This window comes from Clostridium lacusfryxellense (assembly GCF_018861735.1).
Classification (GTDB): Bacteria; Bacillota; Clostridia; order Clostridiales; family Clostridiaceae; genus Clostridium_AD; species Clostridium_AD lacusfryxellense.
Window position 1 is genome coordinate 1 of the sequence record NZ_JAHLEB010000034.1, and the last position, 53,279, is coordinate 53,279.

Genomic DNA, 53,279 nt, shown 5'->3' on the forward strand with positions numbered 1-53,279 from the left:
GAAAGTTTTCTGGAATTTATTTAAAAAATTATATAAAAAAAACAGGGTATGCATTTTTAAACATACTCTGTTTTAAAACTATTGGTTTAATTTCTTAACTTAATGACATTGCTCTTTTGAGGAGTTTTTTTTATTTATAAAATTATAGTTTTATAAAAAATTAAAAAAATATTGACTTTTTATCTAAATGACGATAAAGTGATAGTATCAAAGTAATACAAAGATGATTTAATATACATAGTCATAAAATAAAAAATAGAAAGGAAAATGATTATGAGAAGTATAAATATAAAAAATAAAGATGGACTAACTCAAAAAGAGTTTTTAGAAAGTTATAAACCAGGAAATTATGATAGACCATCTAATACAGTTGATATGTTGCTTTTTACGGTAGATGATGTACCTGTCGAGGGAAAAGACCCTGATAAAGCACTAAAAATACTCTTAATAAAAAGGGGAGACCACCCATACATGGATTGTTATGCAATTCCTGGAGGTTTTGTTAATATAGATGAAGCCTTAAGCACAGCTTGCCTTAGGGAGCTAAAGGAAGAAACTAATATTGAAAGTGTGTATTTTGAGCAATTAAAAACTTTTGGTGATTTAGTAAAAAGAGACCCGAGAATGAGGGTTATTTCAATAGCATTTTTGGCACTAGTGGATAAAACTAATATAAGGCCAATAGCTGGAGATGACGCAAGTTATGCACAATGGTTTACGGTAAGAAAAGATTTTGTTTCTACAAGTAATGTAGGAATTGAGAGAGTAGATGTATATAATCTAACATTAAATTCAGATGACGGTGAGGTCAAGATAGGATACAAAGTTACTGAGAGATTTGTTAAAAAAGGTATTATTTCAATTAAAGTACCAACGTATGAACTTCTTAAATGGAGCGGTGATGAATTAGCTTTTGACCATATTGATGAAGTGTATTGCGCTATTGAAAGATTAAAAAATAAGATAGAATATACTCCTATAGCATTTTCATTACTTCCGAAATATTTTACATTAAGGGAAGCGCAAAGATTATATGAAGCTATTCTTAATCTAGAAAAACCACTATCAAGGGCTAATTTTAGAAGGAAAATAAAAAAAATGGTTATTGAAACAGATAAAGAAAAAACAACAGCTGGTAGACCTGCAACCTGTTATATGTTTAATGAGGACTGGGAACACAGTTTTTTGGATTAATATGTAATCAAATCAAAACAATATAACTTAAAACTACATTAAAATAAATAATAAAAGGAATGATTAAGATGATAAATTTATTAATAAATAAAATATTTGACATGCAAAATGAAATAAAAGGAGGGGAAGTTAATTTAAGTGACCTCCCAAAAGAAAATACAGCTCTAATAGTTGTTGATATGGTAAATGGATTTGTTCATGCAGGAAAAATGTCTTCACCTAGAGTTGAAAAGATTATAGATAATGTTGTAGCTATTAATGAACGAACATATGGCTATAAGAAGGTGTTCTTTTTAGAACAACATGATGAAAACTCTACAGAGTTTAAAACCTATGAAAGGCATTGTATAAAAAATAGTGTAGAAGCGGAACTTATTTCTTCATTAAAAGGTGGAGCTACGCTACATGATAATACAACAATTATTCATAAGAACAGTACTAATGGGTTTCATGCGCCAGAATTTAAAGTATGGCTTGCCCAGAATGAAGAACAAATAGAAAATTATATTATAGAAGGTTGCTCAATAGATATATGTGTTAAACACTTTGCAGAAACATTAAAAACATACTTTAATCAAAAAAACATTGATAGAAGAATTATTGTACCAATAGACTCAGTAGAAACATTTGACTTTGAAACACATGATGGAGATTTAATGAAGGTTATATCACTTTGGGAAATGAAGTCCAATGGTATAGAGGTAGTTGATACTATATTATAATAAATTTGAAATATATGAGAATCTATGTAATTAAATATTAATATTGACAATATATTTTTATATGATATACTAATAGTATCACATAGGTACAAAGCATGTAAAAAAATTAAAATAAAATGAAATTTATTTTTTTAAAGATGCTTTGTATCATTATGAAACTAAGTAAGGAGTGAGAGTATATGATGAATTATTATTTAGATAAGATATTAAATGAATTAATGATAGACGATAGGATAAATGATATTTATGGGATAGCTAAGGATAATAATAAAAAGGTATATATAAGTGGTGGCGAGTATGAGCAGCGCGTCATGGAGTTAATATTCCTAGTTGATACAGGCGATTTATTTAAAAAAACTATTGCATTTACTATATCAACAAATTCATTTAGTGCAGAAATCTATGTAATAAAACATTATAGCTTAGAAAGCAAAACATTTAGTAGAAGACCAGTTAAAAATATAAGTGAATATATTATAAATGAAATACTAGAATTTAAAAATCAAGAGAACTTAAGTAATAAATATTTAAAAGTAGCCAATGAGTAAATAAGAAAATAATTATATTAAAGGAGAGAGATGTAAATGAGTATCGCGATAAGTAATTTCAATATTAAAGAGGAAAGAAACCTTTCAATGTTAATGGATTTTTATGAATTAACAATGTCAAATGGGTATTTAGTAAATGGATTTTCAGATACAATAGTATATTTTGATATGTTTTACAGAAAAAATCCAGATGGAGCAGGTTTCTCAATAGTAGCAGGACTCGAACAACTTGTAACTTTTGTTAAAAATCTAAAATTTACTGAAGATGATATAAAGTATCTAAGAAGTAAAGGTATTTTATCAGAGGAATTTCTGAAATACTTACTAACATTTAAGTTTACTGGAGATATTTATGCTGTGCCAGAAGGCACTGTAGTTTTTCCAAATGAGGCACTTGTGACAGTTAAGTCTAAGGTAATTGAAGCACAGCTTGTTGAAACCATGCTGTTATTAACAATCAATCATCAAAGTTTAATAGCTACTAAGGCTAGTAGAATAGTAAGGGCTTCACAAGGAAGACCAGTTTTAGAACTAGGAGCAAGAAGGACTCATGGTGCAGATGGAGCAATAATGGGAGCAAGAGCTTCATATATTGGAGGCGTAAGTGGTACAGCTACAACTATTGCAGCGCCAATGTTTGGAATACCTATTATTGGTACAATGGCTCACTCATGGATACAATTCTTCGGAGATGAATATACGGCGTTTGAAACTTATGCAAAAACTTACCCAGATACATGTACTTTACTTGTAGATACTTATAATGTTTTAAGTAGTGGGATACCGAATGCTATTAAGGTTTCAAAAGAGGTGCTTGAGCCACTTGGAAAAAGATTAAAAGGAATAAGACTTGATAGTGGAGATCTTGCATATCTTTCAAAGAAAGTAAGAATTATGTTAGATGCTGCAGGGCTTACAGATTGTAAAATAGTAGCATCTAATAGTTTAGATGAATTTATTATTACTGAGTTAATAAATCAGGACGCAAAAATAGATATATTTGGTGTTGGCGAAAGATTAGTTACTGCTAAATCAGAGCCAGTATTTGGTGGTGTTTATAAATTAGTGGCTGTAGAAGAAGAAGGAGAAATTGTTCCAAGAATTAAATTAAGCGAAAGTGAAGAAAAAATTATTAATCCAGGATATAAAATGTGTTGGAGATTCTATGACAAGGATACAAATAAGGCTATTGCTGACGTTATTACAATGGCAGATGAGGTTATAGATGAATCGGTCTCTTATACAATATTTGATCCAGTTCTTATTTGGAAGAAGAAGAAAATTACTAATTTCTATGCTAAAAAACTTCAAGTACCAGTTTTTCTTAATGGAGAATGTGTATATGAGTTACCAACTATAGAAGAAATAAAAAAATATTGCACGGAGCAAGTAGACAGCATATGGGAAGAAGTTAAGAGATTTTCTAATCCTCATAAATACTTTGTTGATTTATCTACGGAACTTTGGCTTGTTAAACAGGAATTAATTCAAAGATATAGAAATTCAGAAGAAAAAAATGAGAAATAATTTGATAATAATTTACGGAGGGTCTTTTAATCCGCCGACATTAGCTCACATAACACTTAGCAAACAACTACTTAACAGCCTAGGTGCAAAAAAACTTTTGTTTATCCCTGTAGGAGACCATTATAAGAAAAAAGATTTAATAGCAGCGAGTCACAGGGTAAAGATGCTAAAACTTGCATGTAAGGAAGATAGTAGGCTAGATGTAAATACAATAGAAATTGATACGAAGACAAGACTCTATACAATAGAAACTCTTGATAAACTTAAAAAGCAGTATCCTAATAATGACCTTTGTTTTTTAATGGGTACGGATAATTTAAGAGATATAATTAATTGGAGAGATTGGCAAAGGCTAATAAATGAATATAAAATAATTATAATGGATAGGGGGGAGGATAGCCTTTGGAAAGTTCTTGATGACATACCCATTTTATATGATTATAAAAAGAATATTATTCAAATACCAGGGTTAATTCTGTCAACAATAAATTCAACTATGATTAGAAATAATATTAATGCTAAAAGGAATATTGGTCATTTAACAACTGCTGAAATAATAAAATATATAAGAAATGAAAAACTGTATTTAAATTAATAAAAATTTAGATTAAAAATTTATAATAATATATATAAGGAGTTTTAATATGGTAGGTTTTAAGTTTATTAAATTTGGACCAAGTGAATATGTTATAAAATATAAAAATGGTAAGGTAGTTAAGGAAGGCACCGGCATATACTTTTACTATTATGCGCCTACTACCTCGATTGTTGTAGTTCCAGTTGGAAGTATTGATGAACCTTTTATGTTTGAAGGGTTAACAGTGGATTATCAAACTGTGACAATTCAAGGTCAAGTTACATTTAGAATTGTTGATCAGAAAAAAATATGTAATCTTTTGAATTATAATTTAGATATTAATGGAAAAGGTTATGTTTCAGATGACCCTAAAAAACTAACACAAAAGGTTTTAAATATAGTCAAGGTTTCTACTAAAAAACACCTTGAAAGGCTACAGCTTAGAGAAGCTATAAAATCCACAGAAAATATAGCACAAGCTATGATTAGTGAAATAAAAGAAAGTGAAGAAATAAAATTACTTGGTATTGAAATTTTAGGGCTTTCAATTCTTAATATGTTGCCAAATAAGGAGACTTCAAGGGCGTTAGAAGCAAAAGCTAGAGAACAAATTTTAAAAATGGCAGATGATGCAGTATATGAAAGACGTAATGCTTCAATAGATCAGGAAAGAAAGGTAAAAGAAAATGAATTAAACACCGAAATAGCTATAGAAAATAAAAAGAGACAAATTAAAGAAACTCAACTTGAATCAGAAAAAGCAGTGCAGCAAAAGGAAAATGAACTCAAGGATGAAAGTATGGACTTTAATATTTCGCTTGAAGGAAAAAGAAAAGAACTAATAGAGAAAGCCGTGGAGAATTCTAAGGTAGAATCGGATGCAAAGGCTTATGAACTTTCCTGCGTAATGAGGGCCTTTGACAATATAAATCCAGTTGTTATTCAAACTCTAGCAAGTATGGGTATGAAACCGGATAAGCTAATTGCAATTGCTTTTCAAGAACTCGCAGGAAATGCAGACAAAATTGGACAGTTAAATATTACTCCAGATCTACTTCAAACGGTTATAAAAGGATCAAGATAATCATGAATAGGTTAACCGAAAATAAAATAATAATTATAAAAAGGAAAACTAGGCTTGAGGAGCTCATAGTACGGTACAATACCGTTTCGCAAGCCAAGTTCTATATTGAACATTTAGGAGCAGATTTTTCAGATTATATTGCTGAGGATGAAAACTATAAAAGAGTGGTAAATCAAGCAGTTGATACACTTAGTAGTCTTGGTCGTACCCAGCTCTTAGATAGAGAATATGTTCCAAATTTTATCTTTGGCAATGATGATGTGGTAATAGTGATAGGGCAAGATGGCCTTGTGGCAAATACATTAAAGTACCTTGCAAATCAGTCCTTAATTGGAGTGAATCCTGATCCTAATAGATGGGAAGGAGTATTATTGCCCTTTAAAGTAGATGATTTAAAACTGCTTATGATTGACGTATTTAATAAAAAGAGAAAAATAAAAGAAGTAACGATGGCTAAAGCATCATTAAATGATGGGCAAGTTATTTATGGAGTAAATGATTTGTTTATAGGGCAAAAAACTCATCTATCAGCAAGGTATCAGCTTAAGCATGGTAAAATTTGTGAACAACAATCCTCTAGCGGTATAATAATCTCTACAGGACTTGGATCAAGTGGGTGGTTAAAAAGTATTCTTTCAGGTGCCCATAATATAGTTAATAGAGTGTCTGGAAATAATACCAATAGCAAAATGACAGAAAATGTTGATTGGAGTTATGAAAATCTGTTTTATTCCGTGAGAGAACCATTCCCTAGCAGAAACTCTCAAAACAATCTTGTATTTGGGCACATATCAAGACAAGAGCCTCTTAAAATTCTTTCATCAATGCCGGAAAATGGAGTGATCTTTAGTGATGGTGTTGAAAGTGATTTTTTAGAATTTAATTCAGGAATAGAGGCTACAATTACTGTGGCTGAGAAAAAAGGACACTTAATAATATAATCGATTAACAGAATTTGATTGGTGCATGTGAAAACAGTAACAAATAATAATTTGTATTTATTATTTGTTACTGTTTTCTTATTTAGATGTTATTCTTCTGGCAGTGTTGAAGCCTGGCATATATTTTAGCTCTAAAATTTTAACCTTTGCCCCTGGTTTAGGTGAATGTATAAACTTGCCACTACCAATATAAATGCCTACATGATTTATTGGCTTCCCAAAAAAAATTAAATCACCTGGTTTTAAGGCGGATTTTTTAATTGCAGTGCCTTTTGATGTTTGATCTTTGGCAGTACGTGGTAGTTTTACTTTAAAACGATTATAAATATACATAGTAAAACCAGAGCAATCAAAACCTGCTGTGGTAGTTCCACCACGTTTATAGGGGGTGCCGATATATTGTTTAGCGAGGTATACAATATTAGATCCTGTAAGTTTGCTTTTACTTGAAACTAATACAACATTTTTAGGTTTAAATACAATTGCCTTAGCTTGTACATCAGTACTGTTAATACTTATTGATATTGTAATCAATAAAGCAAGGGAAAATGATATAATAGTTTTAACTTTACTCATTCATAACCTCCTATGTAAACGATACACATACAGTATTCTACATAAGTATTTAAATTCCTCCTATTAAGTACATAGTATTATATTCATACTAATTTAGAGTGTAATGAATAATATTTTCTGAATGTGATATAATATAAAATAATATGTAAATAGAAACATTTTGTATCGATTAAATTAAATATATTAACTATATACAATGGTTAATATATATAGGAGTGATTTTATGACAGAAACAATTATAAGAATACAAAGTATAGAACTTGAGGGCTTTAAGAATATTCAAAAGGGGATTATTGACCTAGTAGGGTATAGACAAAAAAACTACTACAGTGGTAAATCAGATATAGTAGGGATTTACGGGCAAAATGGTTCAGGTAAAACAACAATAATAGATGCCTTTAGATTATTTAAAATAATAGCGAGTGGTGAAAAGTTACCTGGCGATATTAAAAATTACATACATGAGCTAGAAGATAAAGCAACACTTAAATTTGTTTTTTACGTCGAGGAAAAAGACATGAAGTTTTTAGTGTATTATGAATTCTCATTAAGGCGAAAAGATGATGGAGCCCAGTTATACAATGAGAAAATAAGTTACTCTCAAGTTGACGAAAACAATAAAAAAAGAAAAATTGATATTATAGAATATGATATAGATTCAGCGCTTTCTTCTATTTTGCCAAAATTGCGTTATACTGAACTTACAAGAAACAATAAAGAAAATGAATTCAATCTTGAGGTCAGCAAAAGACTATCAATTAAGGAGAAAACATCTTTTATATTTACTGATAGCTTAGAGGAGATTTTTAAAAGTAATTCTGCAAATCTTGATTACTATTATATTATTAATGCTATAAAACGTTTTGCTAGAGTTAATCTATTTGTAATAACCAATGAACATTCAGCTTCTATAAGTTTGAATTTTATGCCATTAAGCTTTAGAATGGAGAATAAGGATGGAGTAACTAGCGGTGATATTGAAATTAATTTATTGGGGACTTCTAACATAGACAAAACAAGCTATGATATAGCGGTGTCAATCATAAAACAATTAAATGTTGTATTAAGCACTATAATTCCCAATTTACAATTAGAAATAAATAATTTAGGAAATGAAATATCTAAAACTGGAGAAGAAATGATCAGAATACAATTACTTTCTATTAAAAAGGACATTAGAATTCCTCTTAAATATGAATCTGAGGGTATTAAAAAGATAATTTCTATTTTAAGTACACTAATTTCTATGTTTAATAACCCATCAATTTGTTTAATTGTTGATGAACTGGATGCTGGTATATTTGAGTATTTATTAGGTGAATTATTAAAAATAATTGAGCAAGAAGGAAAAGGTCAGTTTATATTTACGTCACATAACTTGCGAGCACTTGAGATGCTTCGCAAAGATTCATTGGTGTTTAGTACTGCAAATCCACAAAATAGATTTATAAGAATTACTAATATAAAATCGAATAATAATCTTCGAAATGTATATCTTAGGGGTGTTGACCTGGGTGGACTCAATGAGTGTATTTATGAGGAAACTAATAGTTTTGAGATTGCCCATGCCTTTAGAAAAGCAGGTGAGGTTTTTGGGAGAAAGTAAGAAGATTGTCCTATTTATAGTCGAGGGTGTTACCGATAAAAATTCACTGGCTTTAATATTGTCTAAAATTATTGAAAACGATAAAATCGTAAGATTTAAAATTATTAATGGGGACATGACTGCAGAAAATGGAGTTAATGCAAGCAATATATATACTAAAATTACGAATTATATAAAAGAGTTCATAGTTAGTAATGTATATAAAAAAAGTGATATTTTAAATGTAATTCATTTAGTAGATATGGATGGTGCATTCATTAAAGATGATTTGATTATTCAAAAGGACATCGATAGTAGTAACTCCAATGATACTAGAAAATATAATCACAGTATTGAATATAATACTGAAAATATATATGCTAAAAATGTTAGTAATATAAAAAGCCGTAATAAACAAAAATCACAGATACTTAGTAAACTAGCTGCTACAGATACTGTATATGGTGATTTACCATATGGTATTTATTTCTTTTCTTCTAATTTAGAACATGTAATGCATAACAAACAAGGTGTTTTAGCATATGAAAAGAGCAAGTATGCTCACGAATTTGAAGATAAGTTCGCCGAAAGCCCGTTTAGTTTTGTTGAATTTATGAACAATCCGGAATTTGCGTTAACTGGTGATTATAAGGATACATGGGATTTCATTAAAAAAGATGCGAATTCTCTAAAACGATATACTAACTTTAATATATATTTAAGCACTATAAAAACTGAATAATTTATTTAAATGGAGATGAGGATGTTGATTTTACAAGAAAGAATTAAAAATCTAAACAATAAAAATATAATTGACAATCCTTTTGTAGTTTATTGGATGCAGTGTTCTCAAAGAGTTGAGTATAACCATGCTTTAGAATATGCTATAAGTCGCGCTAATGAACTTAAAAAGCCTTTAATTGTGTATTTCGGTTTAACCGATAACTTTCCAGAGGCTAGTGAAAGACACTATTACTTTATGTTACAAGGATTAAAAGAAGTAAAATTAGAGCTTGCAAAAAAGAATATAAAAATGATAATTAGAAAAATATCTCCGCAAATAGGAGCTCTAGAAATATCATCTTTTGCAGCATTGATGGTTGTGGACAGAGGGTATTTAAGAATAGAAAGACAATGGAGAAGTTATTTATCCCAGAATGCAAAATGTACTGTTGTACAAGTAGAAACTAATGTTATTGTACCAATAGAGGAGGCTTCCCAGAAGGAAGAATATTCAGCCGCTTATCTTAGACGTAAAATAAGCAAAAAATTAGAAGATTACATTTTGCCACTCAGATCTAGTGCATGTAGTGAGCCTTTTGTTAATGTGGGTATTACATATGATCAGTATGATATAGAAGATATCGATAAGGCTATTTGTGAGCTTAGCATAAATAAAGAGGTGAAGAGAGTTCCATATTACATGGGTGGTACTAGAAATGCCAAGATATTATTAGAAGATTTTATAACAAATAAATTATCACATTATAGTGAACTAAAAAACGAACCTGGATTATCCTATGATTCTAGTTTGAGTCCATATCTGCATTTTGGTCAGATTTCTCCACTCTACATATATATGAAATTAATGGATGTACATATAGAAGATAAAAAAGACTTTTTAGAAGAATTAATAATTAGGCGAGAATTAAGTATGAATTTTGTTTTTTATAATGATGAATATGATTCTTATGAGTCACTTCCATCTTGGGCTAAGAATACACTCGAAAAGCACTCCGTTGATTATAGAGAGTTTAGTTATTCACTAGAGGAATTAGAAGATGGTAAGACCCATGATTTATATTGGAATGCTGCGCAAAAAGAAATGACTTTTACAGGTAAAATGCATGGATATATGAGAATGTATTGGGGTAAAAAAATATTAGAATGGAGTAAAACTCCTCAAGAAGCTTTCAAAACAGCTATTTATTTAAATAATAAGTATCTTTTAGATGGAAGAGATGCAAATGGATTTGCGGGAGTCGCTTGGTGTTTTGGCAAACATGATAGGCCTTGGGGTGAGAGAAATATATTTGGAATGGTTAGGTATATGAATGATAAAGGATTAAAAAGAAAGTTTGATATGGATAGATATTTACACAAAATAGAAGCTATTTCTAGTGGATATTCATATGCCATAGAGAACATAAAAACAGAGCAACTATCCTTATTCTAAATGAATATAGAGCAGCGGTATATTACCGATGCTCTATATTTTAGTCTAGAATAGACTACTTGTCTAGGATAGACTACTTGTCTAGTTCTCCAGGAATAAGTCCTAGTGGTAAGGCGGCAGGACGTATTAGAGTGCTTTTAAGCTGAATATGTTTTCCTTCTTTTGATGAATCTTCGATAGCGTGCATTATATCTAAAACATGGTAAGTTAAATCTGAATTAGCTCTATGATCGCGACCAGAGAGAAGTGAATAGGCCATATCAGCAACTCCAACTCCACGGCTATTTTGCGTATAACCATAAGCAATCGGCATTTCTACCCACTCAGATTGACCAGCTAGATTAATGAGAATGGGACCTCCAAAGGTATTTGGATCAGGAACTTTTAAGGAGCCCAAGCTTCCGTATATTTCAATGAAGGGTAGATTTGCACCCCACACATCAAAGCTGGTTATAATAGTACCTATTGCACCACTTTCAAATTCTAATAAACCGGTTACATGAGTAGCAACATCTACATCAATAATTTCTCCGTAATGAGGTTTGCTAGTAATAGTTCTTGTTGGAAAGGTTTTTTTAGTCATACCTGAAACGTTTGCTACAGGACCCATTAAACTTAAAAGAGCAGTTAAATAATAAGGTCCCATATCAAACATAGGTCCACCACCTGTTTTATAGTAAAAATCTGGAGCTGGATGCCAGCTTTCATGTCCATGACAGGTCATAAAAGCAGTAGCTGCAACTGGAGTGCCTATCCAACCATCATCTATTAGCTTTCTGCAAGTTTGCATACCACCACCCAAAAATGTGTCAGGGGCACCTCCAACTAAAAGACCTTTTTCCTTTGCTTTATTAATTATTTCTATTCCCTGCTGCCTTGTTAGGGCCAAAGGCTTTTCTACATACACATTTTTACCAGCTTCAAGTGCAGCCATAGATACTTCAAAGTGGGAACTAGGAGTAGTAAGATTAACAACAATTTTAATATCTGGGTCGCTAAGTAATTCTTCTACGCAGCAAGCTTTTTTAATGTCAAATTCTTTTGCCTTAGCAACTGCATTTTCTAGAATAATGTCTGCACAAGCAGAAACTTCAGTGATATCAAACATTGTAGATAAATTTTTCATATAAATCGAACTAATATTACCACACCCAATTATACCGATCTTTACCTTATCCATTTTTACCACCTGCAGCCCAAAGGAATCCTCTTCTCATAAGTTCAAGGGCAGACGGATTATTGAATATATCTGCATGATGACCTAGGGAGTTATAAAATACGCGCCCTTTATTCCAGAGTTTTGTCCAAACAACTGGCATCTGCACTACTCCATTAGGAGAATGGTAACCTTCAACAGTTGGAAAAGATGTAGTTGCGAGGATTTCAATCGCTGGGTCTACATGTAAATAATATTGTTCGCTTTTTATAGTAAAATCTTGCAGACCTTTAACTATTGGGCTGGTGCTATTTTTAATATTAACAGTGTACTCCACGCCATCATTTCCAGGATGAGCAACCCATTGTCCACCGGTCATAAATTGCCAATCACAGGAGTTTCTAAAAGAATCACACATTCCGCCGTGACATCCTGCAATACCAACTCCTGCGGCTACGGCTTCTATAACTGGTTTGAGCTGCTGATCTGTAATAGTACCCATTGTCCAAACCGGTACTATTAAGTCTAAACCTTTTAATTTTTCACCATCTAAAAAGACATCTAAAGTATTAGAAACCTCAACTTCAAAACCATTTTCTAATAATAGTTTTTCGAAAACTTGCGAAACCTGAAGAGGCTCATGACCATCCCAACCACCTTGTACAATTAATGCTTTCATTATAATAAAAACTCCCCTCATAAGTAACTATATTATAACTATATTATAATATTTATTTAATCTATTGCTAGCCAAATTGATGGGCATACTAGACAGTTTTTGCTAAGTTTGATAATATTAAAATGGGTTATATTGAGGAGGTTTAGAATGGAAGCATTTCATGAAAATAGATCCTACGGAGAAGGTATTAATGCGTCAATTAGTAAATGTGAAAGTATAGAATTTTTAGCTCATTGGCATGTTGATATAGAAATGATATATGTTTGTGAAGGTAGCCTCCGTGTTGGTATAAATAATGAGAGTAGAATACTTACAAAGGGTGAACTAGCGATTTGTTCTAGTGGTGATATTCACTATTATGATAGTAATGGCATGGAGAGCTCTAGTATAATGTTAATATTTAACCCAGAGCTTATTGGACATAGTGGTGGATGGCCTGAAGAAAGTAAGTTTATATGCCCCTTTATTAATAGCGAGTTAAAGATTGAAAGTGGTAAGTTATCTGATGTTTCTAATAAAATTTTAGAATTATTTAATAACATTTATGAGGAAATGCATAATGGAGAGGATTATAATAATTTTTTTGTTAGAAGCAAGATTTTTGAACTTTGTGGAATATTACTAAGATATTTCCCTTCTAGCACATTAAATATAAAAACAGATAATAGAAAAATCCCATTAATTAAAGCTATGAAGAAGACAATAAATTATATAGAGAATAATTATAGTGAAGATATAACGCTTAAGGATGTAGCTAATAATGCTAATTTGAGTATGTTTTATTTTTCTAGGGTATTTAAGGATATTTTAGGGATAAATTATAAAACATATTTAAATTTAGTAAGGGTTAAGAATGCAGAAAATCTGATTAAAGAAAGCAATATGCCTATTACAGATATAGCATTTGAATGTGGATTTACGAGCATTAGAACCTTTAATAGGGTATATAAAGAAATAAAAGGGAATATACCCTCTAATGGAAGGTGAAATAATACATAAAAATGTTAAAATTGGGAAAAGTATTTATTGGAGGTGGTTTAATTGCAACAAAGACGTAGAAATACTGCGGATGTAGGGATTGCTAAAAACGAAAATGAAAGTTTAGCTATTGCTGAATCTTTAAAGCTAATAAAAGCCGATAATTTAATAAATAATAATGATATAGTTGTTATTTCTCCTAATTGGGTACAGCTAAAGGACCCATCAACCGGGGATATAGTTGGTCCTAATAGTTTTCGTGAGGTTGTTCAATTTGCAAAAAAGAATAATCCAAAGCGGGTTGTTGTGGCAGCTGGATCTGCAGGACAAAATACACTTGAAGTAATGAGAGCTGCTGGTTTTGAAAAAATTATAAATGAAGAACAAGTAGAATTTGTGGATTTAAATCATGGACCATTTACAAGGATAGAACTTAATCATAATAGACCTAGCGCTACTAATTTAAATAAGATATACGATGAGATGACTTTTTTAATTTCTTTTTCTCAGTTAAAAATGCATGAAGTAGCAACTCTGACTGCAAGTATCAAAAATATTGCAATGGGATGGCCACCAACTGAGGAACATGGTCATCCAAAGAAAAATCTTGGTGCCCATGATGACATACATGGATTTATTCGTGCCATGGCGGAAAAGATAAAAATTGATTTATCGATTGTGAGCGCAAATCCAGCAATGGTAGGTACGGGTCCGCATAATGGGATAGCTAGACATACTGGAATTGTAATTAGTGGCACAGACCCAGTTGCGGTAGACACAATTGCTGCGCGTTTTCTAGGTTTTAAAGTTGATGCAATCAGATATTTGTGGGATCTTAAAAATATGAATATAGGTGTTGGAGAGGTTGAACAAATGAATATTTGCGGAATGGAATTGGTAGCTGCAGAAAAAGCTTTTAGCAAGTCTGTATATGGTGAGGAATTCTCAGTAGACTAATACATAAGTAAATAAAGATGAAGTTGTGATTCATCTTTATTTGCTTACGCAAAATGTGGACAAGTCAAGATAACTTTATTATAATAAAGTTATCTGTTCAAGACTAATACTATATATAGTAACTAATGCTAAAAATACCAAAGAAATATTTTGCTTTATGGGGGAAAATTCAAATGAACTATTTTATATACATATTATTAAACATTTTATTGCCAATATTCATACAAATCTTTTTAGGTTACATAATAAAAAAAGTTACCAATTTTAATAATAAACCTCTTGCTGTTATACAATTATATATAATAATACCAGCATTGTTATTTGTGAGTATGTATAATGCTAAAATTGATAGATCAATAGCTATTAAGATTAGTCTGCATAGTATTATGATTTTTATTTTACTTTATATTTTGAGTGTTATTATAAGTAAAATTTTCAAGTACAATAAAACCACATCAAGTTCATTTTCTAATTCAATATGTCTTTATAATAGTGGAAATTTTTGTCTTCCGCTTGTGCAAATCTTATATAATAATCCAATTGCAGTTTCTGTGCAGATTGTTATTATGACGGTTCAAAGTATTGTAACAAACACAGTAGGTATATACAGTGTTAGTGCAGGCAAAAAAAATGTTAAACAAGGTATTGTGGAAATAATGAAAGTACCTATGATATATTGTATAGTTTTAGCTCTTTTATTAAGAGGAATGGAAATAAACGTAGCAAAGCCAATTCTAAATGCACTGAATTCACTTGGAAGTGCAATGGTTCCAGTAGCTTTGATTTCACTTGGGGCGCAACTTGCAGAAACAAAATACTCTTTTAAAATGCCTAAAGTCTATTTTTCTAATTTTATTAGACTAGTTATTAGTCCTATTTTGGCTTATGGTTTGGTGTTACTTCTGGGATTAAAGGGAATGGCGGCTGAGATAGCTGTAATATCATCATCTGCGCCAACAGCTGTAAATGCAGTTTTACTTGCAATTCAATATGATAGCGACCCAGAGTTTGCTTCTCAGGCAGTATTTTTTTCTACCATAATTAGTTCGATTAGTGTAACTTTTGTTATATTCCTAGTAGTAGGTAGGTTATAGATGATTAATTAAAAAAGGGGATATTAATATGATAAGTAAAACAATTGACTTGTGGGGTAATTTCCCATATGAAAACAGAGGAAATGATGGATTTAGACCGACTTTAGATACATATATACTTAAAGGAAATAAAATAAGGGGAGCTGTTTTAATTTGCCCTGGTGGAGCTTATTCATTTACATCTCCGAGAGAAGCAGAACCTATAGCTATTAAATTTAATGCTGCAGGTTTTCATGCGTTTGTATTAAATTATAGCGTTGCTCCTAACAAACACCCACAATCATTATTAGATGCGTGTAGAGCTATAAGTTTAATTAGGGAAAACGCATTAGAGTGGAATATAGAAAAAGATAAAATCGCAGTGTGTGGATTTTCAGCAGGTGGACATTTAGCTGCAAATATAGGGGTTAATTGGGATAAGGATTACTTGAAAGATATTCCAGGAATTACTCCGCTGGCGATCAATCCTAATGCTCTAATATTATGTTATCCTGTAATAACCTCAGGGAAATATGCTCATGCAGGTTCAATTAGTAATTTACTAGGAGATGATTTTAGTAAGTCATTAGAGAGCCAAATGTCACTAGAACTTAATGTTTCAAAGAATACACCACCAACTTTCTTGTGGCATACATTTGAGGACAATTCAGTACCTGTTGAGAATTCACTGTTATTTGCCCAAGCACTAAGAAGTGAAAATATACCCTTTGAGTTACACATATTCCCAGAGGGGGGACATGGATTATCACTTGCTAATGAAGAAACTACAGAAAACGGCGATAGATTATACCCAAATGTAGCTATATGGATAGATTTATGTATTACATGGTTAACTAACCAGTTTTCTAAATAATATTAAATTAGTTCTTCTTCATCATTACTAATCAAAACTTGGAAATATGTTATAATATATAAAAACATATAAGTAATAGGTTGAAAAATAGAATTAAGAGAGAAGGGCTTAAATCAATGGATATAGGATTTCAATTTGGACATGCCTGTTGTAAAAATAAATGTTCTTAACATGTGAAGATATGGTTAAATTGCCACACTTAGAAAAGATTAAATTGGTAGCAGGAAGTGGTGGAATTAAGAGGATAATAACTTGGGCTCATGTAGTGGAATTGGACGATGTTTCAGAGTGGGTTAAAGGTGGAGAACTGCTTTTTATAACAGGAGTATTTATTAAAAATGATGTAGATACACTTATTAAATTGCTTAAAGATATAGAAGAGAGAAATCTTTCAGGACTTGTAATTAACGTAGGTAGATATATAAAAGAAACACCAAAAGAAGTAATAGACCTGGCTAATTCCATGAACTTCCCAGTATTTGAACTGCCATTTGAGGTTAAACTTATTGATGTTATTCAAAGCATATGTAGAGAAATATTTAATTCAAGGCTCAAAGAAGAATCCATGAATGGGTTTATGAGGGAAGTAATATTTGGTAACGAGAAAATCACAATAGAAACCTTAAATAAGGCAGTTATTTATGGGTATAATTCTAAAAAGTGTTATCATTCCCTTGTGGTTGATATAGATAATTTTAAATTATATATTAAGAAAAATAATATAAAAGATGAAAAAGACATTGAGGAATTAAAAATATTAATTCAACAACTTATTGATTCTGTAATGTATAGACATAGTAAAAAAACTCTTTATATGATTCAGAGTGACTCCTTTATAAATTTAGTTCCAATGTACAAAGGGAAAAATAATAGGGATGAAATTATTATTATTGCCAAGGAAATTAAACTTGAAATAAAAGAAAGAATAAAAGGTTTAACTGTAAGTATAGGGCTTGGTGGAGGAACAACTGAAATTAAGTATTTTAGCAAAATAGTATTTTCAGCTCAAAAGGCATTAGATATTTCTAAGCGTAATAGCAAGATAGACTTTGTAAGTGATTACAAGAAAACAGGAGTATACAGGCTATTTTTTGATATGAGCAATTATGATGAGATGCGGAATTTATATCAAGAAACTCTCTATAAATTAGAAAAATATGATCTTAAAAACTCTTCTAATTTGTTAGAAACATTAGAGATATATTTAGAACAGCAAAAAAATATAGGTTTAGCAGCAGAGTGTCTTTATATTCATAGAAATACCATGAAATATAGGATAAACAGGATTGAAGAGATATTAGGATGTAATTTAAAAGATGATAATATAATATTCCAAATTACTTTATGTATAAAAATTAAAAAGTTCCTAAACATATAAAGAGAGTTTATTAATCAAAATAATGATTAGTAAACCCTTTTTATCTTATTTATCTTATTTTATAATATTTTAGAGAGTTTTAAATACCTCTTCAAGAGTATCAAGACCATAGTTAAGTTGATCATCTGTAATAACGAGGGGAGGTAAAAATCTTATAACATTACCTAATATTCCAGAACTAATAATTATTACTCCTCGAGCAAGGCAGCCATCAGTAATTTTCTTTATATATTCCTTAGCAGGTTCTTTTGTCTTTTTATTCTTTACAAGCTCTATTCCTACCATCGCACCAAGGCCACGCACATCACCAATTATTTCATATTTTTCTTTCATTTCATTAAGTCTCTTTTTCATTATATTACCTATTTCAACAGCTCGCTTTGAAAGAGAATCTCTTTCTATAATTTCTAATACTTTGAGCCCGGCTGCAAGAGCTAGAGGATTTCCACTAAAGGTTCCACCGATTGCTCCTGGAATTGGTGCATCAATTATATTTGCTTTTCCTATCACTGCACTTAATGGAACTCCAGCGGCTATAGATTTCGATACAGTAATTAAATCAGGTTGTACATCAAAGTTATCACTGGCAAATAATTTTCCAGTCCTTGCAAAGCCAGCTTGTATTTCATCCATAATAAATACAATATCATTTTCCTTGCATATAGACGAAATAGCTTGTAAAAATTCCTTTGGTTGTACAATTACGCCACCCTCACCTTGAACTGGCTCTACAATCATTGCAGCTATAATACTAGGAGATAATTCACCCTTAAGTACAGTTCTAAGCTTTTCTGCACAGGCAATTCCACAATTTGGGTAGGTGCTTCCAAAGGGACATCTGTAGCAATATGCAGATGGTATTTTATAGGTATCACTTGCAAATGGTGCAAATCCATCTTTATATGGCATTACCTTACTAGTAATACTCATTGCCATAAATGTACGTCCGTGAAAAGCTGATTCTAGTGATAATACACCAGTTTTGCCAGTGTATTTTCTAGAGATCTTGATAGCATTTTCTACTGCTTCAGCTCCACTGTTTGCAAACATAACCTTCTTTGCAAAACTACCAGGTGATAATGCAGCAAGTTTTTCTGCCATTTCAATATATAGTTCATACATATTTACATTAAAGGAGGTATGTATGAATTTTTCGCTTTGGGCCTTTATTACCTCAACTACCTCGTCTGGGCAATGCCCTACATTTGCAACACCGATACCAGCGGCAAAATCAACATAAACATTATCGTCTACATCTTTTATAAGTGCGCCCTTTGCTTCTTTAACAAAAACTTCATTACTGTAGCTTATACCTCTTGCAACAACGTTTTCTCTTCTATCAAAAAGCGCTAGTGATTTATCACCTGGAACTTTTAGTGTAATTATTTTAGCATTTTTTTCAGTAATCATATTGAACCTCCCAAATTTTATTAGTTATTAAATAAATATCATATATACAATTTATCACATTATAAATATTATTAATATGTCCACTATAGACAGATTATAGACATAGATTTGTCCATTGAATACATTGTAAAATAAAATTTATAAAATATTAGATCCGCAATGCAAATATTATATTTTGAAAGTTTATTATGTAATTCATTCATAAAGTGAATAATTTAAATTACTAATTAACTGTAATTATTAATGAATTAGGGATTGTATATAAATGAAAATAAATTTTTATTTATAGAGCTTTTATGGTGTATTACTAGGTATAACAGTCTTTTGTAATATAAAATGAACAAATAGGTACACATATGTTTGTCTATAGTGGACATATGAAAATGATCAGCTATATGATAAATTATATGCATAGTAATTATTAGAACAATTCAATTAATTTGTTAAAATGATTTTTCGTATATATTAAATTTCATTATATTCTTGGAGGTGGATTAAAATGACAATGGGAGCGAACTTATTATTAAGCAATGTTACAAAATTTTATAAGGATTTTAAAGCAGTCGATGATGTGTGTATAAATATTAATAAGGGAGAATTTTTAACTATACTAGGACCTAGTGGATCTGGAAAAACTTCTCTCTTAAAACTAATTGCTGGTTTTGAAAAAATTAATTCTGGAGAGATACTTCTTAATGAAAATAGTATTGAAACTAAAAAACCATACGAGAGAAACATCGGTATGTTATTTCAAAATTATGCTTTATTTCCACATATGAATGTTTTCGAAAATATTGCTTATCCACTTAAGATAAGAAAATATTCCAAAGCAGATATAAAAAATAAGGTCACTGAATTATTAAAATTAGTAGATTTAGAAAATGTTGAAGAAAGATACCCAAAGCAATTGAGTGGTGGTCAGCAACAACGTGTAGCACTAGCTAGAGCAATTGTATTTAATCCTCCACTACTATTGTTAGATGAACCTTTGGGTGCATTAGATAAAAACTTAAGGCAAAAAATGCAATTAGAAATAAAACATATACAACAAAAAGTGGGAATAACAACTATAAGCGTTACTCATGACCAAGAGGAAGCTCTAACTATGTCTGATAAGGTCTGTATTATGAATAAAGGCAAAGTTGAACAAATTGATTCGCCAGAGAGAATATACCAAAGGCCAAAAACTCGATTTGTTGCTGAATTCATAGGTGAAATTAATATGGTAGATTGCAAAATTATAGAGATAGATGAAGAAGTGGCTTATGTAAAAGCTTTTAATGATCGTGAAATTAAAGTAATTATAGATCACGATAATGGTTTAGAAGTAGGTCAAGATATGTTGTTGGTATTTAGACCTGAAAATATCGCAATAATTAAGAGTGCCGAGGAGTGGGAAAATACAACAAAAGCAACTATAAAAGAAATTATATTTGTTGGAGATACTTTAAAGGTAAAAGTGCTTATCAATGATATCACGGAAGTTATGATAAAAGCTTCGCCTTCAATAAAAGATACGCTTTCCATAGGAAAAAATATTTTATTAGGCTGGGACTCAAATAACTGTTCTATAATTAAAGATTAAAATATTAAATTGATTTAAGGGGGATATTAAAATGAAAAAGATAATGACGGGTATTTTAAGTTTAGTTTTGATGCTAAATCTTACGGGGTGTGGTAAAAGTTCTACAAAAACATCAGCTGAACCATCTAAAGAATTAGTAGTTGTTGATTGGGGTGGAAATTATACAGATGTAAGCAAAAAAGCAAGATATGAACCTTTTGAGAAAAAATATAATGTTACTATTAAAGTAGTTTCTCCTACAGATTATGGTAAATTTAAGGCTATGGTTCAATCTGGAAACGTGGAGTGGGATGTCGTTAACGTCGATGCAGATTTTGCAATAAGAGGTGTGAAAAATAATTTATTTGAAAAACTCGATTATAATGTAATTAAAACTGATGGTGTAGATAAAAAATTTATTAGTGACTATGGAATTGCATCTGAAACATTTGCAGTAGCAATTTCATATAATACAGACAAATTCAGCGAAAGTAATCATCCAAAAACCTGGAAGGATGTTTGGGATACAAAAAAATTCCCTGGTGCGCGATCATTCCAAAAATTTGCTGAAGGAACATTAGAAGCAGCATTACTTGCAGATGGCGTTGAGCCAGATAAACTATTTCCACTTGATGTTGACAGAGCATTTGCTAGCCTTGATAAAATTAAGCCTAGTGTAAAATCATGGTGGTCTGCTGGAGCACAAGCACCACAATTACTTGCATCTGGTGAACTAAGTGTCGCAGCTGCTTGGAGTGGGAGAGTTTTAGCTGCTAAAACCCAAGGTTCACCTGAAAATGTTGAGTACAATCAAGCTCTAATATATGCAGATTCATGGGTGGTAGCAAAAGGTTCACCAAATAAGGACTTAGCAATGAAATTTATTAATTTCTGCACTACAGCAGAAACACAAGCAGAGTTCTCAAAACTAGTAGACTATGCACCGACTAATGCAAACGCACTTCCACTATTAAGTGAAGAACTTAAAACAAGGCTCGGTCAATCTACGCAGAGTGCTAAACAAATAGTTGCTGATGTTAAGTGGTGGGCAGATAATTATGATGCTGTAGATGAACGTTTCCAAAAATGGCTTTTAAAATAGAACAAATTTAAAATATAATATATTTAGATAAAAATGAAGATGAGGGGGTATAACTATGCAACGGGAATATTCAAAATTAAATAAGGGGGTACACAATAAAGATGTACCCCTCTCCATTAAATTAAAAAAGATGGTAGATCCTAAATGGATTATGATATTACTACCTTTGGCTTTTATTTTAATTACAACATTTGTACCAATGGTTAACTTATTTAAACTAAGTGTAGTAGATGAGAATGGTTTTACATTAAAATATTTAACGCAAGTGTTTACTGAGCCAATATATTTAAAGGTTATTTTTCTTACTCTAAAGATTGCAATTTTAGTTACATTAAGCTGTTTGGTGCTTTCGTATCCTATCTCATATTTTATTGTTAAGCTAAAATCTCAAACATTAAAAAAAATAGTGTTACAGCTTATTATGATACCATTTTGGATAAGTTTATTGGTTCGATCTTTTTCATGGATAGTTATTCTACAAGATCAAGGGGCAATTAATACTATTCTTAAATACCTAGGCATTATAAATAAACCTATTCCTTTACTTTTTAACACAACTGGAGTTTTGATAGGAATGACACATGTTTTACTGCCATATATGATTTTGAATGTATACTCTACCATGGAAGGAATTGATAGAAATTTAGTTCAAGTAGCAGAGGGTATGGGTGCAAAACCAACAAGAGCCTTTTGGGAAATATTTTTTCCATTATCTGTTCCTGGAATTTTATCTGGATCAATGCTGGTATTCATTCTTGCACTTGGGTATTTTATTACCCCGTCGCTCCTTGGTGGTGCACATGATATGACAATTTCCATGCTAATTCAAAATAATATAAGCAACACTTTAAATTGGTCTTTAGCATCAGCTCTTGCCTTGGTATTATTCTTAATCACATTAGTATTGCTAGGTGGATTACTCTTTTTAATGAGAAACCATCCTGCAATTAAGGAGGAGTAATTATGTGGCTTGCGATCATAGCAATTTTGATTTTACTTTTCATCATACTTCCAATATTAGTACTTATACCATTATCATTTACTTCGTTAAACTATTTTAAATTTCCACCAACTGGATTTTCTCTAAAATGGTATCAAGATTTTTTGCAGAATGAAGAATGGGTTGAATGTTTTTTTAGAAGTCTTGAAGTTGCATGTTTAACTGCAATACTTGCTATAATCATAGGTACATTAGCATCACTTGCAGTTACTCGTATTAACTTTAAACACAAAAAAGCATTTATGGCATTGATGGTAGCGCCTATGGTAATCCCAGTAGTGATTATTGGTGTGGCACTTTATAATTTCTATGCCCCTTTGAAATTAAATAATACTATTATGGGGCTTGTCTTGTCTCATACATTAATTGCAATACCAATTGTATTTATAACTCTTACTGCTGGCTTAAAAGGTGTAGATTCTAACATTGAGCTTGCAGCTGCTGGTCTAGGTTCAAAACCTATAGGTGTGTTTTTCAAAATTATATTACCTCAAATTAAACCTTCTATGTTATCTGCATGTTTATTTGCTTTCATAACTTCGCTTGATGAGATAACAGTAACAATATTTTTATCAGGCACAAAAACAAAGACCTTACCAATAGCTATGTGGGAAAGCATGAGAAACAATATTACCCCAACTATAGCTTCGGTTTCAACAATTTTGATATTTGGAACTATAATTTCGTTTATGTTACCGGAACTTTTCAGGCTTTTATTTCGTAAAAGAAATTTGGGCTAAGCTATAATAAAAAGATTGTATTAATCATCATTATGATTAATACAATCTTTTTATTATTTGCAAGTTGTTTAGTGGTATAATTCACTAAAAGGGAATTTACAAAAAAAGTATTATATAAAATAATGATTTTGTTTTTATTATAAATACTTCCTTATATTGAAATTATACTCTGATTTACAAAAGGTGTATAGAAGAAATGTGTTGATTTTACAGTGGTTAGTGTAGAGTGTACAATTGAGGCCTATGATGTTTGTACCTGGTGGACATATGAAAATGATTAGTGATATGATAAATTATATATATGATAATTATTAAGAGAATTCAACAAAATGACATAAAAAATAAATTATAATTCATTATATTTAAAGTGAAATTCATTAAATGGGAGTGATTAAAGTGGATAAATTAGAAGTTAAAAAAATTAAGGAAGATGATAAAAAATATAATTTACATTCTTGGAGTGCTCAAGGAAATTTGAAACCAGATGTAATAGAAAAAGCTGAAGGCATTTATTTTTGGGATAGCGATGGGAAGAAGTATTTTGATATGTCCTCTCAACTTGTAAATCTTAATGTTGGTCATGGTAATAAGAAAATAATTGAAGCAATAAAAAATCAAGCTGAGAAAATGGCATATATGGGACCAGGATATGCTGTGGATGTTAGATCTGAACTTGCAGCTAAGGTAATAGAAAAAGCTCCTGATAATATGTCAAAAGTATTTTTTACTTTAAGTGGAGCAGAATCTAATGAAAATGCAATAAAAATAGCTAAGATGGTTACAGGAAGAAATAAAGTATTTTCAAGATATAGGTCCTATCATGGAGCATCTTATGGCGCAGCAAATCTTTCAGGTGAACCAAGGCGATATACTTGCGAACCCGGGATTCCAGGCTTTGTAAAATTCTTTGATCCATATATTTATAGAGAGGGTATAGAGTTTAAATCTGAAGAGGCTGCAAGTAAGTATTACGTTGATAAACTTAGGGAACAAATAATATATGAAGGTGCAGAGTCTGTAGCTGCAATCTTTATTGAAACTATAACTGGAAGCAATGGTGTTATAATACCACCTAAGGGATATTTAAAAGGTCTAAGAGATATATGTGACGATTATGGGATTATGCTTGTATGTGATGAGGTTATGACAGGTTGGGGACGAACTGGAGAATGGTTTGGATGTAATAACTGGAATTTAGAACCTGACATGATTACCTTTGCTAAAGGAATAACTTGTGGGTACGTTCCGCTAGGTGGGGTTATAGTGAATAAAAAAATAGCAGAATACTTTGATGATAATGTTTTAAATTGTGGACTTACTTACAATGCACATCCCTTAAGTTGTGCTGCTGGTTGTGCAACTCTTGAAGTATATGAAGAGGAGAAACTTATAGAGAATTGTAAGGCTATGGGCAAAGTATTAGGTGAAGAATTAGAAAAATTAAAAGAAAAACATACATCTGTAGGTGATGTAAGATATATAGGGTTATTTTCAGCATTAGAACTCGTTAAGGATAAGGCAACAAGAGAGGCGATAGTTCCTTATGGTAAAGATCCGGATAAAATCATGGGTAAAATTGTAGGGAAATTAAAGCAAAAAGGATTTTCTACTTATTCTCATGAAAATTGCATTATTGTTGCACCTCCATTAATAATAAAAGAAGATGAGCTTAAAGAAGCTTTAGTGATGCTTGATGAAGTACTAGATTATGTTGATAAAGAGTTATTATAATTAAAAATGAGAAAATAAGGGGGACTTAATTATGTCAAAAACAATAAAAACTCAAAGAGAGATAAATGGGTTATTCGAATTAACAGAAGGCGCAATAATTAAAGTAAAGGATAGTCCATACTATAATGATGACTTAGCTGCAACAAAAATAAAAGAAAGAACTTGGGGAGCATATAATATTGCAGCATTATGGATAGGCATGTGTGTATGTATACCTACATACATGATGGCATCTGGAATTATGGCAGCAGGGCTAACATGGTGGCAAGCACTTTTAAATATTACTCTTGGAAATCTTATAGTATTAATTCCAATGCAATTAAACTCACATGCTGGTACTAAATATGGTATACCATATCCGGTATTTGCAAGATTATCATTTGGAATAAAAGGATCTAATATAGCTGCTATGGCAAGGGGAATTGTTGGAGCAGGTTGGTTTGGAATTCAATGTTGGATAGGTGGAGAAGCAATAAATACAGTATTTTCAACGTTAAGTCCAGCTTGGTCAAACTGGTCTCTGGGTATATGGGTTTCTTTCTTTGCATTTTGGGCTGTGAATGTTGCAATAGCATATAAAGGACTAGAGGCTATAAAGTTTATGGAGTCATGGGGAGCTCCGATACTTGGAATAATTTCATTGGCTTTAATGTATTGGGCTCTTACTTCCGTATTGGGCGCAGGAAAAAGTGTAGGGGATATATTCAATATGCCTGTAGCGAATAAAGCTCCACATTTCTGGAAGACTTTTATGGTAAGTTTAACAGCAAACATAGCATTCTGGTCTACATTATCTTTAAATATTCCTGACTTTAGCAGATATGCAAAAAGTCAAAAAGATCAAGCAAAAGGACAGATATTAGGATTACCTTTAACTATGCTTGCATTCTCATTTGTAGGTGTATTTGTAACAGGAGCTACAAAAGTTTTGTACGGTGAATTTATATGGGATCCGGTACAAGTTATTCAAAAAATAGATACACCAGTAGCTGCAATTCTCGGAGCAGTAGGAATAATAATTGCTACACTTACTACAAATATTGCAGCAAATGCAGTTGCTACATCTAATGATATTTCAAATTTAAGCCCTAAAAAGATATCATTTAAAAATGCAACACTAATAACTGGTGCTCTTGGAGTTGCAATAATGCCTTGGAAACTTATGTCATCTGCAAGTGCATATATATTTGGATGGCTGGGAACTTATGGCTTGTTACTTGGACCTTTAGCTGGTATATTTATTGCAGACTATTATATTCATAGAAAAAAAGTTATAGATGTATATTCTCTGTTTGCTGGAAGTGAAGGACGTTACTGGTACAAAAATGGATATAATCTTAATGCTGTATATGCTTGGATCCTGGCAGTTATACTACCTGTCATAGGCAAGTTTGTACCAAGTCTAAGTTTTTTAGCTGACAATGGTTGGATAATTGGATTTTTACTAGGAATGCTAATATACACTCTACTTATGAAAAATGATAAAGTTAGTATTTTATCAGAAGAAGAAAATGAAAAAATTACAGAAGTGAAAATAGAAAATACAAAGGTTTCTTAATTTAAAATATAGCTTCTGTGCTAATGTACAGAAGCTATACAATTTATGAGAGAGGTGTGAATAATGGATATAATAATAAAAAATGGAACAATAATATCAGCAATAGATACTTTTAAAGGGGATATAGGAATAGAAAATGGAAAAATATCTGTTATAGGAGAAAATATTATAGATCCACTAGCTAAAATAATAGATGCTAGTGGTAAATATATACTTCCTGGTGCAATAGATGCTCATACTCATTTGCAAATGCCTTTTGGTGGAACTGTCTCCGCCGATAGCTATGAAGCTGGAACAAGGGCTGCGGCATGTGGAGGTGTAACTACAGTTTTTGATTTCGCTATCCAGCAAAAGGGTGATGGAATAATTCAAACTGCTAAAAATAGAGATGCACTTTGTGCACCACAGGCTTGTGTTGATTATGCTTTTCACGTTGCAATTACTGACCTTACACCTGAAGTTCTTGAAGAATTCAAAAGCGCAGTAGATTATGGAATTCCAAGTTTTAAGGTCTTTATGGTTTATAAAAAGGAAGGTTTAATGGTAGATGATGCAGTACTGTGTAAAGCACTTAAAAAATCTGGTGAAACCGGAGCTATGATAAGTGTTCATGCTGAGAATGCTGATTTAATTGATTCGAGAGTGGAGGAATATTTAAGTGAAGGTAAAACCTCTGCTTGGTACCATTATTTGTCAAGACCTGAATTTGTGGAAGCTGAAGCTGACAAAAGAGCTATACATTGGGCAAAAGCATTTAATGCCCCATTATATATAGTTCATTTAGCAAATAAAGATGGAATGGACGAGGTTAAAAAGGCGAGAAGTGAAGGTTATGAAATATATGCAGAAACTTGTCCGCAATATTTAAATTTCACAAGTGAAGTTTATAAAAGAGAAGATGGAAGAAATTTTGTATGCTCTCCACCTATTAAGGGTAAGGAAAGTCAGGATGCCTTATGGGAAGGGATAAAGACTGGAGATATATCTACTATTGCAACAGATCATTGTCCTTTTAAAAGTTACGAGAAGGATTGGGGAAAAGATAATTTTACTAAAATACCAAATGGATGTATGGGAGTAGAAAATATGTATCCATATATGCTTAGTGAAGCTAACAAGGGCAGACTTTCGTTTAATAAAGTTGTAGAGTTATGTTCCTCAAATCCAGCAAAAATATTTGGTTGTGCACCAGCAAAAGGAACTATTGCTCCAGGAAGCGATGCGGATCTAGTAATTTATGACCCAAAGAAGGAAGTTACTATATCAGTAGATAATATGCATTCAGATGTTGATCATACTATATGGGAAGGCACAAAGGTTAAAGGATATCCTGTAATGACAATATCTAGAGGCAAAATAGTATTTGAGAATGGAGAATTTACTGGGGAACCAGGTTGGGGAAAACTTTTAAAAAGAAAAGGGAGAAAGGTAAGGTAATATTATGATTAATAGATTTATAGTTGAAGAAGAAATTAATAGATGCCTGCTTTGCTTTGATGCTCCCTGTAGCACAAAATGCCCCATAGGTAAGGATCCTGCAAGTATTATAATGTCTTTAAGATTTAAAAATAATAAGGCTGCATCGCAAAAATCAGAAGACTTAGACTTAAAGTATGGTACATGTTCAGAGGCATGCCAGAATGAAATTAGTTGTGTTAAAAACTGCATAAGAGGTAAAATTGACAGGCCAATAAAGATACCTATGCTTATGAATTATATTAGTAATGAAAATAAGATTAGCATTAAAAATAATAGTGATGAAAAATAATATTAAAGGAGGTAGAGAATGGGTAGTAAAGATTTATCCATAGACTTTTGTGGCATTAAGTGTGAAAATCCATTTTTTCATTCCTCTTCAGTTGTAGGAAGCAATTTTGAAATGTGTGCAAAGGCATTTGAAATGGGCTGGGCAGGAGTGGCTTTTAAAACAATTGGTTTTTATATATCAAATGAAGTTTCTCCGCGATTTGATATAATAGGAAAAGAGTCAACGACATTCATAGGACTTAAAAACTTAGAACAAATTTCTGATCATCCACTTGAGCAAAATCTAGAGTGGATGAAGCAGCTTAAAGATAAATATCCGTCTAAAATATTGATTGCATCAATCATGGGTGAAACGGAGCAGGAATGGACTGAACTTGCAAGAATGGTAACTGAGGCTGGAGCAGATATAATAGAATGTAACTTTTCTTGCCCTCAGATGGCAAAGGAAGCCATGGGCGCAGATGTAGGACAAAATCCTGAACTTGTAAAAAGCTACTGTGAGGCAACTAGAAGAGGAAGTCATCTTCCGATACTTGCTAAGATGACGCCGAACATTGGGGATATGGTAATACCTGCAGTGGCCTCAATAAAAGGAGGCGCAGATGGAATAGCTGCTATAAATACAGTGAAAAGTATTACAAGGGTTGATTTAAATAGTTTAGCACCATACCCTTCTATTGCAGGTAAATCATCAGTATCTGGCTATTCAGGAAAAGCTATTAAGCCTATAGCATTAAGATTTATAAATGATTTAGCTAAAAGTCAAGAATTAAAGAATATTCCTATAAGTGGTATGGGAGGTATTGAAAACTGGGAGGATGCTGTTGAGTTTATTCTCCTTGGAGCTTCAAACTTACAAGTTACCACTGCAGTTATGCAATACGGCTACAGAATAATTTATGACTTAATAAGTGGTCTTTCATATTATATGGATGAACAAGGCTTTGATAGTGTAAGCGACATAGTTGGGAAAGCACTGCAAAATGTAGTATCTGCGGATGAGTTACCTAGAAATTTTATAATATATCCTTTAGTTGATAAAACGTTATGCATAGGTTGTGGAAGGTGTTATATATCCTGCTGTGATGGAGGACATCAAGCAATCGAATGGGAAAGTAGTAGTAGAGTTCCTTCCATAATTAAAGACAAATGTGTGGGTTGCCATTTGTGTGGACATGTATGTCCAGTAAATGCTATAAGTCAAGGAGAAAAGAAGTATAAAACATCTTAGGAGTTTTTACAGAGGTTGGTAATAATTTGTTAACAATTTTGACACTTAAATGCAACAATTATTTGTTAGTATTATTTATAGAGGCAGAAGCATCGTTAAAAGCTCTGCAAAAATAATATTAAACAACCATACCAAAACATCACTGGCAAAAAATTATATTAGGTCAGTTTTAAGTTGGAATTTATGCATAGCCTTTAAGGGCGGAAATGGAGACAAATTATTATGAAACGTAAAGCTAAAGATTCATCTAAAAAACCAGGGAAATTTATTTTCTCAACAGTATTATATGTTGTCGCTTCTCTTGTAGCAATTATAGGAGTTGCATTATTAGTTAATAATATTGTCTTATTTAAAAATACTGTAAGTCAATATGTAGCACAGGGATATAGTGCTCAAACTGTTATTAATGAATTAAGGACATCTCAATTACTTCCAGGAATATTTGAACCAGTAGCTGTATACGGTGGAATAGCATTTATCTTATTAGGTGCAGGCAAAATCAATAAAAAGGTTTCAAAATGTCTAACATTGTTAACAAAAGTTGAGGTTAACAATGATGTAAATGAAGAAAATATTTTAAAAGAAAGTATTTTCGAAGAAAACATCGGAGTAGAAGATGCTAAAGTAGAAGAAGTTGCTGTAGATCAAAATATTGTTGATGTTGAAACTAAAAAAAATTCAGAAACAGTTTAGCACACAGATAACTGTTGTGAAGATATAAAGACAAAATAAAACTAAGAAAAGATTGCTTCAGTTATTACTGAGGCAATCTTTTTTTTATATAATAAAAACTTGTGGATATTTGCTATGAATATTTTATTAAGAATAATGTTAACCTAAATAATAAATATAGCTACGATTGTAGTAACTACTAAACCTATAATTACTGGTTTAATATTTTTCTTAGCAAGTTCAAAAGGATCAACACCACAAATAGCAGCTACTGGTATTACAGCCCAAGGAATTATTGTTCCTCCACCTACCCATATTCCAGCTATTTGACCTAGTGCTGTAAGGGTAGCTATGCCGCCACCTAAAGTAGTTGAAAAAATTTTAGCAATAGAACCAACCAATGGAATTCCTGAGAAACCGGAGCCATCAAGACCAGTTATTGCACCAACAATTGTTATAGTACCTGCTGAAACAACTTTGCTCATTGGAACTAAATTTGAAAGCGCAACACCTAAGTCATTGACAATTCCATTGGAATTTGCAGGAAGTATCTTGCCGAAAATATCATTCAGTGCTGAATCTCCTAAATAGAAGAAAGCGGCTATGGGAATAACGATACCAAATATTTTAAATCCAAACTGCAACCCGCTAACAAGGTTATCTGTAATTTTCTCTAGTGAATCTTTTTTATAAGTGAATACTGAAACCAAACTTAAGACGAATACAGCTGTGCCTCCAATAAGAGCAGTTGCATCTCCACCCTGAAGTTTTGCAGTATACATTATATAAATGTCCAAAGCGAATAGAACTAGTATTAGTATTGCTAAAATTCTTCTTGTTTTTTTAGAGGAAATAAGCATCGTATCTTTTACAATAACTGTCCCTGCTTGGGTTTGGGTACCTTCAATTAGCAATCCCGCTTTAATATCCTTCCTAAGATAATAAAAAGCTACAGTAGTTGTAACTATACCCATTGTGATTACAAGTGGAATGCTTGCAGATATAACACTAGCTATAGGTATTCCAGCCCCACCGGCAGTAAGTTTAGGAGCTGCCTGGATTATATAATCACTTGATAAAGCTATGCCGTGTCCGAAAAGATTCATTGAAATAGCAACTCCTATGGCCGGCAGTCCTGCTTTTATAGCAATAGGCAAAAATAATGCACCCACAAGTGCTACAGCTGGTGATGGCCAGAAAAACCAGGACAAAATCATCATAACAATTCCGATAACCCAATAAGCAACCCAATAATTTTTAATGACTCCCTTAAAAGGAGAGACAATTTCATCATTTATACCAGAAGCGACAAGGGTATTACTCATAGCAGTTACAATCGATATTATGAAAATTGTAGGCATCAATTCTTTTGTTGCGTAAACAAAACTATTAAACACACCCATGGTAGACTTTGAAATAGATCCTGTACCTGCGATCCCTAATAAAAAGATTCCTAATATACATATAAGCGTTATATCCTTTTTCTTTATCATGGCGAATATTATTATAATAATGAAAATGAGATATATATAGTGTAGAGGTGTTAGTGTTAAATTAATCATCTGCTACTCCAATTAGTATTATTGTAATATTAGGTTATGACAAAAATACATGCTTGGTTACAAGATATTATGTAGATATTTGTATTATTATTTTTGAATATGAAGTATGGTAAAGGATACTAAAGAAATATAAAAATTATGATAATATATAGAGAATACTCTAGTACTATTGAGTATTTTATATTAGAATAAAGTATATATAAGTTACTTAATGAAATAATAAGTAGTGTAAGTATAGTAAAAAATCATTTTTTACTATCACTAGGAGGTTACTATGAGAAAAAAAATATATCTGATACTTATGTTATTTATTTTAATGACTATGTTGGGATGTGCAAGACCTAAGACTACTGTAATAAAAAAAATTGCACCTGTCACCCCAGCAACTGTAGTTAAGCCTGTTGTAAAAGAGCCAGTTGAGACTTCTTCAATACCTGCCTTTGACAAGACGGCCGTTATGTTGCCAACAGGTAAAAGCGTTCCAGTTTTAATGTATCACTCAATTTCATACCAAAAGGATAACCCTGTGCGGATTCCAATTAAGAATTTTGAGGAGCAGTTAAAATATTTAAAAGATAACGGGTATTATACCATCACACTTACAGATTTATATGATTATTTTATGACAGATACGCCAATACCTGAAAAATCTGTGGTTCTTACTTTTGATGATGGTTATGTGGACAATTATACAGCGATGCTACCAGCTCTTAGAAAGTACAATTTCAAAGCAACAATTTTTGTTATTACATCGGCGATTGATAAGAATGCTAACTATTTGACATCAAAGCAACTTATTGAAATGGAGAAATACGGTGTAGATATAGAAAGCCACACCGTGAATCATGAAAATTTAAAAGATATGCCTAAGGATAAACAACTTGAAACTTTAGTGAATTCCAAAAAAGATTTGGAAAAAATATTAAATAAACAAGTGAATTATTTTGCCTACCCTTATGGTGGATATAGCAAAACCGCTATTGAAGCTGTACGAGAAGCTGGGTATAAAATGGCTATCACAACTGATGGAAGATGGTCATCCAAAAGTGATGGTATACTCTCTCTACATAGGGTTTACATAAGTTCATTCCATGACATGGCAGAATTCAAAAGAAGATTAACTAATACAAAGTAAAGAGGAGTTCATATTTTTTTATTTAATAACTATCTTGGTACTTTTATCAACTATATTCCACCAAGTTTTCCCAAGATTTAGTGGCAAATCATTGCCTAAATCATCAGTTAGAATAGTTTGGGAGGTAACATCTTTTTTAGACCAATGCATTTTAGTGAATTTACCATTACTAATAACATAACCATCTCCGGATCCTACAAGAGCTATGTCTAAACGGTATTTATCAACTTGTGTTTTAATGGTGGTAATTTGGACTACTATATTTTTAATGCTTAGAGGAATATTATCTTCTTTATTATTTGCAGATTTTCCATCCATGCTTTTAACGTACTTTCCATCACTATAAGTGTAACTCGTGTTATAGCTGCTATTCATTTTTAAAGATATATTTGTTGCAATAGATAGTTTATCATTATCCCAGTAGCTCTTATCAAATTTTAATTTCACAGTAGGTGTTGTTGAAAAACCTTTTGTTTTAACAAGTGTTTTTAATTTTTCGCTAGAGCTATAAAGGTTATGAGGAGCTTTTCTTGTGTTATCTCTTAAATATGTTTGTGAATATGTCATTTCATTCATGCTTTTTAAGTTTTCAGTTTTTATTTTATCAAGAGCTTCTGCGCTTCCACCACAATGAGCAAAAGGCAAATTATACTCTTTTGAAATATCTAGAAAATAAGGTCTTGCACTTCTAATTGGTCCGATTTTAGCTGCGCTATCCTTTTGAAATAATGCAATAAATCTAGGGGTACCACCCTCAGCCATGGTTTCATAAACTATATCCGCAGCATTTAGTCCGGATTGTGGTCTTGCACCTACTGAGTTTTCTACTATGGCAAGAAAAGCAATATTATCTGATATTTCCTTTGTTACTTCTTCACCTGTATAGGGAGAGAGGTATTTTTGCGTAGTTTTCACGGGGGTTTCTGTTTTGACGGGTGCGGATTTGCTAGGAGTTGGTGCAGGCTCAGCTTTTTTGCTACACCCTTGAATAATAAAACTTGCAGAAATAATTATACATAATAGTAACTTGACCTTATTTTTCATATTGTACATCTCCTTAGTAAATATTATAGATTATCATCCTAAAATCAATTCCTTCAAATGATTGCAATCATTTGCAATCATTTGAAGTATCATATATCTAGTATCTTACTAATGCATAGAAATGTCTATTATAATATAAAAATATATACTATAATATATATTAACAAAGATTAAGTATTAAAGACTTTTAGCTTTTAATAAAATATTAGGTTCTAATAAGATATTAGGTTTCAATAAAATTCTAAGGGGTGATTTTTATGTATGATGTAATTATTATAGGAGCAGGTGTAGTAGGAGCAGCTATAGCGAGAGAACTTTCAAAGTATGAACTTAAAATATGTATTTTAGAAAAAGAGGATGATGTTTCTACAAAAGCTTCAAAGGCAAATAGTGGTATAGTTCATGGTGGATATGCTGCTAAATATGGTACATTAAAAGGTAAGCTATGTATAAAAGGAAATAAAATGTATAGAAAGTTGAATGAAGAATTAAATTTTGGGTATAGACAAACAGGAGCTTTGGTAATTGGGTTTAATGAAGAAGACGAGAAAAAGATAAACGAGCTTTATGAAAACGGTCTAAAAATGGGATGCGATGATTTAGAGATTATAAGAGGATCTAAACTAAAAGAAATAGAGCCATACTTAAGTAATGAAGCGACTGTAGCACTATATGCAAAAAGCGTAGGTGTTACCTCACCATATGAATTTACTATAGCATTGATTGAAAATGCTATTACTAATGGGGTTGATCTAAAACTTGAGAATGAAGTTAAATCTATAGAAACCTTAGAAGACAAATTTATTGTTCATACTAGCAAGGAAGATATAGATTCAAGATATGTTATAAATGCTTCTGGGCTTCATAGTGATACCATAGCAAATATGGTAGGACTGGATTATTTTAAAATTCTTCCAAAGAGAGGCGAATATATTTTAATGGGTAAAGATCAAGGTCACCTTGTAAATACTGTTATTTTTCAAGTGCCTACAGATAAAGGAAAAGGAATATTAGTTACTACTACATATCATGGAAACTTTATGATAGGACCTAATGCAGAAGAAGTTATCAATATGGATGATGTATCAACTACCACAGAGACCTTGAAAGATGTCATTATCACTGCCAGAAGGTCGGTACCTGATTTTAAAATTCGTGGAGCATTAACTACTTTTTCCGGAATTAGAGCTATCAGTAGTACAGGAGATTTTATTATTGAGGAAAGCAAAGTAAAAAGATTCATAAATGTAAGTGGAATAGATTCGCCTGGACTTACATCGTCGCCTGCAATTGCTGAAATGGTTATAGATATACTTAAAAATTCAGATGCAAATCTTACAATTAAAAATAATTTTATACCTTATAGAAAAGGGATTGTTATAAGAAAAGATAATAGTTTTGATGGGAAAATAGATGATATGGACCCAGCAAAGAATATAATATGCAGATGTGAGAAGGTTACTGAAGCAGAAATTGTGGATGCTATTCATAGAAATATAAAAGTTAACTCCATAGATGCAATCAAAAGGCGTACTAGAGCTGGAATGGGGACATGTCAAGGTAATTTTTGCAAATCTAGAGTTAGAACTATAATAGCAAGGGAATTAAATATTTCTGAGGATAAAGTAAGCCAGCGAGGCAATAGTGATCTAAAGCCACCAGTTAGGGCGGAAATAAATTTTATAAGGAAGTTAAAATATTAGAATCATTAAATTCTATGGAGGTAAATACTGATATGGATAGATTAATTAAGATTAAGAATAAAGAGGATATATTTGATGTTTATAAAAACACACCAATAAGCATTTTATTAGAGTACCATAACTTAGGGACACCATATGAGGCGGTAACTAGTCCACAGATGTTAATAGGAATGTGTATGGATAACAGAAAATATCTTCATATACCAAATAACTTTGCATATATAATTCGTTCAGGTGGAGGAACTTTGAGGTTTAGTGAATTTAAGGTTTCATATTCTATAGCAATAGGTGGAATTAGAACTATTGCGCTTATAGCCCACAATCATTGTGGAATGGTTAATCTAATGTCAAAAAGGGATCAATTTATTAATGGGCTTGTAGATATAGTAGGCTGGGAAAAACAAAGAGCGGAAGATCATTTTATGAACTTCGCTCCTATGTTTGAGATTGATAATGAAATAGTGTTTGTGCTTGAAGAGGCTAAAAGGTTAAGGGCTAAATATCCTAATATACTAATAGCTCCATTATATTATAATGTTGATGATAATTTTTTATATCTAGTTAAAGAGGATTAACTAAATCATCTCTTATAGCAAGTTTTGATAAACGTTTTATTGGCAGAAGCCCAATAATTACACATGTTACAATTGTTTCAACGCTCATATATGAACCGTTATATAATAGGGAATATAAATAAACTGAGGTTCCTTTTGGAGCATAACTTCCAAAGAATACTACGCCAGATATGAAATGGCATGAAAACCTTGCTAGCATAGCGAGGACTACTCCAAGAAGTATTCCCTTAGTATTACGTGATTTAAAGTAACCGACTATACCGATAGCCATAAAAGGAAGGGGATAGTCAAACAACACTTGTACTGGGTGGAGTGCGAATGGATTCATTACAAAATTAATAATTCCCAATAAAAAGCCTGTTAGAAAACCAACTTCAGGTCCGTAAAATAAAGATATAAGTACAATTGGAACCATGCTTCCGGCAGTAACGCTACCACCTTGAGGTAGTTTTAAAATAGTGATTAATTGTAATACAGTAGCTAAGGCAATAGATATGCCTATTAGAGTAATCTTTTGGGTAGTAAACTTAATTTTTCTAATCTTAAGTATTGCAAAAATTAATAAAAGAACACCCAGTAGTGCAAAAATAGTAGTAGGACTTTTTGCGATTTCAGTGATACTTTTGCTAAAAATCATTTTCATAGCCTCCAAGAATTATGCTACAGAAGTATTATGGTGAAAATAAAAAAACTATATTCACAAAAGGAATATAGTTAATGTATTTATACATTTTAACCGCTTTCCTCCGCTGGGATTATCCAGATCAGGTATAAGGGTCAATGAATAAAATATTCATATCTCAGCCACAAGGCACCCCTAGCACATATATTATTATTTATTTTAATTATATAACAGTATATTACATTTTGCAACTTGCTTTTTATGGGCAAAAGTGGTAGGGTTTATGTTGATATTAAATTAACAAATTCAATTATATATTTATCGTTCTGATCGCACAAGGGTTCGTCCCGAGTGGGAAGGCGAGAGAATAGTTGTAGTGTTATCAATGAGCATACTTTTAGGAGTGTATCTTTGATTTTAACATACTATCCTTGTGCCTTTGCAGGTGCAAGGATTTTTTAATTTATAAAAGAAAGGATTTTGCATATGGATACAAGAATCGCTCTAATTGGAATCATAGTTGAAAACACAGATGCTGTCCTGGAACTAAACTCAATTCTACATGAATACAGAATGTATATTGTAGGCAGAATGGGGATTCCGTATCAAAAACGCAAAATCTCTGTTATAAGTGTAGTTGTGGATGCTCCAAATGATGTTATCAGCGCTTTATCAGGCAAGCTTGGAATGCTCCCACATGTAAATATTAAAACACTTTATTCAAAAGTACCACCTACTGTAGAATAAATAAAAAGGAGATTATATTATGTATGATAATAAGTCTAAAAATGCAATAGAATTTATTGATGATCAAGAAATTATGGATTCAGTTGCTTATGCTAAAAAAAATAAAAATAATCGTGAGTTAATTGATAGTTTAATAGAACGTGCTAAAGATTGCAAGGGATTAACTCATAGGGAGGCAGCTGTACTTTTAGAATGTGACTTGGAAGATGAGAATGAAAAAATGTTTAAACTTGCAAAAGAACTTAAGCAGAAGCTTTACGGTAACCGTATTGTTATATTTGCTCCTCTATATCTTTCAAATTATTGCGTAAATGGTTGCGTATATTGTCCTTACCACGCTAAAAACAAAACAATATCTCGTAAAAAGCTAACTCAAGAGGAAATAGTGCAAGAAGTTATAGCACTTCAGGATATGGGACACAAGAGGCTCGCTCTAGAATCAGGGGAAGATCCTATGAACAACCCTATTGAATATATTTTAGAAAGTATAAAAACAATATATAGCATTAAACATAAAAATGGAGATATACGTAGGGTTAATGTTAACATTGCTGCAACAACCGTAGAAGAATACAAGCAACTCAAAGAAGCAGGTATAGGTACGTATATACTATTCCAGGAAACTTACAACAAGAAGAGTTATGAGGAGCTTCACCCAACAGGACCGAAACACAACTATGCATATCATACTGAAGCTATGGACCGTGCAATGGAAGGTGGCATTGATGATGTTGGTATCGGAGTTTTATTTGGTCTAAATATGTACCGTTATGACTTTGTTGGACTACTTATGCATGCAGAACATTTAGAAGCAGCTAAAGGCGTAGGTCCACACACAATTAGTGTTCCACGTATTTGCCCAGCTGATGATATTGATCCGGATTCCTTTTCAGATGCTATCTCAGATGAGATGTTTGAAAAAATTGTAGCAATTATACGTATTGCTGTTCCATACACTGGCATGATTGTTTCCACTCGTGAATCACAAGCAACTCGTGAAAGAGTGCTAGAGCTAGGTATATCTCAGGTAAGTGGAGGTTCATGTACAAGTGTTGGTGGATATGCGAAAGAGGAATCAGAGGAAGATAACTCAAAGCAATTTGAAGTAACAGACACTCGAAAATTAGATGAAATCGTAAATTGGCTTTTAGAACTTGGTTATATTCCAAGCTTTTGCACTGCCTGTTATAGAGAAGGGCGTACAGGCGATCGTTTTATGAAGCTTGTTAAGTCAGGTCAAATAGGAAACTGCTGTCAGCCTAATGCACTAATGACGCTTAAAGAATACTTGGAGGATTATGCATCTGAGGATACTAAGAAAAAGGGTGAGATATTAATTCAAAATGAAATTCCAAATATAAAAAGTGAAAAAGTTCGCGAAATTGCAAAAGAATATTTGAAAGAACTTAATGATGGGAAAAGGGATTTCCGTTTTTAAATAAAAAATAAATAAAAGTTAAGATAAAACTGGTACCTGTAGAAAAGACATTTTGATAAAAATGTTTTAGCTGTAGGTACCAGTTTATATATTTTCCCCTTATTAAATTATTAAAATATGTTATATTCATTAGCGCAAAAGGGAACAATAAATTTAATATATATTTATAAAAGGGGTAATAATTATGAAAAAAAGATTTGTATTAATAGCAATAGTAGTATTGGTCTTATCCACAATATCATATCCATCAAAAGCTATGACTAATCAAAAAAATAATTTTAAAAAGGAAAAAATAGAAAATGTAGTACCTATTAAATTAATTAAAGATAACACTGTACAAAGTAGAAATTTTGAAGATTATATTAAACTAATAGGTCTTAGTAAGAAACAACTTATAGATACTATTGGAGAAAAGCCAACTACAGTTGATGAGGGTGGTTTAGAGTTTTTTAAATATGGAATTAGAGTTTGGTTTGAAGGTTATGGAACTGGGCCAGTGCAGCAAGTTTACACAGATAAAAAAAATGTTGACTTTAGAGGTGTGAAAATTGGGGATAAAATAAGCGATTTCAAGAAGATATTTGGAAAAACAGTACAGCAAAATACTACTTCTGCATATAGCAATTTCGAGTATAATGGGATAATATTATCTGTATATTATAACCCAAAAACAAAAATAACTTTTGCAGTATATATTTTAGATCAAGTTGCTAAGTAAAATAATTTAAAACATATTAAAATGTAAAGCTGCTGAAATTTCAGCAGCTTTATATACAGTAGTCTAAACCTTCAACTAAATTGTAAGGTGTCTCCTGGTAAACATAATAATTTAACCAATTTACAAAAAGTAGGTTTGAATGGCCCCTCCATTTTACAACAGGTGTTTTTGAAGGATCATCATTTGGGTAATAATTATCAGGAATGTTTATTGTTAATCCATTTGCTATATCTCTATCATATTCATACTTTAAAGTTAATGGATCATATTCTGAGTGTCCAGTTATAAAAATTTGGCGCCCTTTTTTTGCTGATACAATATAGATTCCAGATTCGTCAGATTCAGATAATATTTCAAGTTCATCTATTTTATCAATATCAGCTTTTCTTATTTCTGTATGTCTTGAATGTGGAACAAAAAATTCATCGTCAAATCCACTTAAAAGTTTAACGTTTTTTCGCATTATTTTGTGTTTGAAGACACCAAACATTTTGTTGTCTAGTGTATGTTTTTGAAGTCCGTAATGATAGTGAAGCCCTGCTTGAGCACCCCAGCAAATATGAAGGGTTGAGAATACATTGCATATACTCCATTCCATGATTTGTTTAAGCTCTTCCCAATAATCCACATCTTCAAAAGGTACAGATTCAATAGGAGCTCCAGTTATAATCATTCCATCAAATTTAGAATCTTTTATTTCATCAAAAGTATTATAAAACTTAATTAAATGTTCTTCAGATATATTTTTACTTGCATGACTTTTAGGGTGAAGAAGTACAATATCAATTTGGAGTGGAGAGTTCCCAAGAAGTCTTAAAATTTGTGTTTCAGTTTCAATTTTTGTAGGCATCAGGTTTAGAATTATAATTTTTAATGGCCTGATATCCTGATGAAATGCTTTGTCTTCAGTAATAGTAAAAATATTTTCTTTACTTAAGGTTTTAAATGCTGGAAGATTATCAGGTATTTTTATTGGCATTTAGATCCTCCTTGTTATTAGGCACCTCTCAAAAACATCATGATAGGTGCCTAAGTTAATTTTGGAAATTATTGAACTGATTTCTCTAGAGCTTGTTCCAAATCATATATAATATCATCAATACCTTCGACACCAATTGAAAGTCTTATTAGATCTTCAGTAACGCCTGCAGCTTTTTGCTCTTCTTTATTAAGTTCTGCATGAGTTGTGCTCGATGGATGAATTACAAGCGATTTTGCATCTGCAACATTTGCAAGTAATGAGAATAATTCTACGCTGTTAATGAATTTTTTACCAGCTTCAAGTCCACCCTTTATTCCAAAAGTGAATATTGATCCTGCACCTTTTGGAAGATACTTCTTAGATAATTCAGTATATTTACTTCCTTCAAGTTCAGGGTAATTTATCCATGAAACACTTGGATGTTTACTCAAAAATTCAACAACCTTTCTAGCGTTTGAAACATGTCTTTCAACTCTTAGTGACAATGATTCAAGTCCCTGTAGGAATAAGAATGCACTCTGAGGACTAAGTGTTGCGCCTGTGTTTCGAAGTAATTGAACTCTAGCTTTTAAAGCAAATGCTGGAGCTCCTAAATCAGCATATACTAGTCCATTGTAGCTTTTATCAGGAGTTGTAAAATCAGGGAATTTGCCGCTTCCAGCCCAGTCGAATTTGCCAGCATCAACTATAATTCCACCTATAGTAGTACCATGTCCACCAATGAACTTTGTTGCAGAGTGGATAACTACGTCAGCTCCAAACTCAATTGGACGGCAAAGGAAAGGAGTTGCAAAAGTACTATCAATAATAAGTGGTATTTTATTTTCATGTGCAATATTTGCTACTGCCTCTATGTCTAAAATATTTATTTTAGGATTTCCTATTGTTTCTCCGTAAAGTGCTTTTGTTTTGTCAGTTATAGCTTTTCTAAAGTTTTCAGGATCATCTGGGTCAACGAATGTTACATTAATTCCAAGTTTTCTAAGTGTTACATTAAATAATTCATAAGTACCACCATATAGAGTACTTGCTGCAACAATCTCATCCCCGCAGCTTGCCACATTAAGTATTGAATACAATATTGCTGACATTCCTGAAGCTGTAGCAAGTCCTGCAACACCGCCTTCAAGTGCAGCAACTCTTTTCTCGAAAACATCTGTAGTTGGGTTCATTATTCTGGCATACACGTTTCCTGGTTCTTTTAACTGAAATAAATTTGCTGCATGATCTGCATTTTTAAAAACGAATGATGATGTTTGATAAATGGGTACTGCTCTTGAACCTGTAGTAGGGTCAGGTACCTGTCCTGCATGTACTTGTAATGTTTCAAAACTTAATTTTCGCTCGCTCATAATAAATTCTCCTTTTTAATAATTATTTTTTGTAAAACAAAAGCTGCTATCCGATAAGGATAGCAGCATGATTAACTTTAATAAACAATAAAATTGTATAATAAAATTTGCTAACATCCTTATCTTTCAGATTTTACAATCTGATGGAATTGACACCATTGCATTAAAAAAATGCTGGTTGTCGGGCATCATCGGGCCAGTCCCTCTGCCGCTCTGGATAAGTTGTATTTAGTTATTAATGACTAGTATATTACTGAAAAAAGCAATTGTCAAGCATTTGTGAATATTTAATTAAATTAATTTATTTACATACATCAATAAATAAAGCATGTGTAAGCTCTTGCATTTTTAATGGCGCGATTTTTAATGCTGTAAATGCTGACCCAGCTGCTGGGTAAACATATTCATAGTTCTCAATGGATACATCTATGTATACTTCTAGGGGATTTAATAATCCAAATGGACAAACTCCGCCAACTGGATGACCTGTTATGTCTGCAACCTCATCATGCCCAAGCATCTTGGCTTTTGTTTTAAAGAAGTCTTTATATTTTCTATTATCTATTCGTGCGTCTCCTTTAGTAACAATTAGAATATTTCTATCTTTAAGACTAAATGATAATGTTTTAGCAATAAGTGATGGGTCAACTCCAAGGGTAATCGCGGCAAGTTCAACTGTAGCACCACATTCTTCTAGCTTAAATACTGGATCTTCAAGTCCATTTTCAATAAAGAATTTTTTTACACTTTCAACGCTCATAAAAAGGCCTTCTTTCATTTATTTTATAATCTTATTTTTGAATTGTTATAAGTCTTTTGTAAAATATACTAGATACAAATAACTGGCTTACTCCAACCAAAGCTCCTTCGATAATAAGCATTATACCATATTTGAGAATATTTCCTTTCATAACTTTCATTATAATCTCGTTCATATGAGTTAAAAAAAAGTAATCAGTAAGCATTATGCCAATCCAGAAGCTGAAACTTATAGCGATTGTTAAAGTTAATGTTGACAAAATCGTATTAACTTTTTTTTGGCGTAACTGAGTAAGTATAAATGCTACGGCACAATAAAATATTATAAAAAAGAACTGTATATTGAAAAATATTATACAGAATACAATTACTGCTAAGTAGAGAGTGAATATTTGTTTTTTCTTTTGATTTATTAAACATAGATATAAAACTAAAGGTACTATAAATGCATTAAGTATATTTGTGACACCTTTAAACAATGAAAATGAAATAAAAATAAGTGCCATCGCCATTGCTCCACGTGTAATTATATTTAGATTTATTGTAATCATCTCTTTTCTCATTTGATTTTTATAACTCATTTCAAAATACATATTGTTATTATATTAAGAGTCCTTCTTTGACAAAGGAATTGTAAAAGAAAACTCTGAGCCTTTACCAATTTGACTTCGTAGCGATATAGAGCCTCCATTTTGCTCAGTGAGATTTTTACAAAGCACCAAACCAAAACCTGTTCCTTTTTCACCTTTAGTACCCCGAACAACATTGTTTTTAGTTAAGTCAAAAATAGTATTTATCTTCTCAGTTGACATTCCGAGCCCGTTATCAATTATAATAATTTTTGCAAATCCTTTTTCCATTATAACTTTAATATTTAACTGACCATCCATATTCGTAAATTTTATTGCATTTGAGACAAGATTTCTAAGTATTACTTCAATCATGCGCTTATCAGCATATACATTAGGGTTATAGCTTAATTCTTCAATAATATTAATCTTTTTTTTAGCTGCAATTCCTTTTAAGATATCTATAGCAGGGCGTATTGATGTTAAAAGAATAAAGTTTGTTGGGTGAAAAGATAATTCACCAAGCTCACTTTTTGACCATTCTAATAGGTTTTCAAGTAAATGCATACTCTTAGCTGCGGAATCGCCAAGGGTACTAAAAAAATTTTCTTCCTTCCACTCCTCATATGTACTCTTATCGAATGCAATCAAGTTCATACTTTGAATTATATTGGCTAGAGGTGAACGTAAATCATGTCCGATTATTGAGAAAATTCTATCCTTGGTTGTATTAAGCACCTCTAGTTTTCTATTAGTTTCTTCTTTTTTTTTCATTAAGTCTGAAATAATTGAATTCTTTTTATAGAGTTCACGTTGTATATTAATTACATCATTATTAATTACAGCAAGCTCTTGGTAATTACCAGGAGCTTGCTGTAAAATTTCATTTTTTCACGTAAAAAATTTACAGGAGCATTGTTTATCTTTATTAAATCTTCATAAAGACCGAGGTAGTTTGTGAAAAATGTAATAATATAATTATTGTCATATTCAACTCCACCAAAATCCATAAAAATTGTAGTATTATTATCATCAACAACGCCAATTTCATCTCCAAAAGACACCTTTTCATTTTTTAATGTTAGACTAAAATCTAAAAACTTATGTATATTATTGGGTTGTACTATTTTAGAGACACTATCAGTCGCATTTATATTAATATTAATATTTTTGATTGCTATAATTTTTGTTATTATGAAATTTGAATCGCAGGCAATTACAATCCATTTTTCATCATATGACTTCATAAGCACCAGTACTACTACAAAGGTTTTCTGACATTGAATAAACCTCTTCAAAATCACTTGAAGAAGCATCTGCACCAATTTTTTTCCATAAACTTTTGTCCATGTTAAATGGATAACCACCCACAGTTATAGGAGTAGATATTCCAGAATCTTTTATTGCCTCAATTAAATCCAGTACTTTTGAGATATTAAATGTCATTGAACAAGAGATTGTAATTATATCTGGTTTTTTTTCATTAATCATTTTAATTATCCCATGGTGAGACATATTGGCCCCTAAATAGTATGTATTCCAACCACAATATTCCATATAGTCACAGATCATTCTTATACCAAATTCATGAAGTTCTCCCTGAACACATGTACCTAAAAATACCTTTTTGTTTTTAGGTGTAGAAAATATGCGCTCATAAAGCAGGGACATTGCTACTTGGGATATGGCAGTTGCAAAATGCTCCTGTGCTACAGTTATTTTATTTTCATGCCATAGTTGTCCAAGTTCTAACTGAAATGGTTGTAAAATATATCTGTAAATATCTTTAATTTCAATATCACTTCTGGATATATCAGTAAAAAGTTTAATTGCCGATATTTTATTACCAGCATAAATAAACTCACTGTATTTATTTAAAAGCTCTTTAAATGGATTATCTTCTTGAAAATATGAGATAGATTCATATTCTTCATTTTTTAGAGACTCTATTCCACTCACAATAAACTCATTAATTTTAGAAAATAATTCTTTATCGATTAAACCTGTATCAAATCTTTCTTTAAACACTTCTTTTGTACAAATATAAAATATTTCGATTGAATTTACAGGAAGTTTAAGATTAGTAAACAAGCCATTAACCCAGCGGTTGTATTGCTGAAAAAGCAACTTGCTATCTGCTTCAATAGATGAAAGTAAATAATCTATATTAGTTTTTGCATCTTCTAATGCATGAATTATACCCTTAGCACCATATCTATTAAATTCTGGTTGAATAATGTATTGCCTATCGATTATATCCTTTATAATAAAGGGAAGATTAGGTCTTAAAAGGTCAATTTTAAACTTTATTGTACCCATCATAATAGACGCCTCCATATTATTATTATTATTATATATAAATCTACATCTTAAAAATCAATTTAACGTTTTATCCTGCATATATATATTTTATACTTATAATCTAAATTATGTTATATATATTTATAATAAATGAATATAGTTTGTCTATAAATAATTAAACTACAGGCTAATTATCAATTAAGTGGACAATAAAGTAAAAAAATCATTAAAATAAAGGGGAATAATGTCTTGTGTCGAATAAATATTATAAGTTTTAAAATCAAATAAATGTATTATATTGAAATAGATGGTTGAAAATAAAGATTATTGCTGGAGTTGGGTATCTAATAAAAAAAAATTTAGTAATGATGATAAAATATAGATGAGTATTTTTAAGATCTAAATATAAGAAAGAGGATGATAAATAATGGAATATACTAATAAAATAAAAATTCTAATTGTAGATGATGATCCTACAAGTCGTATCATTTTAAAAAAAATTCTGAGTAAGGTTGGGTATGAAATTACACAGGCTGATTGTGGTAAAGATGCCTTAGAAAAAATAGTAATAGAAAAGCCAAACTTAGTAATACTAGATATTGATCTTCCTGATATTACTGGCTATGAGGTATGTATACAGATAAAATCAAATCCAGATACTGAATATCTACCAGTACTTAACATTTCTTCCTATTTCACAAAAGAAGAAGATTGGATTCACGGGCTGGAATGTGGAGCGGATAATTATCTAACAAAACCTATTAATCCCCAAGTTCTAGTTGCTATTGTAAAGAGTATGCTGAAAATTCAAAATACTGAAAGTAAGCTTAGAATTGCACTTAAAGATGCAGAATCTGCAAATGATATAAAGACACAGTTTTTAGCAAATATTTCACATGAATTAAAAACACCCATAAATGTAATTGTTTCTGCTTTGCAAATGTCGAACATTATTATTAAGGATATAGCAGTACCAGATATTAAGAATAAATTATATAAATATAGCGGTATGATGAAGCAGAATAGCTACAGGCTAATTAGACTTATAAATAACTTAATAGACATTACTAAAATTGATTCAGGATTTATAAATATGATGAGAAGAAATGTTGATATTATAAAAATTGTGGAGGATATAACTTTATCAGTAGCAAGTTTTGTTGAAAGTAAACAAATCGAACTTATATTTGATACAGATATAGAAGAAAAGATTACTGCTTGTGACCCAGATAAAGTAGAAACAATAATATTTAATCTTTTATCTAATGCAACTAAATTTACTAATGCTGGAGGTAAAATTACTGTAAATATATTTGATATGGATGAGTATATAATTATTTCAGTTAAGGATACAGGTATTGGAATAGAAGATGTGGATAAGCAAAAGATTTTTGAAAGATTTTTACAAGTTGACGATACTTCACATAGAAATAACGAAGGCAGTGGTATAGGATTAGCTTTGGTAAAATCTTTTGTTGAAATGCAAGGTGGTGAAATAACTGTAGAAAGTACTTACGGGGTTGGAAGTAACTTCATTGTTAAACTTCCAATAGTATTAATAGATGAAATTAAGGAGAAAAATGGAGACAATATTATGGAAAGTTATGTGCATAAAATGAATATAGAGTTTTCAGATGTATACACTTAACCTACAACTATAAATCTGTAAATACGCAGGCACTGCTAGAAAGTCTATCTACGAATTATAGTAACAAAACAATGGTAGTGGAATAATATACATTATAAATATTATTTTGGAGGTACTTATGTACGACTATCGTTGCAAGAATTGTGAAAATCTTGGACAGTGTATGCCCATGATGAATATGCCCATGATGAATATGCCTATGATGAATATGCCCATGATGAATATGCCTATGGAGAATATGTCTATGATGAACATGCCAATGGCAAATATGCCTATGTATGAAAATCAAATGCTTGAGTGTGATGAGGATGATGAAGATTTAAAAATCATGTATCCTAAGGTTTATATAAAAATGCATCCAATGGTTAAACATCATTATGATATAATGGTGGCCAAATATGGTAGAATGTATTGTCCGAGCGAAGATGAAATGGATCATATGTGTAAGGATATATGTGACAAGTATAAAGAACATCATAAACGTGATATTGATGATGAGGATTATGATTGCGAAGATTCAAATATGAGACAAAGAGGTCGCTATGGTGCCGGACTTGGCGATATAGCTAGAATATTACTTATTGGAAATTTAATTACAGGAAGAAATTATTTCGGATGGTAGTATTATTGAGAAATAATGCTTGGTAAAACGAGTTAGCGTTTAGTATTATTATTGCAAAGGAACTGCTTAATTAAAATTTGAGTGGTTTCTTTGTCGTTTCAATATAATACAATTTTTTTATAGGGGATATGTTATAGTGTCTGGTAAATAGTGCATACATATCCGAGAGAGTATATAATATAGAAATACAACTTGATTTGTAATAAATAAATTTAAATATAGGAGAAAGAAATGATAAAAACAAATGTTATGCGAATTTTAGATAAAATGAAAGTGGAATACGGCGCTATAACTTATGATAAGAAGGATGATAAAATAGACGGAGTATCTGTGGCTAAAAAAATAGGAAGAGATGAAAAATATGTCTATAAAACTTTAGTTACAATGGGAAGTTCTAAAACTATTTATGTTATCTTAATTCCAGTTAGAGAAGAAATAGACTTTAAGAAAGCTGGAAAAGCAACCAATGAGAAGAAAATTGAGATGTTAGATTTAATAGATTTGCAAAAATATACGGGATATGTTAGAGGTGGATGTTCCCCTATAGGTATGAAAAAACAGTATAAAACATTAATTGATAAAAACGCTGTTAATATAGAAAAGGTAATTGTAAGTGGTGGGAAGATAGGATATCAAGTGGAAATAAATGTAGTTTCGTTAAGGGGAATTGTAGATGGACAATTTGTAGATTTGATAAAATAAAACAGATATTCTAGAATATAATATTTATAAAAAGATGACTCCTACGCTTTTAGTAGAAATCATCTTTAAGAAAAAAATATTAAATATTTGTATACTTTCTTTCATACATCCAATACATTAACCATGCAACGAAAGCAAAGAAAATAGGCCCTGCTACGCTCCAAATTGTTATTGACAAATTACCTTCTAGTGCTGGTTGTATTATTGAGAAAAAATTCGCAAATCCAACAGTGAACATAACTACTACTGTCCATATTACGGCACTTGAATCAGTTTTAAACATTTCGAAAGGCTTAACAATATCTTTATTTTTCTTGAATGGTATGAATGCATATGCAATAAACAAGTATGGAAGAGTCATAGCAACATTAGTCATCGCTACTAATACATCAAAGAATCCAGACATAGTCTCTCCGCCAAAGGATATAAGAGCAATCATAATACAAACTATTGCAGCTTGTATCCACATTGCGTATTGAGGCATTCCGTTTTTCATTTCTGCAAGTCTTCCAGGCCATAACTTTGCTGGAGTTCCCTCAATTATTTGTTTCAATGGAGAAAACATTAATGTGAAGAAAGCGCCTGCTAAAGCTAAGAACATTGAAATTCCAACAAACCTAGATATTCCATGTGCCATAGCAAGTGAAGTTGCTTCGTTCGCGCCAAATGCTTGTCCAAGAGCATATCCTAGGTTACCCATTACTACATAACCAGCGTTACCTAAATGAACACTCTTATCATTCATAACATTTTGCCAGTTAGTAAATATCCCAACAAGGAATATTCCAAGTGAGTATCCAATTGAGATAACAACTGCTGAAATAACAACACCTTTAGGGAATGTTTTCTCTGCATTTTCTGTTTCATCAACCAGACCTCCAACAACTTCGATACCACCATAAGCGAATAATGCAAATACTATAAAAGCAAAGGATGATATTATATTTCCAGTGTAAGCAGGATTTGGTGATGTTGTAAATGAGCTAAGTCCAATTACTGGTTGAGCTAACTGGCCGTGATTTCCTATTAAAACGAGTATGGCTCCAATCAATAAGACTATGTTTAATGCTGCAACTGCTGTTCCACCTAATGAAGTTACCTTCTTAATCTTTTCTAATCCTTTAGTTGATATAAATGTAACAAATATTATCCAAATAATTCCAAGTATTCCTAGAGTTTTAGGCCCAGTCAGTCCTGTAAATCCAAATAATGCCCAGGCTTGAGTTGTATCTTTACCAAATAGAGCATTTGATATAGGAACCCAAACACCCGAGGCAACATTAACCATCCAAACTATATATGATGAATACCACATGAAAGTTCCCATAAAAGCAAATTTGGCACCTACAGATTTTTCCATCCATGAATAAATTCCACCTTTTTCATTCTTGAAAGCTGCACCAAATTCAGCCATCATGAAAGCAAAAGGAATAAAAAATGTTATTCCCGATATGATGAACCATGGAATAGCGGCATACCCCATCTTATAAAATGATCTTGGAATGTTGTTAAATCCATAAACTGAAGTAAAAATCATCAAAACCAATGATACCAATGTTAAATGTTTAGCTTTTATTATTTTTTCTGACATGTTTTTCTCCTTTCGTTGTTAACTAGTAAATTTAATCCGTCATTCTAATAATATCATATTATGTGTCATTCTACATAGAAATTATAATTGTATTATAAAGTTACAAAAATATAATTATAATATTCGGAAATGGGTAGGCTATATTTGTAGATTTCGACCTATAATGATATACTATATACAATTAAGACTATAGTTTCACAAAATGGGCATTCTAACTCTAATAGTGTAAATAGGTTAGAGTGTTTTTGAATTTAAGCACAATTAAGTGTTGAAGGAGATATTATGCGAAAAAGTGGAAGAACACCATTATTGAGAGCAAAAAAAATTGAGAAAGCATTGGGTATAGAAGAGATATATTTAAAACTTGAAGGAGCTAACCCATCAGGACATAAATACGACCGTATTGCAGAAGTTCTAGTAAGAGATGCTATTGCTACTGGGTTTAAAGAAATATTAGTTGATGGATCTTATTGTTACATACAATCAGTTATGCTATTTGCAAAAATTGAAGAACTTGGCGTTAAAGTACCTCTATTTAAACAAGAAAAATGGAAACTATCAAGACTAGATAAATCAAATTTATTTGACCTAAGGGATAAAAAGGACGCGTTTACTCGTCTACAGTTAAGAGATATAGCAGAAAAGAATAACATGTATTTGATGTGTGAATGGAATTTAAACAACATTATTAGTCATCTTGTCCTAGAGGACATGATGAAAGAGTGTTTGGAGCGTATGGATTTTAAAGTTGATACTATAACACTACAATTAGGATATGGATATACACTTTCAAGTGTATATAGTGGATTAATCAAAAGCTGGGTAGATGAAGAGTTATCTGATATGCCTCAGTTATTATGTGGTTCAAGCCCAGCTTGGCAGGAAGTACTAGATCAATATGCTAATAAAATGAACATAGGCAAGATGGAAAGCAAACTGATAGAAAATAATGAGAATAATTCTGAAAAAAAAGATTTACAATTGTCTGAAAAACATTCAGATATTGCTTCCTCGATTATGAAAATTATTATGGAAACACGAGTAGAAATGATTGGTATCGAAGAGGATGAACTTAAGCAAGCTGTAACAATGTTAAAAGAACTTGAAGGTGTTATGATTTCAAGAAAAGAAGCATATGCAATGGCTGCATTTATTAAAAAAACAAAGCAAGGATTGTTAAGTAACGGGAAACATTTAATTATATTAAATGATGCTAGAAGTGAAATCGAAGTATGTGAAATTAAAAGCTTCAGCGATAAAAGCAAAGAGGATTTAATTGAAATGACACGAACTTGGCTTGCAACTTATAATGATTCGGTGGGAGAGACCGTAGATGCTATAGAAAAAGCTATGAAAGAGGGATTTTTGTTAATAGCCAAGCGAAATGGCGAAGAACAAGGTATATGTATTGTAGTAAGCATGGGGTTCAAAAGGTTTATTCCAACTTATCATCTAGCATATATTGGTGTTAAACCAGGCAATAAAGGTCGTGGTGTGGCATCCGAACTTATAGGACGTGCAATAGAACTCACAGATGGGAATCTTTCTCTTCATGTAGACCTTGATAATAAACGTGCTAAAAACCTCTATCGCAAGATGGGATTTAATCATGTATACGACCGTATGATATACAATCATCCAAATGAATAAATATAAAATTAAGAGAGGTTACCTCTGAAATATGTATTTCAGTAGGTAACCTCTTTTTTATGTATTCTAGTCAATATTCTTTAGTATTCTGCATGGATTTCCAACAGCTACAACATTAGCTGGGATATCTTTTGTAACCACGCTACCAGAACCTATTACGCTATTATCACCAATAGTTACACCTGGATTTATTATAGACCCACCACCAATCCATACATTGTTTCCTATTGTTACAGCTTTTGTATAATCAGCATTTTTAGGCCTTAATTTAGGATCAAGTAGATGAGTTGCAGTAAATATGCTTACATTAGGAGCGCATAATACATTGTCACCTATTTTTACTAGGCCATCATCTAAAACTAAAAAATTAAAATTAGCATAAAAGTTTTCACCAATTTCAATATTAGTTCCATAGTCACAATTAAATGGAGGTTCTATCTCAAATCCACCACCTATTTTCCCTATCAATCTTTTTATTAACTCTATTCTTTGTGTTGCTTCCTCAGGGTCGGTATTATTATACATCTTTGTAAGATGTCTAGCCTTATTTCTTAAGAGTACTAAATCTTTATCATAGGCATTATAAATTTCGCCATTTAGCATCTTTTGTTTTTCACACATTTTATACACTCCTTATTATATCTTGTGTATAGCCGATTGCACAATTCTGCAATCATTGAATTGCCTAACTTTTAAGCCGTTAGGCTTTTATATTTTCCTCCACTGTGAGAGAATAAATGTAACGACACAAAATATTAT

General features: G+C 31.5%; 51 protein-coding genes and 2 riboswitches. Of the genes, 35 read left to right on the forward strand and 16 right to left on the reverse strand.

Going from position 1 to position 53,279, the window contains the following annotated elements; translation table 11 throughout:
• The first annotated feature begins 273 nt into the window (after positions 1-273).
• The 7 genes from KPL55_RS16940 to KPL55_RS16970 all read left to right on the forward strand — a co-directional run bounded on the left by KPL55_RS16940 (position 274) and on the right by KPL55_RS16970 (position 6,593).
• Positions 274-1,194: an NUDIX hydrolase gene (locus tag KPL55_RS16940; RefSeq protein WP_216307928.1), complete on the forward strand. Its 921-nt coding sequence runs from the start codon at positions 274-276 to the stop codon at positions 1,192-1,194.
• A gap of 68 nt (positions 1,195-1,262) precedes the next feature.
• Complete coding sequence (locus tag KPL55_RS16945; RefSeq protein WP_216307929.1) at positions 1,263-1,916, forward strand: cysteine hydrolase family protein; 654 nt, start codon at positions 1,263-1,265, stop codon at positions 1,914-1,916.
• Positions 1,917-2,095: 179 nt separating this feature from the next.
• A complete protein-coding gene (locus tag KPL55_RS16950) occupies positions 2,096-2,464 on the forward strand; it encodes a hypothetical protein (RefSeq protein WP_216307930.1) in 369 nt (122 codons plus the stop codon).
• A gap of 36 nt (positions 2,465-2,500) precedes the next feature.
• Positions 2,501-3,991 (forward strand): nicotinate phosphoribosyltransferase, encoded by a 1,491-nt coding sequence (locus KPL55_RS16955; RefSeq protein ID WP_216307931.1) that lies wholly within the window; start codon positions 2,501-2,503, stop codon positions 3,989-3,991.
• Positions 3,981-4,586 carry a nicotinate (nicotinamide) nucleotide adenylyltransferase gene (nadD, locus tag KPL55_RS16960; protein WP_216307932.1) on the forward strand — a complete coding sequence of 202 codons (606 nt, stop codon included), beginning with the start codon at positions 3,981-3,983 and terminating at the stop codon, positions 4,584-4,586. Before KPL55_RS16955 ends, nadD begins: the two co-directional genes overlap by 11 nt.
• A 49-nt stretch (positions 4,587-4,635) precedes the next feature.
• Positions 4,636-5,652 (forward strand): SPFH domain-containing protein, encoded by a 1,017-nt coding sequence (locus KPL55_RS16965; protein WP_216307933.1) that lies wholly within the window; start codon positions 4,636-4,638, stop codon positions 5,650-5,652.
• A 2-nt stretch (positions 5,653-5,654) separates the two neighbouring features.
• Complete coding sequence (locus tag KPL55_RS16970; protein WP_216307934.1) at positions 5,655-6,593, forward strand: NAD(+)/NADH kinase; 939 nt, start codon at positions 5,655-5,657, stop codon at positions 6,591-6,593.
• A 78-nt stretch (positions 6,594-6,671) separates the two neighbouring features.
• On the opposite strand, the gene KPL55_RS16975 is transcribed toward KPL55_RS16970, so the two are convergent.
• Complete coding sequence (locus KPL55_RS16975; RefSeq protein WP_216307935.1) at positions 6,672-7,169, reverse strand: C40 family peptidase; 498 nt, start codon at positions 7,167-7,169, stop codon at positions 6,672-6,674.
• A 223-nt stretch (positions 7,170-7,392) separates the two neighbouring features.
• Here KPL55_RS16975 and KPL55_RS16980 point away from each other — a divergent pair, with 223 nt between their 5' ends.
• From KPL55_RS16980 to KPL55_RS16990, 3 genes are read left to right on the forward strand one after another with little or no spacing between them, the layout of a single operon-like run.
• The gene (locus KPL55_RS16980; RefSeq protein WP_216307936.1) at positions 7,393-8,775 is read left to right on the forward strand and encodes an AAA family ATPase; all 1,383 of its coding nucleotides are present in this window, start codon (positions 7,393-7,395) and stop codon (positions 8,773-8,775) included.
• A complete protein-coding gene (locus tag KPL55_RS16985) occupies positions 8,762-9,496 on the forward strand; it encodes a hypothetical protein (RefSeq protein WP_216307937.1) in 735 nt (244 codons plus the stop codon). The genes KPL55_RS16980 and KPL55_RS16985 overlap by 14 nt, the downstream gene beginning before the upstream one ends.
• A gap of 21 nt (positions 9,497-9,517) precedes the next feature.
• Positions 9,518-10,930, forward strand: coding sequence for a deoxyribodipyrimidine photo-lyase (locus KPL55_RS16990; protein ID WP_246599578.1), 1,413 nt, complete (start codon positions 9,518-9,520; stop codon positions 10,928-10,930).
• 73 nt (positions 10,931-11,003) lie between these two features.
• Here the strand turns inward: KPL55_RS16990 and KPL55_RS16995 are convergent, their stop codons facing one another.
• Together KPL55_RS16995 and KPL55_RS17000 are read right to left on the reverse strand one after the other, a co-directional pair.
• The gene (locus KPL55_RS16995; protein WP_216307938.1) at positions 11,004-12,110 is read right to left on the reverse strand and encodes a Gfo/Idh/MocA family protein; all 1,107 of its coding nucleotides are present in this window, start codon (positions 12,108-12,110) and stop codon (positions 11,004-11,006) included.
• Positions 12,103-12,765 carry a ThuA domain-containing protein gene (locus KPL55_RS17000; protein ID WP_246599580.1) on the reverse strand — a complete coding sequence of 221 codons (663 nt, stop codon included), beginning with the start codon at positions 12,763-12,765 and terminating at the stop codon, positions 12,103-12,105. Before KPL55_RS17000 ends, KPL55_RS16995 begins: the two co-directional genes overlap by 8 nt.
• Before the next feature lie 147 nt (positions 12,766-12,912).
• Between KPL55_RS17000 and KPL55_RS17005 the strand changes: the two genes are divergently transcribed.
• The 5 genes from KPL55_RS17005 to KPL55_RS17025 all read left to right on the forward strand — a co-directional run bounded on the left by KPL55_RS17005 (position 12,913) and on the right by KPL55_RS17025 (position 18,025).
• Positions 12,913-13,752 (forward strand): AraC family transcriptional regulator, encoded by an 840-nt coding sequence (locus KPL55_RS17005; protein WP_216307939.1) that lies wholly within the window; start codon positions 12,913-12,915, stop codon positions 13,750-13,752.
• Positions 13,753-13,806: 54 nt separating this feature from the next.
• Positions 13,807-14,700, forward strand: a complete 894-nt coding sequence (locus KPL55_RS17010; RefSeq protein ID WP_216307940.1) for a DUF362 domain-containing protein — start codon at positions 13,807-13,809, stop codon at positions 14,698-14,700.
• A 173-nt stretch (positions 14,701-14,873) separates the two neighbouring features.
• The gene (locus KPL55_RS17015; protein WP_216307941.1) at positions 14,874-15,794 is read left to right on the forward strand and encodes an AEC family transporter; all 921 of its coding nucleotides are present in this window, start codon (positions 14,874-14,876) and stop codon (positions 15,792-15,794) included.
• 28 nt (positions 15,795-15,822) lie between these two features.
• The gene (locus KPL55_RS17020) at positions 15,823-16,647 is read left to right on the forward strand and encodes an alpha/beta hydrolase (RefSeq protein ID WP_216307942.1); all 825 of its coding nucleotides are present in this window, start codon (positions 15,823-15,825) and stop codon (positions 16,645-16,647) included.
• 160 nt (positions 16,648-16,807) lie between these two features.
• On the forward strand, positions 16,808-18,025 hold the full coding sequence (locus KPL55_RS17025; RefSeq protein ID WP_216307943.1) for a PucR family transcriptional regulator: 1,218 nt from the start codon (positions 16,808-16,810) through the stop codon (positions 18,023-18,025).
• Positions 18,026-18,094: 69 nt separating this feature from the next.
• Here KPL55_RS17025 and gabT read toward each other — a convergent pair whose 3' ends face one another.
• Positions 18,095-19,435 (reverse strand): 4-aminobutyrate--2-oxoglutarate transaminase, encoded by a 1,341-nt coding sequence (gene gabT, locus KPL55_RS17030; RefSeq protein ID WP_216307944.1) that lies wholly within the window; start codon positions 19,433-19,435, stop codon positions 18,095-18,097.
• A 499-nt stretch (positions 19,436-19,934) separates the two neighbouring features.
• Here gabT and KPL55_RS17035 point away from each other — a divergent pair, with 499 nt between their 5' ends.
• The 10 genes from KPL55_RS17035 (at position 19,935) to KPL55_RS17080 (ending at position 30,821) form a co-directional block, all read left to right on the forward strand.
• On the forward strand, positions 19,935-21,020 hold the full coding sequence (locus KPL55_RS17035) for an ABC transporter ATP-binding protein (protein ID WP_216307945.1): 1,086 nt from the start codon (positions 19,935-19,937) through the stop codon (positions 21,018-21,020).
• Positions 21,021-21,051: 31 nt separating this feature from the next.
• Positions 21,052-22,101: an ABC transporter substrate-binding protein gene (locus tag KPL55_RS17040; RefSeq protein WP_216307946.1), complete on the forward strand. Its 1,050-nt coding sequence runs from the start codon at positions 21,052-21,054 to the stop codon at positions 22,099-22,101.
• Between the two features lie 55 nt (positions 22,102-22,156).
• Positions 22,157-23,062 carry an ABC transporter permease gene (locus KPL55_RS17045; protein ID WP_216307947.1) on the forward strand — a complete coding sequence of 302 codons (906 nt, stop codon included), beginning with the start codon at positions 22,157-22,159 and terminating at the stop codon, positions 23,060-23,062.
• 2 nt (positions 23,063-23,064) lie between these two features.
• Positions 23,065-23,841, forward strand: coding sequence for an ABC transporter permease (locus KPL55_RS17050; RefSeq protein ID WP_216307948.1), 777 nt, complete (start codon positions 23,065-23,067; stop codon positions 23,839-23,841).
• Between the two features lie 381 nt (positions 23,842-24,222).
• Positions 24,223-25,572, forward strand: coding sequence for an aminotransferase class III-fold pyridoxal phosphate-dependent enzyme (locus tag KPL55_RS17055; protein ID WP_216307949.1), 1,350 nt, complete (start codon positions 24,223-24,225; stop codon positions 25,570-25,572).
• 31 nt (positions 25,573-25,603) lie between these two features.
• Entirely contained in the window at positions 25,604-27,130 is a 1,527-nt protein-coding gene (locus KPL55_RS17060) for an NCS1 family nucleobase:cation symporter-1 (protein WP_216307950.1), read from the forward strand.
• Positions 27,131-27,193: 63 nt separating this feature from the next.
• Complete coding sequence (gene hydA, locus KPL55_RS17065; protein ID WP_216307951.1) at positions 27,194-28,567, forward strand: dihydropyrimidinase; 1,374 nt, start codon at positions 27,194-27,196, stop codon at positions 28,565-28,567.
• 4 nt (positions 28,568-28,571) lie between these two features.
• On the forward strand, positions 28,572-28,898 hold the full coding sequence (locus tag KPL55_RS17070; protein WP_216307952.1) for a hypothetical protein: 327 nt from the start codon (positions 28,572-28,574) through the stop codon (positions 28,896-28,898).
• 18 nt (positions 28,899-28,916) lie between these two features.
• Positions 28,917-30,128: an NAD-dependent dihydropyrimidine dehydrogenase subunit PreA gene (gene preA, locus KPL55_RS17075; RefSeq protein WP_216307953.1), complete on the forward strand. Its 1,212-nt coding sequence runs from the start codon at positions 28,917-28,919 to the stop codon at positions 30,126-30,128.
• 222 nt (positions 30,129-30,350) lie between these two features.
• Positions 30,351-30,821 (forward strand): hypothetical protein, encoded by a 471-nt coding sequence (locus KPL55_RS17080; RefSeq protein ID WP_246599582.1) that lies wholly within the window; start codon positions 30,351-30,353, stop codon positions 30,819-30,821.
• 143 nt (positions 30,822-30,964) lie between these two features.
• On the opposite strand, the gene KPL55_RS17085 is transcribed toward KPL55_RS17080, so the two are convergent.
• Positions 30,965-32,362, reverse strand: coding sequence for a hypothetical protein (locus KPL55_RS17085; RefSeq protein ID WP_216307954.1), 1,398 nt, complete (start codon positions 32,360-32,362; stop codon positions 30,965-30,967).
• A 274-nt stretch (positions 32,363-32,636) separates the two neighbouring features.
• On the opposite strand from KPL55_RS17085, the gene KPL55_RS17090 reads away from it, so the two are divergent.
• Positions 32,637-33,497, forward strand: a complete 861-nt coding sequence (locus tag KPL55_RS17090) for a polysaccharide deacetylase family protein (protein ID WP_216307955.1) — start codon at positions 32,637-32,639, stop codon at positions 33,495-33,497.
• 18 nt (positions 33,498-33,515) lie between these two features.
• Here the strand turns inward: KPL55_RS17090 and KPL55_RS17095 are convergent, their stop codons facing one another.
• A complete protein-coding gene (locus KPL55_RS17095; protein WP_216307956.1) occupies positions 33,516-34,541 on the reverse strand; it encodes a DUF3048 domain-containing protein in 1,026 nt (341 codons plus the stop codon).
• A gap of 257 nt (positions 34,542-34,798) precedes the next feature.
• Here KPL55_RS17095 and KPL55_RS17100 point away from each other — a divergent pair, with 257 nt between their 5' ends.
• Both KPL55_RS17100 and KPL55_RS17105 read left to right on the forward strand, forming a co-directional pair.
• Positions 34,799-36,244, forward strand: a complete 1,446-nt coding sequence (locus KPL55_RS17100; RefSeq protein WP_216307957.1) for an NAD(P)/FAD-dependent oxidoreductase — start codon at positions 34,799-34,801, stop codon at positions 36,242-36,244.
• A 32-nt stretch (positions 36,245-36,276) separates the two neighbouring features.
• Positions 36,277-36,819, forward strand: a complete 543-nt coding sequence (locus tag KPL55_RS17105) for a carbonic anhydrase (protein ID WP_216307958.1) — start codon at positions 36,277-36,279, stop codon at positions 36,817-36,819.
• On the opposite strand, the gene thiT is transcribed toward KPL55_RS17105, so the two are convergent.
• A complete protein-coding gene (thiT, locus tag KPL55_RS17110; RefSeq protein WP_216307959.1) occupies positions 36,806-37,456 on the reverse strand; it encodes an energy-coupled thiamine transporter ThiT in 651 nt (216 codons plus the stop codon). The two genes, KPL55_RS17105 and thiT, sit on opposite strands and share 14 nt — an antisense overlap.
• Positions 37,457-37,543: 87 nt before the next feature.
• Positions 37,544-37,648, reverse strand: a riboswitch (TPP riboswitch).
• Between the two features lie 279 nt (positions 37,649-37,927).
• On the opposite strand from thiT, the gene KPL55_RS17115 reads away from it, so the two are divergent.
• The 3 genes from KPL55_RS17115 (at position 37,928) to KPL55_RS17125 (ending at position 40,344) form a co-directional block, all read left to right on the forward strand.
• Positions 37,928-38,188, forward strand: coding sequence for a TM1266 family iron-only hydrogenase system putative regulator (locus KPL55_RS17115; RefSeq protein WP_216307960.1), 261 nt, complete (start codon positions 37,928-37,930; stop codon positions 38,186-38,188).
• A gap of 19 nt (positions 38,189-38,207) precedes the next feature.
• Entirely contained in the window at positions 38,208-39,626 is a 1,419-nt protein-coding gene (gene hydG, locus KPL55_RS17120) for a [FeFe] hydrogenase H-cluster radical SAM maturase HydG (RefSeq protein WP_216307961.1), read from the forward strand.
• 184 nt (positions 39,627-39,810) lie between these two features.
• Positions 39,811-40,344: a hypothetical protein gene (locus tag KPL55_RS17125; protein WP_216307962.1), complete on the forward strand. Its 534-nt coding sequence runs from the start codon at positions 39,811-39,813 to the stop codon at positions 40,342-40,344.
• A gap of 49 nt (positions 40,345-40,393) precedes the next feature.
• Here the strand turns inward: KPL55_RS17125 and metA are convergent, their stop codons facing one another.
• From metA to KPL55_RS17160, 7 genes are all read right to left on the reverse strand, one after another.
• Positions 40,394-41,323, reverse strand: coding sequence for a homoserine O-acetyltransferase MetA (gene metA / locus KPL55_RS17130; protein ID WP_216307963.1), 930 nt, complete (start codon positions 41,321-41,323; stop codon positions 40,394-40,396).
• A 68-nt stretch (positions 41,324-41,391) separates the two neighbouring features.
• Positions 41,392-42,681, reverse strand: a complete 1,290-nt coding sequence (locus tag KPL55_RS17135) for an O-acetylhomoserine aminocarboxypropyltransferase/cysteine synthase family protein (RefSeq protein ID WP_312887329.1) — start codon at positions 42,679-42,681, stop codon at positions 41,392-41,394.
• A gap of 113 nt (positions 42,682-42,794) precedes the next feature.
• Positions 42,795-42,902: riboswitch (SAM riboswitch) on the reverse strand.
• Between the two features lie 77 nt (positions 42,903-42,979).
• Positions 42,980-43,438: a YbaK/EbsC family protein gene (locus tag KPL55_RS17140; RefSeq protein WP_216307965.1), complete on the reverse strand. Its 459-nt coding sequence runs from the start codon at positions 43,436-43,438 to the stop codon at positions 42,980-42,982.
• Positions 43,439-43,469: 31 nt separating this feature from the next.
• Complete coding sequence (locus KPL55_RS17145; RefSeq protein WP_216307966.1) at positions 43,470-44,018, reverse strand: hypothetical protein; 549 nt, start codon at positions 44,016-44,018, stop codon at positions 43,470-43,472.
• 24 nt (positions 44,019-44,042) lie between these two features.
• Positions 44,043-44,780: a sensor histidine kinase gene (locus KPL55_RS17150; protein ID WP_216307967.1), complete on the reverse strand. Its 738-nt coding sequence runs from the start codon at positions 44,778-44,780 to the stop codon at positions 44,043-44,045.
• A 65-nt stretch (positions 44,781-44,845) separates the two neighbouring features.
• Entirely contained in the window at positions 44,846-45,304 is a 459-nt protein-coding gene (locus KPL55_RS17155) for a hypothetical protein (protein WP_216307968.1), read from the reverse strand.
• A complete protein-coding gene (locus KPL55_RS17160) occupies positions 45,240-46,328 on the reverse strand; it encodes a cobalamin B12-binding domain-containing protein (protein ID WP_216307969.1) in 1,089 nt (362 codons plus the stop codon). The genes KPL55_RS17155 and KPL55_RS17160 overlap by 65 nt, the downstream gene beginning before the upstream one ends.
• A gap of 406 nt (positions 46,329-46,734) precedes the next feature.
• Here KPL55_RS17160 and KPL55_RS17165 point away from each other — a divergent pair, with 406 nt between their 5' ends.
• The 3 genes from KPL55_RS17165 (at position 46,735) to ybaK (ending at position 49,279) form a co-directional block, all read left to right on the forward strand.
• Positions 46,735-47,955, forward strand: coding sequence for a hybrid sensor histidine kinase/response regulator (locus tag KPL55_RS17165; protein ID WP_216307970.1), 1,221 nt, complete (start codon positions 46,735-46,737; stop codon positions 47,953-47,955).
• Positions 47,956-48,073: 118 nt separating this feature from the next.
• Positions 48,074-48,577 carry a hypothetical protein gene (locus KPL55_RS17170; protein WP_216307971.1) on the forward strand — a complete coding sequence of 168 codons (504 nt, stop codon included), beginning with the start codon at positions 48,074-48,076 and terminating at the stop codon, positions 48,575-48,577.
• Between the two features lie 231 nt (positions 48,578-48,808).
• On the forward strand, positions 48,809-49,279 hold the full coding sequence (gene ybaK, locus KPL55_RS17175) for a Cys-tRNA(Pro) deacylase (protein WP_216307972.1): 471 nt from the start codon (positions 48,809-48,811) through the stop codon (positions 49,277-49,279).
• Positions 49,280-49,358: 79 nt separating this feature from the next.
• Here ybaK and yjeM read toward each other — a convergent pair whose 3' ends face one another.
• Positions 49,359-50,870 carry a glutamate/gamma-aminobutyrate family transporter YjeM gene (gene yjeM, locus KPL55_RS17180; protein ID WP_216307973.1) on the reverse strand — a complete coding sequence of 504 codons (1,512 nt, stop codon included), beginning with the start codon at positions 50,868-50,870 and terminating at the stop codon, positions 49,359-49,361.
• Positions 50,871-51,152: 282 nt separating this feature from the next.
• On the opposite strand from yjeM, the gene KPL55_RS17185 reads away from it, so the two are divergent.
• Positions 51,153-52,520, forward strand: coding sequence for a pyridoxal-phosphate dependent enzyme (locus KPL55_RS17185; protein WP_216307974.1), 1,368 nt, complete (start codon positions 51,153-51,155; stop codon positions 52,518-52,520).
• A 66-nt stretch (positions 52,521-52,586) separates the two neighbouring features.
• On the opposite strand, the gene KPL55_RS17190 is transcribed toward KPL55_RS17185, so the two are convergent.
• Entirely contained in the window at positions 52,587-53,141 is a 555-nt protein-coding gene (locus KPL55_RS17190; RefSeq protein WP_216307975.1) for a sugar O-acetyltransferase, read from the reverse strand.
• Positions 53,142-53,279 lie beyond the last annotated feature (138 nt).

Bases quoted from the DNA above. Each gene is read 5' to 3' on its own strand.
- KPL55_RS17080 (WP_246599582.1), top strand. From the start codon at position 30,351: ATGAAACGTAAAGCTAAAGATTCATCTAAAAAACCAGGGAAATTTATT.
- KPL55_RS17170 (WP_216307971.1), top strand. From the start codon at position 48,074: ATGTACGACTATCGTTGCAAGAATTGTGAAAATCTTGGACAGTGTATG.
- KPL55_RS17000 (WP_246599580.1), bottom strand. From the start codon at position 12,765: ATGAAAGCATTAATTGTACAAGGTGGTTGGGATGGTCATGAGCCTCTT.
- hydA (WP_216307951.1), top strand. From the start codon at position 27,194: ATGGATATAATAATAAAAAATGGAACAATAATATCAGCAATAGATACT.
- KPL55_RS17100 (WP_216307957.1), top strand. From the start codon at position 34,799: ATGTATGATGTAATTATTATAGGAGCAGGTGTAGTAGGAGCAGCTATA.
- KPL55_RS17035 (WP_216307945.1), top strand. From the start codon at position 19,935: ATGACAATGGGAGCGAACTTATTATTAAGCAATGTTACAAAATTTTAT.
- KPL55_RS17090 (WP_216307955.1), top strand. From the start codon at position 32,637: ATGAGAAAAAAAATATATCTGATACTTATGTTATTTATTTTAATGACT.
- metA (WP_216307963.1), bottom strand. From the start codon at position 41,323: ATGCCAATAAAAATACCTGATAATCTTCCAGCATTTAAAACCTTAAGT.
- KPL55_RS17125 (WP_216307962.1), top strand. From the start codon at position 39,811: ATGAAAAAAAGATTTGTATTAATAGCAATAGTAGTATTGGTCTTATCC.
- KPL55_RS17020 (WP_216307942.1), top strand. From the start codon at position 15,823: ATGATAAGTAAAACAATTGACTTGTGGGGTAATTTCCCATATGAAAAC.
- KPL55_RS17160 (WP_216307969.1), bottom strand. From the start codon at position 46,328: ATGATGGGTACAATAAAGTTTAAAATTGACCTTTTAAGACCTAATCTT.
- KPL55_RS16975 (WP_216307935.1), bottom strand. From the start codon at position 7,169: ATGAGTAAAGTTAAAACTATTATATCATTTTCCCTTGCTTTATTGATT.
- KPL55_RS17025 (WP_216307943.1), top strand. From the start codon at position 16,808: ATGTTCTTAACATGTGAAGATATGGTTAAATTGCCACACTTAGAAAAG.
- KPL55_RS17185 (WP_216307974.1), top strand. From the start codon at position 51,153: ATGCGAAAAAGTGGAAGAACACCATTATTGAGAGCAAAAAAAATTGAG.
- KPL55_RS16965 (WP_216307933.1), top strand. From the start codon at position 4,636: ATGGTAGGTTTTAAGTTTATTAAATTTGGACCAAGTGAATATGTTATA.
- KPL55_RS16990 (WP_246599578.1), top strand. From the start codon at position 9,518: ATGTTGATTTTACAAGAAAGAATTAAAAATCTAAACAATAAAAATATA.
- thiT (WP_216307959.1), bottom strand. From the start codon at position 37,456: ATGATTTTTAGCAAAAGTATCACTGAAATCGCAAAAAGTCCTACTACT.
- ybaK (WP_216307972.1), top strand. From the start codon at position 48,809: ATGATAAAAACAAATGTTATGCGAATTTTAGATAAAATGAAAGTGGAA.
- KPL55_RS17085 (WP_216307954.1), bottom strand. From the start codon at position 32,362: ATGATTAATTTAACACTAACACCTCTACACTATATATATCTCATTTTC.
- KPL55_RS16945 (WP_216307929.1), top strand. From the start codon at position 1,263: ATGATAAATTTATTAATAAATAAAATATTTGACATGCAAAATGAAATA.
- KPL55_RS17115 (WP_216307960.1), top strand. From the start codon at position 37,928: ATGGATACAAGAATCGCTCTAATTGGAATCATAGTTGAAAACACAGAT.
- KPL55_RS17095 (WP_216307956.1), bottom strand. From the start codon at position 34,541: ATGAAAAATAAGGTCAAGTTACTATTATGTATAATTATTTCTGCAAGT.
- KPL55_RS16955 (WP_216307931.1), top strand. From the start codon at position 2,501: ATGAGTATCGCGATAAGTAATTTCAATATTAAAGAGGAAAGAAACCTT.
- KPL55_RS17045 (WP_216307947.1), top strand. From the start codon at position 22,157: ATGCAACGGGAATATTCAAAATTAAATAAGGGGGTACACAATAAAGAT.
- KPL55_RS17140 (WP_216307965.1), bottom strand. From the start codon at position 43,438: ATGAGCGTTGAAAGTGTAAAAAAATTCTTTATTGAAAATGGACTTGAA.
- nadD (WP_216307932.1), top strand. From the start codon at position 3,981: ATGAGAAATAATTTGATAATAATTTACGGAGGGTCTTTTAATCCGCCG.
- gabT (WP_216307944.1), bottom strand. From the start codon at position 19,435: ATGATTACTGAAAAAAATGCTAAAATAATTACACTAAAAGTTCCAGGT.
- KPL55_RS16980 (WP_216307936.1), top strand. From the start codon at position 7,393: ATGACAGAAACAATTATAAGAATACAAAGTATAGAACTTGAGGGCTTT.
- KPL55_RS16995 (WP_216307938.1), bottom strand. From the start codon at position 12,110: ATGGATAAGGTAAAGATCGGTATAATTGGGTGTGGTAATATTAGTTCG.
- KPL55_RS16940 (WP_216307928.1), top strand. From the start codon at position 274: ATGAGAAGTATAAATATAAAAAATAAAGATGGACTAACTCAAAAAGAG.
- KPL55_RS16950 (WP_216307930.1), top strand. From the start codon at position 2,096: ATGATGAATTATTATTTAGATAAGATATTAAATGAATTAATGATAGAC.
- KPL55_RS17145 (WP_216307966.1), bottom strand. From the start codon at position 44,018: ATGAGTTATAAAAATCAAATGAGAAAAGAGATGATTACAATAAATCTA.
- KPL55_RS17070 (WP_216307952.1), top strand. From the start codon at position 28,572: ATGATTAATAGATTTATAGTTGAAGAAGAAATTAATAGATGCCTGCTT.
- KPL55_RS17060 (WP_216307950.1), top strand. From the start codon at position 25,604: ATGTCAAAAACAATAAAAACTCAAAGAGAGATAAATGGGTTATTCGAA.
- KPL55_RS17165 (WP_216307970.1), top strand. From the start codon at position 46,735: ATGGAATATACTAATAAAATAAAAATTCTAATTGTAGATGATGATCCT.
- preA (WP_216307953.1), top strand. From the start codon at position 28,917: ATGGGTAGTAAAGATTTATCCATAGACTTTTGTGGCATTAAGTGTGAA.
- KPL55_RS17015 (WP_216307941.1), top strand. From the start codon at position 14,874: ATGAACTATTTTATATACATATTATTAAACATTTTATTGCCAATATTC.
- KPL55_RS17150 (WP_216307967.1), bottom strand. From the start codon at position 44,780: ATGAAAAAAAAAGAAGAAACTAATAGAAAACTAGAGGTGCTTAATACA.
- KPL55_RS17105 (WP_216307958.1), top strand. From the start codon at position 36,277: ATGGATAGATTAATTAAGATTAAGAATAAAGAGGATATATTTGATGTT.
- KPL55_RS16970 (WP_216307934.1), top strand. From the start codon at position 5,655: ATGAATAGGTTAACCGAAAATAAAATAATAATTATAAAAAGGAAAACT.
- hydG (WP_216307961.1), top strand. From the start codon at position 38,208: ATGTATGATAATAAGTCTAAAAATGCAATAGAATTTATTGATGATCAA.
- KPL55_RS17005 (WP_216307939.1), top strand. From the start codon at position 12,913: ATGGAAGCATTTCATGAAAATAGATCCTACGGAGAAGGTATTAATGCG.
- KPL55_RS17190 (WP_216307975.1), bottom strand. From the start codon at position 53,141: ATGTGTGAAAAACAAAAGATGCTAAATGGCGAAATTTATAATGCCTAT.
- KPL55_RS17040 (WP_216307946.1), top strand. From the start codon at position 21,052: ATGAAAAAGATAATGACGGGTATTTTAAGTTTAGTTTTGATGCTAAAT.
- KPL55_RS17050 (WP_216307948.1), top strand. From the start codon at position 23,065: ATGTGGCTTGCGATCATAGCAATTTTGATTTTACTTTTCATCATACTT.
- KPL55_RS17055 (WP_216307949.1), top strand. From the start codon at position 24,223: ATGGGAGTGATTAAAGTGGATAAATTAGAAGTTAAAAAAATTAAGGAA.
- yjeM (WP_216307973.1), bottom strand. From the start codon at position 50,870: ATGTCAGAAAAAATAATAAAAGCTAAACATTTAACATTGGTATCATTG.